Annotated in this window: 55 protein-coding genes, 2 rRNA genes and 1 riboswitch (2 of these 58 only partly in view); of the genes, 54 read left to right on the forward strand and 3 right to left on the reverse strand. The window is 47.8% G+C overall.

Features of this window, described 5'->3' with window-relative positions; translation table 11 throughout:
• The 3 genes from AC3RCI_RS00055 to AC3RCI_RS00065 all read left to right on the forward strand — a co-directional run.
• Positions 1-1,840: ribosomal RNA gene (locus AC3RCI_RS00055) — 23S ribosomal RNA — on the forward strand (it extends 1,087 nt beyond the left edge of the window).
• A gap of 144 nt (positions 1,841-1,984) precedes the next feature.
• Positions 1,985-2,101: ribosomal RNA gene (gene rrf, locus AC3RCI_RS00060) — 5S ribosomal RNA — on the forward strand.
• Between the two features lie 202 nt (positions 2,102-2,303).
• Entirely contained in the window at positions 2,304-2,744 is a 441-nt protein-coding gene (locus AC3RCI_RS00065) for a hypothetical protein (RefSeq protein ID WP_236146670.1), read from the forward strand.
• 631 nt (positions 2,745-3,375) lie between these two features.
• Here AC3RCI_RS00065 and AC3RCI_RS00070 read toward each other — a convergent pair.
• The gene (locus AC3RCI_RS00070) at positions 3,376-3,900 is read right to left on the reverse strand and encodes a hypothetical protein (RefSeq protein WP_154896935.1); all 525 of its coding nucleotides are present in this window, start codon (positions 3,898-3,900) and stop codon (positions 3,376-3,378) included.
• 478 nt (positions 3,901-4,378) lie between these two features.
• Here AC3RCI_RS00070 and AC3RCI_RS00075 point away from each other — a divergent pair, with 478 nt between their 5' ends.
• The 12 genes from AC3RCI_RS00075 (at position 4,379) to rsmI (ending at position 13,829) form a co-directional block, all read left to right on the forward strand.
• Positions 4,379-4,564, forward strand: coding sequence for a sigma factor G inhibitor Gin (locus tag AC3RCI_RS00075; protein WP_095293335.1), 186 nt, complete (start codon positions 4,379-4,381; stop codon positions 4,562-4,564).
• Positions 4,565-4,852: 288 nt separating this feature from the next.
• Positions 4,853-6,532, forward strand: a complete 1,680-nt coding sequence (locus tag AC3RCI_RS00080) for an aminotransferase class I/II-fold pyridoxal phosphate-dependent enzyme (protein WP_492527263.1) — start codon at positions 4,853-4,855, stop codon at positions 6,530-6,532.
• A gap of 198 nt (positions 6,533-6,730) precedes the next feature.
• Complete coding sequence (locus tag AC3RCI_RS00085; protein WP_492529760.1) at positions 6,731-7,102, forward strand: CidA/LrgA family protein; 372 nt, start codon at positions 6,731-6,733, stop codon at positions 7,100-7,102.
• The gene (locus tag AC3RCI_RS00090) at positions 7,078-7,770 is read left to right on the forward strand and encodes an LrgB family protein (protein ID WP_492527264.1); all 693 of its coding nucleotides are present in this window, start codon (positions 7,078-7,080) and stop codon (positions 7,768-7,770) included. The genes AC3RCI_RS00085 and AC3RCI_RS00090 overlap by 25 nt, the downstream gene beginning before the upstream one ends.
• 227 nt (positions 7,771-7,997) lie before the next feature.
• The gene (gene tmk / locus AC3RCI_RS00095; RefSeq protein ID WP_336784360.1) at positions 7,998-8,645 is read left to right on the forward strand and encodes a dTMP kinase; all 648 of its coding nucleotides are present in this window, start codon (positions 7,998-8,000) and stop codon (positions 8,643-8,645) included.
• Between the two features lie 59 nt (positions 8,646-8,704).
• Positions 8,705-9,034 (forward strand): cyclic di-AMP receptor DarA, encoded by a 330-nt coding sequence (gene darA, locus AC3RCI_RS00100; RefSeq protein WP_017691391.1) that lies wholly within the window; start codon positions 8,705-8,707, stop codon positions 9,032-9,034.
• Between the two features lie 284 nt (positions 9,035-9,318).
• Positions 9,319-9,762 (forward strand): YaaR family protein, encoded by a 444-nt coding sequence (locus AC3RCI_RS00105; protein WP_492527265.1) that lies wholly within the window; start codon positions 9,319-9,321, stop codon positions 9,760-9,762.
• 9 nt (positions 9,763-9,771) lie between these two features.
• On the forward strand, positions 9,772-10,743 hold the full coding sequence (holB, locus tag AC3RCI_RS00110) for a DNA polymerase III subunit delta' (RefSeq protein WP_095293341.1): 972 nt from the start codon (positions 9,772-9,774) through the stop codon (positions 10,741-10,743).
• Positions 10,744-10,861: 118 nt separating this feature from the next.
• Positions 10,862-11,662 (forward strand): PSP1 domain-containing protein, encoded by an 801-nt coding sequence (locus tag AC3RCI_RS00115; protein ID WP_095293342.1) that lies wholly within the window; start codon positions 10,862-10,864, stop codon positions 11,660-11,662.
• Between the two features lie 28 nt (positions 11,663-11,690).
• A complete protein-coding gene (yabA, locus tag AC3RCI_RS00120) occupies positions 11,691-12,059 on the forward strand; it encodes a DNA replication initiation control protein YabA (RefSeq protein WP_095293343.1) in 369 nt (122 codons plus the stop codon).
• Between the two features lie 99 nt (positions 12,060-12,158).
• Positions 12,159-12,947, forward strand: coding sequence for a tRNA1(Val) (adenine(37)-N6)-methyltransferase (locus tag AC3RCI_RS00125; RefSeq protein ID WP_492527266.1), 789 nt, complete (start codon positions 12,159-12,161; stop codon positions 12,945-12,947).
• Positions 12,948-13,829, forward strand: coding sequence for a 16S rRNA (cytidine(1402)-2'-O)-methyltransferase (rsmI, locus tag AC3RCI_RS00130; RefSeq protein WP_127540846.1), 882 nt, complete (start codon positions 12,948-12,950; stop codon positions 13,827-13,829).
• A gap of 281 nt (positions 13,830-14,110) precedes the next feature.
• On the opposite strand, the gene AC3RCI_RS00135 is transcribed toward rsmI, so the two are convergent.
• On the reverse strand, positions 14,111-14,365 hold the full coding sequence (locus AC3RCI_RS00135; protein ID WP_024633700.1) for an AbrB/MazE/SpoVT family DNA-binding domain-containing protein: 255 nt from the start codon (positions 14,363-14,365) through the stop codon (positions 14,111-14,113).
• Positions 14,366-14,683: 318 nt separating this feature from the next.
• Here AC3RCI_RS00135 and AC3RCI_RS00140 point away from each other — a divergent pair, with 318 nt between their 5' ends.
• The 13 genes from AC3RCI_RS00140 (at position 14,684) to AC3RCI_RS00200 (ending at position 27,643) form a co-directional block, all read left to right on the forward strand.
• Positions 14,684-15,961 (forward strand): HD domain-containing protein, encoded by a 1,278-nt coding sequence (locus AC3RCI_RS00140; protein WP_336784357.1) that lies wholly within the window; start codon positions 14,684-14,686, stop codon positions 15,959-15,961.
• A gap of 310 nt (positions 15,962-16,271) precedes the next feature.
• The gene (locus AC3RCI_RS00145) at positions 16,272-17,042 is read left to right on the forward strand and encodes a TatD family hydrolase (protein ID WP_174818735.1); all 771 of its coding nucleotides are present in this window, start codon (positions 16,272-16,274) and stop codon (positions 17,040-17,042) included.
• 242 nt (positions 17,043-17,284) lie between these two features.
• Positions 17,285-17,538: riboswitch (cyclic di-AMP (ydaO/yuaA leader) on the forward strand.
• A 271-nt stretch (positions 17,539-17,809) separates the two neighbouring features.
• A complete protein-coding gene (locus AC3RCI_RS00150) occupies positions 17,810-18,994 on the forward strand; it encodes a resuscitation-promoting factor (RefSeq protein WP_127540850.1) in 1,185 nt (394 codons plus the stop codon).
• A gap of 152 nt (positions 18,995-19,146) precedes the next feature.
• Entirely contained in the window at positions 19,147-19,692 is a 546-nt protein-coding gene (gene rnmV, locus AC3RCI_RS00155; protein WP_127540852.1) for a ribonuclease M5, read from the forward strand.
• A gap of 4 nt (positions 19,693-19,696) precedes the next feature.
• Positions 19,697-20,599, forward strand: coding sequence for a 16S rRNA (adenine(1518)-N(6)/adenine(1519)-N(6))-dimethyltransferase RsmA (gene rsmA / locus AC3RCI_RS00160; RefSeq protein ID WP_336784364.1), 903 nt, complete (start codon positions 19,697-19,699; stop codon positions 20,597-20,599).
• Positions 20,600-20,661: 62 nt separating this feature from the next.
• Entirely contained in the window at positions 20,662-21,558 is an 897-nt protein-coding gene (gene yabG / locus AC3RCI_RS00165; protein WP_336784356.1) for a sporulation peptidase YabG, read from the forward strand.
• A gap of 153 nt (positions 21,559-21,711) precedes the next feature.
• Complete coding sequence (gene veg / locus AC3RCI_RS00170) at positions 21,712-21,987, forward strand: biofilm formation stimulator Veg (protein ID WP_095293350.1); 276 nt, start codon at positions 21,712-21,714, stop codon at positions 21,985-21,987.
• Positions 21,988-22,219: 232 nt separating this feature from the next.
• Entirely contained in the window at positions 22,220-22,396 is a 177-nt protein-coding gene (locus AC3RCI_RS00175) for a small, acid-soluble spore protein, alpha/beta type (RefSeq protein ID WP_095293351.1), read from the forward strand.
• A 148-nt stretch (positions 22,397-22,544) separates the two neighbouring features.
• Positions 22,545-23,399 carry a 4-(cytidine 5'-diphospho)-2-C-methyl-D-erythritol kinase gene (gene ispE, locus AC3RCI_RS00180; RefSeq protein WP_095293393.1) on the forward strand — a complete coding sequence of 285 codons (855 nt, stop codon included), beginning with the start codon at positions 22,545-22,547 and terminating at the stop codon, positions 23,397-23,399.
• 98 nt (positions 23,400-23,497) lie between these two features.
• The gene (gene purR / locus AC3RCI_RS00185; protein ID WP_095293352.1) at positions 23,498-24,325 is read left to right on the forward strand and encodes a pur operon repressor; all 828 of its coding nucleotides are present in this window, start codon (positions 23,498-23,500) and stop codon (positions 24,323-24,325) included.
• A 188-nt stretch (positions 24,326-24,513) separates the two neighbouring features.
• Complete coding sequence (gene spoVG, locus AC3RCI_RS00190) at positions 24,514-24,798, forward strand: septation regulator SpoVG (protein WP_017691372.1); 285 nt, start codon at positions 24,514-24,516, stop codon at positions 24,796-24,798.
• Between the two features lie 399 nt (positions 24,799-25,197).
• On the forward strand, positions 25,198-26,589 hold the full coding sequence (gene glmU, locus AC3RCI_RS00195; RefSeq protein WP_492529761.1) for a bifunctional UDP-N-acetylglucosamine diphosphorylase/glucosamine-1-phosphate N-acetyltransferase GlmU: 1,392 nt from the start codon (positions 25,198-25,200) through the stop codon (positions 26,587-26,589).
• Positions 26,590-26,689: 100 nt separating this feature from the next.
• A complete protein-coding gene (locus AC3RCI_RS00200; RefSeq protein ID WP_017691370.1) occupies positions 26,690-27,643 on the forward strand; it encodes a ribose-phosphate diphosphokinase in 954 nt (317 codons plus the stop codon).
• Between the two features lie 103 nt (positions 27,644-27,746).
• On the opposite strand, the gene AC3RCI_RS00205 is transcribed toward AC3RCI_RS00200, so the two are convergent.
• A complete protein-coding gene (locus AC3RCI_RS00205; protein WP_024633712.1) occupies positions 27,747-27,947 on the reverse strand; it encodes a hypothetical protein in 201 nt (66 codons plus the stop codon).
• 139 nt (positions 27,948-28,086) lie between these two features.
• Between AC3RCI_RS00205 and pth the strand changes: the two genes are divergently transcribed.
• The 26 genes from pth to cysK all read left to right on the forward strand — a co-directional run.
• Entirely contained in the window at positions 28,087-28,647 is a 561-nt protein-coding gene (gene pth, locus AC3RCI_RS00210) for an aminoacyl-tRNA hydrolase (RefSeq protein ID WP_336784354.1), read from the forward strand.
• A 100-nt stretch (positions 28,648-28,747) separates the two neighbouring features.
• The gene (fin, locus tag AC3RCI_RS00215; RefSeq protein WP_095293355.1) at positions 28,748-28,978 is read left to right on the forward strand and encodes an anti-sigma-F factor Fin; all 231 of its coding nucleotides are present in this window, start codon (positions 28,748-28,750) and stop codon (positions 28,976-28,978) included.
• Between the two features lie 277 nt (positions 28,979-29,255).
• Positions 29,256-32,783 (forward strand): transcription-repair coupling factor, encoded by a 3,528-nt coding sequence (gene mfd / locus AC3RCI_RS00220; protein ID WP_492527267.1) that lies wholly within the window; start codon positions 29,256-29,258, stop codon positions 32,781-32,783.
• Positions 32,767-33,933 carry a peptidylprolyl isomerase gene (locus tag AC3RCI_RS00225; protein ID WP_492527268.1) on the forward strand — a complete coding sequence of 389 codons (1,167 nt, stop codon included), beginning with the start codon at positions 32,767-32,769 and terminating at the stop codon, positions 33,931-33,933. Before mfd ends, AC3RCI_RS00225 begins: the two co-directional genes overlap by 17 nt.
• Positions 33,934-34,214: 281 nt before the next feature.
• Positions 34,215-34,757 carry a stage V sporulation protein T gene (spoVT, locus tag AC3RCI_RS00230; RefSeq protein ID WP_095293358.1) on the forward strand — a complete coding sequence of 181 codons (543 nt, stop codon included), beginning with the start codon at positions 34,215-34,217 and terminating at the stop codon, positions 34,755-34,757.
• A 180-nt stretch (positions 34,758-34,937) separates the two neighbouring features.
• Positions 34,938-36,647, forward strand: a complete 1,710-nt coding sequence (locus AC3RCI_RS00235) for a putative polysaccharide biosynthesis protein (RefSeq protein ID WP_492527269.1) — start codon at positions 34,938-34,940, stop codon at positions 36,645-36,647.
• A 151-nt stretch (positions 36,648-36,798) separates the two neighbouring features.
• A complete protein-coding gene (gene yabN / locus AC3RCI_RS00240) occupies positions 36,799-38,295 on the forward strand; it encodes a bifunctional methyltransferase/pyrophosphohydrolase YabN (protein WP_336784350.1) in 1,497 nt (498 codons plus the stop codon).
• A gap of 310 nt (positions 38,296-38,605) precedes the next feature.
• Positions 38,606-38,878: an HU family DNA-binding protein gene (locus AC3RCI_RS00245; protein ID WP_017691362.1), complete on the forward strand. Its 273-nt coding sequence runs from the start codon at positions 38,606-38,608 to the stop codon at positions 38,876-38,878.
• A complete protein-coding gene (locus AC3RCI_RS00250) occupies positions 38,878-39,156 on the forward strand; it encodes an RNA-binding S4 domain-containing protein (RefSeq protein ID WP_095293361.1) in 279 nt (92 codons plus the stop codon). The genes AC3RCI_RS00245 and AC3RCI_RS00250 overlap by 1 nt, the downstream gene beginning before the upstream one ends.
• A gap of 173 nt (positions 39,157-39,329) precedes the next feature.
• Positions 39,330-39,614, forward strand: coding sequence for a sporulation protein YabP (yabP, locus tag AC3RCI_RS00255; RefSeq protein WP_095293362.1), 285 nt, complete (start codon positions 39,330-39,332; stop codon positions 39,612-39,614).
• Complete coding sequence (yabQ, locus tag AC3RCI_RS00260; protein ID WP_127540864.1) at positions 39,611-40,180, forward strand: spore cortex biosynthesis protein YabQ; 570 nt, start codon at positions 39,611-39,613, stop codon at positions 40,178-40,180. Before yabP ends, yabQ begins: the two co-directional genes overlap by 4 nt.
• Before the next feature lie 12 nt (positions 40,181-40,192).
• A complete protein-coding gene (locus AC3RCI_RS00265) occupies positions 40,193-40,528 on the forward strand; it encodes an FtsB family cell division protein (protein ID WP_127540866.1) in 336 nt (111 codons plus the stop codon).
• 199 nt (positions 40,529-40,727) lie between these two features.
• Complete coding sequence (locus tag AC3RCI_RS00270) at positions 40,728-41,252, forward strand: S1 domain-containing RNA-binding protein (protein ID WP_095293365.1); 525 nt, start codon at positions 40,728-40,730, stop codon at positions 41,250-41,252.
• 528 nt (positions 41,253-41,780) lie between these two features.
• Entirely contained in the window at positions 41,781-44,288 is a 2,508-nt protein-coding gene (spoIIE, locus tag AC3RCI_RS00275) for a stage II sporulation protein E (RefSeq protein WP_170948307.1), read from the forward strand.
• Between the two features lie 85 nt (positions 44,289-44,373).
• Positions 44,374-45,126, forward strand: a complete 753-nt coding sequence (locus AC3RCI_RS00280; RefSeq protein WP_095293366.1) for a vWA domain-containing protein — start codon at positions 44,374-44,376, stop codon at positions 45,124-45,126.
• Positions 45,110-46,057, forward strand: coding sequence for a protein kinase domain-containing protein (locus AC3RCI_RS00285; protein WP_154896920.1), 948 nt, complete (start codon positions 45,110-45,112; stop codon positions 46,055-46,057). Before AC3RCI_RS00280 ends, AC3RCI_RS00285 begins: the two co-directional genes overlap by 17 nt.
• Positions 46,058-46,101: 44 nt before the next feature.
• Positions 46,102-47,541, forward strand: a complete 1,440-nt coding sequence (gene tilS / locus AC3RCI_RS00290) for a tRNA lysidine(34) synthetase TilS (RefSeq protein WP_492527270.1) — start codon at positions 46,102-46,104, stop codon at positions 47,539-47,541.
• Between the two features lie 52 nt (positions 47,542-47,593).
• A complete protein-coding gene (gene hpt, locus AC3RCI_RS00295) occupies positions 47,594-48,133 on the forward strand; it encodes a hypoxanthine phosphoribosyltransferase (protein WP_127540872.1) in 540 nt (179 codons plus the stop codon).
• 101 nt (positions 48,134-48,234) lie between these two features.
• Positions 48,235-50,280 (forward strand): ATP-dependent zinc metalloprotease FtsH, encoded by a 2,046-nt coding sequence (gene ftsH, locus AC3RCI_RS00300; RefSeq protein ID WP_127540874.1) that lies wholly within the window; start codon positions 48,235-48,237, stop codon positions 50,278-50,280.
• A 294-nt stretch (positions 50,281-50,574) separates the two neighbouring features.
• Positions 50,575-51,513 carry a quinolinate synthase NadA gene (gene nadA, locus AC3RCI_RS00305; RefSeq protein ID WP_095362242.1) on the forward strand — a complete coding sequence of 313 codons (939 nt, stop codon included), beginning with the start codon at positions 50,575-50,577 and terminating at the stop codon, positions 51,511-51,513.
• Between the two features lie 35 nt (positions 51,514-51,548).
• Positions 51,549-53,171: an L-aspartate oxidase gene (nadB, locus tag AC3RCI_RS00310; RefSeq protein WP_154896918.1), complete on the forward strand. Its 1,623-nt coding sequence runs from the start codon at positions 51,549-51,551 to the stop codon at positions 53,169-53,171.
• Positions 53,168-54,034 (forward strand): carboxylating nicotinate-nucleotide diphosphorylase, encoded by an 867-nt coding sequence (gene nadC, locus AC3RCI_RS00315; protein ID WP_492527271.1) that lies wholly within the window; start codon positions 53,168-53,170, stop codon positions 54,032-54,034. The genes nadB and nadC overlap by 4 nt, the downstream gene beginning before the upstream one ends.
• A 6-nt stretch (positions 54,035-54,040) precedes the next feature.
• The gene (locus AC3RCI_RS00320) at positions 54,041-54,811 is read left to right on the forward strand and encodes a type III pantothenate kinase (RefSeq protein ID WP_336784344.1); all 771 of its coding nucleotides are present in this window, start codon (positions 54,041-54,043) and stop codon (positions 54,809-54,811) included.
• 158 nt (positions 54,812-54,969) lie between these two features.
• On the forward strand, positions 54,970-55,857 hold the full coding sequence (gene hslO / locus AC3RCI_RS00325; RefSeq protein ID WP_336784343.1) for an Hsp33 family molecular chaperone HslO: 888 nt from the start codon (positions 54,970-54,972) through the stop codon (positions 55,855-55,857).
• A gap of 23 nt (positions 55,858-55,880) precedes the next feature.
• On the forward strand, positions 55,881-56,831 hold the full coding sequence (locus AC3RCI_RS00330; RefSeq protein ID WP_492527272.1) for a peptidyl-prolyl cis-trans isomerase: 951 nt from the start codon (positions 55,881-55,883) through the stop codon (positions 56,829-56,831).
• Positions 56,832-57,181: 350 nt separating this feature from the next.
• Positions 57,182-57,671, forward strand: partial view of a cysteine synthase A gene (gene cysK / locus AC3RCI_RS00335; RefSeq protein WP_095293377.1) — the 5' portion only. The gene runs 449 nt beyond the window's last position; the window shows 490 of its 939 coding nt (coding positions 1-490); its start codon is at positions 57,182-57,184; the stop codon falls past the right edge of the window.

Below are 57,671 nucleotides of genomic sequence, written 5' to 3' on the forward strand. Positions count from 1 at the left end.
TTGCACAGACAACCAGGATGTTGGCTTAGAAGCAGCCACCATTGAAAGAGTGCGTAATAGCTCACTGGTCGAGTGACTCTGCGCCGAAAATGTAACGGGGCTAAACACACCACCGAAGCTATGGCTTGATGCTTGCATCAGGGGTAGGGGAGCGTTGTATAAGGGTTGAAGGTGTACCGTAAGGAGCGCTGGACATTATACAAGTGAGAATGCCGGTATGAGTAACGAAAAGATCAGTGAGAATCTGATCCGCCGAAAGCCTAAGGGTTCCTGAGGAAGGCTCGTCCGCTCAGGGTAAGTCGGGACCTAAGGCGAGGCCGAAAGGCGTAGTCGAAGGACAACAGGTCGAAATTCCTGTACCACCGTAAATCGTTACGAGCGATGGGGGGACGCAGTAGGGTAGTGACGCAGGCTGATGGATGCCTGTCCAAGCAGTAAGGCTGATGTGTAGGCAAATCCGCACATCGTAAGGCTGAGCTGTGATGGGGAGTGAAAATTACAGTAGCGAAGGTCATGATCTCACACTGCCAAGAAAAGCCTCTAGCCAGATGAAGGTGCCCGTACCGCAAACCGACACAGGTAGGCGAGAAGAGAATTCTAAGGCGCGCGGAAGAACTCTCGTTAAGGAACTCGGCAAAATGACCCCGTAACTTCGGGAGAAGGGGTGCCCCGGTAGTGTGAATAGCACGAGGGGGCCGCAGTGAAAAGGCCCAAGCGACTGTTTAGCAAAAACACAGGTCTGTGCGAAGCCGTAAGGCGAAGTATACGGGCTGACGCCTGCCCGGTGCTGGAAGGTTAAGGGGAGCGGTTAGGGAGTAATCCCGAAGCTGTGAACCGAAGCCCCAGTAAACGGCGGCCGTAACTATAACGGTCCTAAGGTAGCGAAATTCCTTGTCAGGTAAATTCTGACCCGCACGAATGGCGTAACGACTTGGGCGCTGTCTCAACGAGAGATCCGGTGAAATTTTAATACCTGTGAAGATGCAGGTTACCCGCGACAAGACGGAAAGACCCCATGGAGCTTTACTGCAGCTTGATATTGAATTTGGGTACGATCTGTACAGGATAGGTGGGAGCCTTTGAAGCATGAGCGCCAGCTTGTGTGGAGGCACCGTTGGGATACCACCCTGATCGTATCTAGGTTCTAACCTGGTGCCCTTAGCGGGTACGGGGACAGTGTCAGGTGGGCAGTTTGACTGGGGCGGTCGCCTCCTAAAGAGTAACGGAGGCGCCCAAAGGTTCCCTCAGAATGGTTGGAAATCATTCGAAGAGTGCAAAGGCATAAGGGAGCTTGACTGCGAGACCTACAAGTCGAGCAGGGACGAAAGTCGGGCTTAGTGATCCGGTGGTACCGCATGGAAGGGCCATCGCTCAACGGATAAAAGCTACCCTGGGGATAACAGGCTTATCTCCCCCAAGAGTCCACATCGACGGGGAGGTTTGGCACCTCGATGTCGGCTCATCGCATCCTGGGGCTGAAGTAGGTCCCAAGGGTTGGGCTGTTCGCCCATTAAAGCGGTACGCGAGCTGGGTTCAGAACGTCGTGAGACAGTTCGGTCCCTATCTGTCGTGGGCGTAGGAAATTTGAGAGGAGCTGTCCTTAGTACGAGAGGACCGGGATGGACGTACCGCTGGTGTACCAGTTGTTCCGCCAGGAGCACCGCTGGGTAGCTATGTACGGACGGGATAAGCGCTGAAAGCATCTAAGCGTGAAGCCCCCCTCAAGATGAGATTTCCCAGTATGTAAGACCCCTTGAAGACGACGAGGTAGATAGGCTGGGGGTGGAAGTGCAGTAATGCATGGAGCTGACCAGTACTAATCGGTCGAGGGCTTATCCAAATTGCGGGTTCTAGTCGCAAATTTCGTTTCGGATCTAGTTTTCAGAGAATAATCTCTGAAATGAAAATCGGTACAACACTCCAATGTGTGTATGATTTTCAGTTCCACTTTGATTTTAAGAAGCACATGCTTCGACAAATCACGTTTGGTGGCGATGGCGGAGGGGTTCCACACGTACCCATCCCGAACACGACCGTTAAGCCCTCTAGCGCCGATGGTACTTGGACCGAAGGGTCCTGGGAGAGTAGGACGCTGCCAAGCAAAGAACCACTGCCGATGAAATTCGGTGGTGGTTTTTATTTTGTTTATAAGGCTGTATTAAGTGAATGCAAGCGTCATCAGAAGGTAACAGTATTGTTACAGAATATAAGTAGGAAATCAGTATAATAGGACTATGTTAAATGTGCTAAAAGTACCTGACCACAGAGCTGTGAAATGTGCAGCTGTGAAAAGGAGGGTGTGTGTGTTAAGTTGGCGGAGACTTGGGCTGTATTCATTTCTAATGATTGGTTTGTTGGGTGTGCTTACAGGATGCGGTGATGCCGGACCTTCCTGGACTTCTTATGAAGGCGCAGTCAACGAGAAGAGTTTCCCTGTACCGAAAGTAGCGAATAAATCGGACCAATCCGGAAACAATTCGGAGATGGACTATGTTCGATATACATTGTCAGGTATAAGTGAGAGCACCAGCTTGCCGGAAGTATATCTAGACGAGATTAAAAGCTGGGGCTGGACGGAGACACAAGCCAAGAGTACATCAAATACCTCAAACTCTCTTCGTGTGTTTGCTAAAGAGGGGCATATTGTGCATCTAGCTGTACATGATGGATTTTTTACGCTAATGGTACCTCGAAACGATACTGCGACAACAACGGTGAAATCCCTTGCTGATGATGAAGAGTAAGAGTACGGTTTCTTTTGTAACATTGTAATGTTCAGACGATACAAGTTCCCGTAAGCCTACGGGGGCTTTTTTTATTTCACTGAAGAGGAGTTACTGCGCGTTAGATTAGAGGCTATGAGTCCTTCCAAGAACCCGATCCAAGGTTGAGCTTTATAAGCTGCCCAGTTACTGCACGTACCATGGGTTCCATGGAAGTCGATACTCCTATATTAGAGGGAAGGTCCTAAAGCAGCTTCTATAAGCGTGTAGGGATCTCAGTCATGGTAGTCCAAGCCACTAGTTAAAGCGTAGAGACATGAGCTGAAAATAGGTTTGAGGCGAAGAGCAGTAGAAATATGCTGCTTAATGGGGCACAGTTTAAACGGCTACAATGCTGATCACTAGATAGAGGATGAGAACGGGAATAAAATAAGTGGGGATAACCTTGTTAGCTTGTACCCATGTTGTGGATAAAAGAAAGGCTCGTTAGAACAAACAAAGGTTATCCACAGTGGATAACCTTTGTTCATCATTAAAGAGTAGGAGAATGCTCAATTGCTTATGAAGACCATGGGCCATTTTCTAAGCCAAGCTGGGAGCATGGATTATGTATTACACTTGTACATATTGCTTTTTCATCAAAGAGGTGGCGTTATTGCAGATAGTACGAAACGTCCTCTTCATTTAGTTTGATTAATCCGTCTTTGCGTTCACGTGAGAGAATCATAACCACGTATAGACGAGGGAAGAGGAGCCACAGATGCCAGAAGATCAGTGAAAGCGTGAAGGACAGCGGAGACCAGATCAGGCAAACGGTAATGATGCATAGTCCAATCCAGCTCATGTTCAAATGTACTCTGACAAACATACGGTAGCTAAAGTGCTGATCCGGAATATAACCTAACCAAGGCATATGGAAGTTCCAGCGCCAGCGTTTGGCATAAGAGGCACGGACCAGAAGCAATATGGTTCTGGCAATAACATAATGAATCCAAAGGGTGATCGGCCCTGCCAGCAGAAAAAAGAAGAGGCCAGTCCAGGAGAATGCCAGTAAATTAAAGAAGAGCATAATGATAGGCAAGCACAGATAGCTGTAGATGACACTGCGGGCAATAGCCTTTTTTTTCAGAAGCCGGTATTGATAAAATGTAGCTTTATTCTCCGGTTCAGCGGTCATACGATTACAAATCCTCCTTCTGGGATCACGTTTCGTGTGTGGACGTATGCTTGTTACGTTGCTGTCATGCAAATGATCCATATGCGTATAGGAACCTTGGAAGCGCTGTAGGGATGATGTACAAGTTTAAGAGTAGCAGACCTCATACAAGTATATCCACGAACATCTTGGCTGTCAGGTTCTGATGTATTATATATCGGCTGAAAATCAAAGTTTTTTTAAGATTATAGAATATAAGTTTTTAGTGGAGGCGAAGGTGAAAGTGTATATATGAGGGCGGAGATATAACTTTATGGGAAGCATCAGTGCGGAAAAGTACGAGCGGTATGCGATTTGTTAAACTTTTGAATCGGTACAGACACCCAATGGGTGGTGGGCGAATATATATATTTTACAGAAAGAAAGCACTATGAAAAGGTTTAAAATAATAGAAACTGTGCAATACTGATAGTAAACGTAAAACAAGGTGGGATGGTTGATGGAAGAACACACCGAACACACATGTATTATCTGCGAACAGAAAAAAAGAGAAGGCATTTTTATTGTATCTGAATTTATATGCGATGCTTGCGAAGCAGAGATGGTTCATACTGATGCACAGGATGCCAAATACAATTATTTTATACACCAAATGAAACAGATTTGGGTACAAAAAAACGCATAATGACCATAAGCCGAAACATCCATTGATGTAGGTGTATTCAGGGGCCCATAGGGCCTTTTTCTGTTTGATACGGAGGATTGTAGAACAGAGGATCAGGAAGAGCCGTGGATTCGGTAAAAAGACTGATATAATAAAAGGAGTAATGAGGAGCAGAATAAGAGTAATCTTGTCCTTTTCACTTAATGCCCGATCGAGAGAGGGAAAGTTCCCAAAAGTGCCCTTATTATAATAGGAAGTTAAAGAGCAAACGAGAATCCAAATTTAATGATTATATAGGAAGGTAATTCTATGAAATACAAACCATATCATGCGCCTTTGTACGAGGCTCTGCTTCATTACCAGGAGTCGGGGAATCGTTCTTTTCATGTGCCTGGGCATAAGAATGGACAAGCTTATCGAAGTTTAATGAATCCAGAAAATAGAAAGCAGCACGAAAGTTCTGACGTTTTGCCAACGGCGGCTTTCCTGGACATGATGCAGATGGATGTAACGGAAATTACCGGCACGGATGATCTGCATCATCCAGAAGGGGTGATTATGGGAGCTCAGCAGCTGGCAGCTGATTGTTTTGGTGCGGAGGAGAGCTTCTTCCTTGTGGGGGGAAGTACGGCAGGTAATTTGGCTATGCTGCTTACGGTGTGTGATGAGCCGCAAAGTATCGTGCTTGTCCAACGTAATGTACATAAATCAGTCATTCATGGTCTGATGCTTGCTGGCGCCAGAGCTGTGTTTCTGGAGCCGCATGTTGATCCATCCAGCGGACTTGCCGTTATGCCGTCGGCAGAGACGGTTGCGGCTGCTGTCCAGGCTTATCCTGAGGCAAAGGGGGTACTTGTTACTTTGCCGAATTACTACGGCATGGGCGCTGATCTGACGCCCATAGCCGACATATGTCACGGTGCTGGCATGCCACTGCTCGTGGACGAAGCGCATGGCGCGCATTATGGACAGCATCCAAAGCTGCCTGCTTCTGCCTTGTCATGCGGAGCGGACGGGGTGGTGCAGTCGACCCATAAGATGCTGTCTGCCTTCACCATGGGAGCCATGCTGCACATTCAGGGACCGTTGTTGAATCGGTCCCTGCTGAGGCAGCGCCTGGCCATGGTGCAGAGCTCAAGCCCATCATACCTGGTGATGGCTTCGCTTGATCTTGCGCGCCGGCAGCTGCATATGCAGGGCGCAGACACCTTCACGGCGGGGCTTGCCGCCGTGGATGCCTTCAAGCGCGGCCTTGCAGAGCTGCCGCGCTTTCAGCTGCTGCAGCCTGTGCAGGCGCTGCAGCAAGAGTTGCCAGCCGGGGCAGAGCCGGCTGCTGGCGGTAATAAGGCCGCCGATGCATCGGGGCGGCCAACAGCACCTCCCGCGGCGGCGATGCCTTCTGCCGCGGGCTACACCGTTCAGGACCCGTTCAAAGTCGTCATATATGACGGGGCGGGGATACTGAGCGGTTATGGGCTGCAGCAGCAGCTGGAAGCATACGGCTGCGTACCCGAGATGAGCGATGAACGGTACGTCGTCCTGCTCTTCAGCCTTGGCTCAACGCGAAGTGACGCTGAGCAGCTGCTGCAGGCGTTAGAGCGTATTAGTCAAGCCAATGAGAATGAGCTTAGGCCAGGCCTGAACGAACCATCAGCGCAAGCTGCGAAGATGGCAGTTCACTATATTTCCACGTGGAACAATTTACAAGATGCATCTGTGGAGCCCTTTTCAGAGCCTATTCTGTTCTCACTGCAACCTATAGCAGAAAAAAATATAGCAGAAGTTGAACTCGAAGACTGTGCAGGCTATCGATCCGCTGAGATGATTATTCCGTATCCTCCTGGAATCCCCCTTCTATATGCCGGGGAACAAATAAGTCCTGCTACATTAAAACGTATACAGCTTCTGAGGGATGAAGGGGCGAGGTTTCATGGCGCAGCGGATGATACTCTTCGATCATTGAAGATCATAAAGGAAGGGTATAAGTGAAGTTAAACCCCAAATGTGGGGGTGGGACTTACTCTCATATGTACTCACTAACTCACTCTTTCATTTCACTAATCCCTCATTCATTCTATTATTCGTACCATCTAAGACATCATGTGCTGTCCGGACATAAGAAAGAAGGGAATTATTTTGGATATTCCGATAAAGAAATATACAGGAATAGTCCTGCAAGTCATGTTAATGTATGGTTTTTATTGGATAGGAACCTGGATACAGTCTATATTACATCTACCTTTGACAGGCAGCATTGTGGGCATGCTGCTTTTGTTCATTGTCATTCAAATGGGTTGGATCAGGATGAGCTGGGGAAATGAAGGTTCATCCTGGCTCCAGTCCAATCTGCAGTTATTGTTTATCCCGCCTACGGTAGGCATCATTAATCACTTTGATTTTTTTACTGCGAATACAATCTTGCTTGTGTTGGGATTGATCCTCAGTACCCTAGTAACTTGCTTGCTATTTGCCAAAATTGGTGAGTGGCTCATGACGTGGATAAGATCGCATCGAGACAAGAAGGAGGCGATCTCATGTCAACATTCATCATCGGAATAGCTATGATTGCTCTGACTGTGGTCTTATATATCCCGGCGACTCGTCTATATAAGAGGATAAAGTGGCCTATTCTTATGCCAGTACTCACAACAACGGCAGTAATTGTAGTCATTCTGCTTATTACAGGAATTAAACTGGACACCTATATGCTGGGTGGCAAATGGATACAGGATCTTCTGGGGCCTGCTGTCGTTTCCTTAGCCTTCCCTTTATCCAAACACATGGATGTGCTGAAAAGGAATGTCATTCCCATTCTGGGTGGTACGCTTGGAGGAAGCATCGTAGGGATGTTTACCGGAGCATCGGTAGCTCTGCTGCTTGGTTATCCCAAAGATATCGTGATCGCCTTACTGCCAAAGTCAGTGACTACTCCAGTTGCCATCCAATTGGCAGATCAGGCAGGAGGCAACGCTTCATTTACGTCGCTATTTGTAATGATTGCCGGTTTTTCGGGGATATTACTTGGGCCGCTGATGATGAAATGGATTCGAATAAAGGATAATAGTGCCTATGGCATTGGACTCGGCTCGGCTTCTCATGCACTTGGCATGGCCAGATCCTTTGAATATGGCGAGAATGCTGTAGCATTAAGTTCTGTCTCCATGATTGTCAGTGCAATAGCCGGATCATTGTTCCTTCCCTTATGGGTATCCATTATCTATGATTGACCGGTCATCTCTATTGAAAATATTGGCGGAATAGCTGACCGCTATCGCTTGATCATGTATAGTATTATAGTAAGAAGCTTGTACAATATGGCCCAAACGACAATACCATGATCATGAACATACACCTCTGGGCGTGTCATTTCATAATCTGAAGTAGAAAGATCAGAGCCATATAACATTCACAGCAGAGTAAGATGCCATTATTGACATAGAAAGCAGGGAAGCATATGCAGGGCAGAGGTAAATTCATTACGTTGGAGGGGGGAGAAGGGTCCGGTAAAACAACGATGATCAGCAGATTGGGTTCTTACTTCGAGGAACAGGGTATACCTTACGTAGTTACTCGCGAACCTGGTGGGATCGAGATCGCGGAGAAAATACGTGCTATTATCCTTGACCCTCTCCATACGGCAATGGATGCGCGTACCGAAGCACTGCTCTATGCAGCTGCACGCAGCCAGCACTTGGCCGAGAAGGTGGAACCGGCGCTGAAGGCAGGCAAGACGGTCATCTGCGACCGTTTTGTCGACAGCAGTTTGGCATATCAGGGTCATGCACGTGGGCTCGGAATAGAGAATGTCTGGGCCATTAACCGGTTCGCAATAGGTGAGCTCATGCCGGATGTTACACTATATCTGGACATCGAGCCTGAAGCAGGTCTTGCCCGGATTGATGCCCACGATGGACGTGAGGTAAACCGTCTGGATCTAGAGAGTCTGGAATTCCATCGTAAGGTTAGAGAAGGGTACTTCCTGTTAAAGGAACAATTCCCGGAACGAATCCAGGTTATTGATGCTTCCAGACAGCCTGATGAAGTCGCAGAAGCATTGATTTTGTCGCTGGAGACAGGGATTTTGAAGGATTTTGGCGAGTAATTGTCTAATATATAGACAGGGCATTTCAAAGGTGCTTATTCTGAAGGAGGTTATGCAGGATGAAACTGATTGTTGCGATTATACAGGATAAAGACAGCAACCGATTATCCAGCGCATTGGTCAAAGCTAATTTTCGGGCAACGAAATTGGCCAGTACCGGTGGATTTTTGAAGGCAGGCAACACGACGTTTATGATCGGTGTCGATGATGGTCAAGTCGAGTCCGTAATGAATGTCATTCGCAGCAGCTGTAAGGTTCGTGAACAGCTCGTGACCCCGGTCACACCGATGAGCGGAACAACCGACTCTTACCTGCCGCTGCCTGTTGAAGTCCAAGTCGGTGGAGCTACTGTGTTTGTTCTGCCAGTGGATCGTTTTGAACACTTCTAATCATGCGTTCTGTGTCTATGATACAAAATGATTGTTAGTGTTCTTAGGCGACTTATATGCGTCCTTCTTGATAACAGGAATCGGCGCTTTCCGTCCGGGATTAGGCCATCTTATGAAGGGATTGCTTTCTTTCGGGCGGAAGTTGACTACCAAGCAGGTTAATGGTGGCAAGTTTTAACTACCATTATATATAGAGACTCATACAAGGGTATCTTCCACGCACAGGCGCAGCGCGCACTGTGCTGATGGTCGATGGTCTACTATAATAGAAAGCGGGCATATCGATGAAAATCAATCCTGGATTTAGACCGATGCAGAGCGGGATCAATTCTACCGACTCCAGTTCCAAACCGGTTCAATCCAAAAGTTTCTCTGACATGATGAGCCACCAGGGCGAACGCGCCTCACAAGCCGAGCTTAACCGCCGGCTAAGTGAAATTCAGATGCAGGGCGATCGCTTGGCTCGTTCCATGACGATTCGTGAACTGAAAGCATATAAGCAGCTTGTCAAAAGATTTCTGGAAGAAACGGTTCGCCGGGGTGTAACCATGAAAGAGACCAGAGGATGGGATCGGCGGGGCAGAGGCAAAAGATACAAGCTAATTGATGAAATCGACTCTGCGCTGTTATCCATGGCTGATGAACTGCTCGAAACAGAAGAAGGTAAAATCACGTTATTACAACAAGTAGGAGAAATTCGGGGAATGCTTATTAATTTAAGCTTCTGAGGAGGAAGTATGTCCTTTCAACAAATTATGGGTCAGCAGGCAGCCAAGCAGATGTTGCAGAGCAGCTTGAGACGCCAGGCAATCAGCCATGCGTATTTGTTTAGCGGGCCAGCGGGCAGCGGGCAGCTGAAGACAGCGGTCACGTTTGCCAAAGCCATATTCTGTACAGAGCTTGAAGATGATGCCTGCGGACAATGTCTGGAGTGCCGTAAGGTCGAGCATGGTAATCATCCGGATTTAACGATGCTTGCACCAGATGGAAACAATATTAAAATCGATCAGATTCGGGATCTGCAGCGTATTTTCTCATACCGTTCAGAGGCTGGCCATCCCAAAGTTTATATTATAGAACAGGCAGAAAAAATGACCGTACAGGCGGCGAATAGTCTGCTGAAGTTCCTGGAAGAGCCGCAGGTGCCTGCGGTAGGAATTCTGATTACGGACAATGGTCAAGCCATGCTTCCGACTATCCGTTCACGCTCACAGCTTGTTCCTTTCAGTGCACTAAATCCGGAGGAAATGCTGCAAGCTTTGATTGCGGAGGGGCATCCGGCCAATCTTGCACGTTCAGCGGTTCATTTGGCGTCAGGACTCGAATCATGTAGAGAAATTCTCCAGCAGAATTGGTTTGCAGAAATTAGAAACGTAATGTTACAATTAGGGAAGGAGTCCCTGGGCAGAGGCAGCACATCATTAATCTCTGCACAGCAGAAGCTTTTTAAAACCGGACTCTCAGAACATCTGGATATTATGCTTAGTCTATTCCATTTATGGTTTAGGGATATGCTGTATGTCCAGCACGGTAGGCATGAACATATCGTTTTTATAGATCAGTTAGACATGCTGTCTCAATTGGCTAATACTCGCAGCACGGAGCAGTGGGTGTCCTATATGGATTTGGCCGCAGCATGCAGAAAAAAATTGCGTTTCAACGTCAATGGCCAGCTTTGTCTGGAGCAATTTTTGATCGGTTTGGCATAAGGCTGGGGAGAGGACAGTTTTTGTTCCATTCATATGCAAACGGTTATTACTTCGGAGGGTTCCCTAAGAAGACAGGGCTTCAGACGAAGTGGGATTGGCTTACAAGGGGGTTAATTTTTTGTATAGTGTAGTGGGTGTCCGTTTCAAAAAAGCGGGCAAAATTTATTACTTCGATCCCCTGGACCTTCCCATTGAGAAAGAAAACTGCGTTATCGTGGAGACAGCGCGGGGGGTAGAGTACGGTAAGGTAGTTGTTGGCAAGAAGGAAGTAAGCGAGTCCGATGTGGTGCTGCCACTCAAAAAGGTCATTCGGGTTGCGGGAGATACAGATGCCCGTGTGGTGGATGAGAACAAGCGAGCAGCCAAAGAAGCATTCGGTACTTGTTTAAATAAAATCAAAGACCATGGCCTCAAGATGAAGCTGGTCGATGTGGAATTTACGTTTGATCGCAACAAGATCATTTTTTATTTTACAGCTGAAGGAAGAGTGGATTTCCGGGAGCTGGTTAAGGATCTGGCAAGCATTTTTCGGACACGGATCGAGCTGCGGCAGATTGGTGTACGGGATGAGGCCAAGATGCTTGGAGGAATCGGACCTTGCGGCCGTGTATTATGCTGTTCTTCCTGGCTGGGAGACTTTGAGCCAGTATCCATCAAGATGGCCAAAGATCAGAGCCTGTCACTGAATCCGACGAAAATTTCAGGGTTGTGCGGAAGACTCATGTGCTGTCTGAAATTTGAGCATGATAACTATGAAAGTGTGAGAGAAGAACTGCCGGCTGTAGGCAAGTTGGTCGTCACCTCTATGGGTGAAGGTAAAGTTGTCGGCATCAATGCCGGTAATCGCACAGTCCATGTTCAACTGTTCGACATCAGTAAAGTCAAAGAACTTCCGCTGGATGACGTCGTTATCAAGTAAACCATAAAGGTTGCTTCGGGGTGGAAACTTGGAAAAGAAAAATCTGTTTACGCACATTCATGAAATGGAAACCCAATTGGGTCAGTTGCACAGTGATTTAGGAGAGTTAAAAATGATTGTCAAAGAGCTGCTTGAAGATAATCAGCGGCTTACGATTGAGAATGAGCAGCTACGCAAACTGCTCAAGCGTGAGGCTCCGGTAGATCTGCCTGTTTCATCTGCACTGGCTCCAGCCGCTAGACCGGCAGGTCCGGCTACAGGTGAAGATGTGGTAGGTGAAGGATATGATAATCTGGCCCGGCTGTATCACGAAGGATTCCATATCTGCAATGTCTATTATGGACATTTGCGGACGGAAGGCGATTGTCTGTTCTGCCTGTCTTTTTTGAATAAATGAAGTGACCGTAGGGAAGATCCCCTACGGTTTTTTTTCAAGGTTATAGACCTAAACTAAAGCTAAAATGCGATATAGAGTACCGGAGGATGAACGTATCATATGACAGCCAATGAAGCTAAAGAAATAATTTTGCATGAATCAGAACGGATTGATGATCTGCTCTCTCATGATTTGAGAATCATTCAAAGTGATGAAGTATTCAGTTTTTCCATGGACGCCGTATTGCTTGCCCGGTTTGCTTCTGTTCCTAAACGAGGCCGTGTACTCGATTTATGTACGGGGAATGGGGTTGTTCCCATTCTGCTGACGACGCGTACGCAGGCCACCCTGGAAGGAATCGAGATTCAGCCAAGGCTGGCTGATATGGCACGGAGAAGCGTGAAGCTGAATGCTCTGGACCAATCGATCACAATTCATGAAGGTGACCTGCGGGAACTGGTGAAACAGACAGGACATGCTGTGTATGACGCGATTACTGTGAATCCGCCATATATGCCGCTGAATGGAAGTGACCTTAAAATGAATACACACCAAGCCATGGCACGTCATGAGTTGGGATGTACATTGGAGGAAGTGATTCAGGCATGCAATCGTCTCGTGCGTAATGGAGGAAAGGTATCCATGGTTCACCGCCCTCAACGGCTCGGAGAGATTATCTCTCTGATGAGGGAGTACAAGCTTGAGCCGAAGCGGATCCGAATGGTACATCCACGTGCTCACCTCGAAGCCAATATGGTGTTAATCGAAGCGCTGAAGGATGGCAAACCCGAAGTGCGCATGCTTCCGCCCCTCATTGTCTACAATGAAGAAGGAACCTACTGTGATGAAATTATGGATATTTATTACGGATCACAACAACCAACGGGTATTACGGAAGGAGGAGTGTAAGTGACTTTGCACATTCAAAAAAGCTATGCGGAAGCCCATGATGGTCGGGGTAAGTTATATTTAGTTGGAACACCGATTGGGAATTTGGATGATATGACATTTCGAGCAATTAAGACATTGCAGAGTTGTGATATCATTGCAGCAGAAGATACAAGGCAAACCCGAAAGCTGCTCACTCATTTTGAGATCACCCCTTCCATGTTATTTAGTTATCATGAACATAATAAGGCCGCAAGTGGCCCTGAACTGATACGCTATATAATAGAAGGAAAAAATTTGGCACTGGTCAGCGATGCTGGTTTGCCAGCCATTTCAGACCCGGGTTCTGATCTGGTACAACTAGCAATTGAGGCAGGAATTCATGTTATTCCGATTCCGGGTGCCAATGCAGCATTGTCTGCTCTAATTGTATCCGGACTACCGACGGAACGCTTCACGTTCGGCGGCTTTTTGCCGCGCGAGAAAAAGGATATGCGCAAAGTGCTGGAGGGTTTTGACGAATCTAACGGTACGTTGTTGTTTTATGAGTCACCGCATCGTATTCGCAAAACGTTGGTCAATCTGGAAGAGATTCTGGGGGATCGTTCGGTTGTGCTGGCTCGTGAGCTGACGAAGCGACATGAGGAATTTGCACGAGGCACGGTTCGCGAGTGCATAGACTGGCTGGAGGAACATCCGCCGCTTGGAGAGTACTGTTTGCTTGTAGAAGGCATTAAGGAACAGGAGCGTAAAGCAGAGCGTGAAGCCTGGTGGCAGCAATTGTCCCTGGAGGACCACGTCAGCCATTATGAAGGCGAAGGACTTCACCGCAAAGATGCGATGAAAAAAACAGCAGCGGACCGAGGATTAACGAAACGTGATGTATATAACGCGCTGATCTAATCCTCTGCATGATCCAAACATACGGTTAAATAGGGGAACATAACCTGAAAAGTTTCTTATTGGAAACCTTAGAGAAATATTAAAAGTCACAGGCGGTGCAAAAATAAATCTTGAATTTTTTCACCGCTTTCCTGGTTATGTCATGCCTGCATTTATGGTTGGTCCGAATAGGGTAATAAAAAAAAGACCTTCCAACGGTGGGGTTCACACCGGGAAGGCAAGTAAGGAATATAAAAAGGTTAGAATTAACAATTCAATAAGTCCATTATACCTGAAATTTCTTATTTTGTCACAGGTGCAGGGATTTCAGAAATACATTCGTTACAAACGATTTTACCTTTGAAGTATGTAACGTTCTCAGCGTTACCACAGAAGATACAAGCTGGCTCGTATTTTTTCAACATGATGCGCTCACCGTCAACATAGATTTCCAGAGCATCTTTTTCACCGATACCCAGTGTACGGCGCAATTCGATTGGAATAACTACCCGTCCCAGTTCGTCTACTTTTCTAACAATACCTGTTGATTTCATCATTATAATCAGTGCTCCTCTCAGCTACTTATCTTTGTCATTATTCGACATTATTTTATGTTTTATGATACTCATCATACCAACGATTCCCAAAACAGTCAACCTTAAAATTAGCTTAAAATTAAGGCTGTTTTGGATAAGATTACGGGTGGCAAGGGGTTAAGAGCGATTTTTCATATTTAAACATCAATGTCAGCTTTGTCGATTTGGAAAACATTAAAAGTACCTTATTCGACAAAATTCGTCATTGTGTGTCGAATAATTGGGCTGGTTAGGGCTAAAAGCGACAAACACAACTCAAAAACAAGGGAGCGAAGCGACATGGAACAGCGTTTAACTGAAGAGAAAGTGTTTAAAGATCCGGTACATAATTATATTCATGTGCAAGATCCGATCATATGGCAGTTGATCAATACCCCCGAGTTTCAGCGCTTACGACGGATCCGTCAGTTGGGAACATCCTATCTCACTTTTCACGGTGCTGAACACAGCCGGTTTTCACACTCATTGGGCGTTTACGAAATTACACGGAAGATTATCTCTCAATTTGAAAGAAGTCACTACTCCGATTGGCCTAAGGAAGAAAAAGCCGTTGCACTCTGCGCTGCTTTATTGCATGACTTGGGTCACGGGCCATTCTCTCACTCCATTGAAGAAGCCTTTGACATGAACCATGAGGACTGGACCTGCCGAATTATCCTTGGGGATACTGAAGTGGGGGCGATCCTGAGACGGGTTGCTCCCGATTTCCCGGAGAAGGTGGCATCTGTTATTCAGAAAACATATGAAAAGCCAATCGTCGTGAATTTGGTCACTAGCCCACTTGATGCAGACCGGATGGACTATTTGCTTCGGGATGCATACTTTACAGGTGTAAACTACGGAACCATCGACCTTGACCGCATCCTGCGAATGCTTCGTCCTTATCACGGTAGAATTGTAGTCAAGGAATCCGGTATGCATGCCGTAGAAGACTATTTGATGTCACGATACCAGATGTACTGGCAGATTTACTTCCATCCGGTGACCCGAAGCTCCGAAATTATCCTGAGACAAATATTTAAGCGTGCAAAAGAGCTGGTGAAGCAGGGGTTCCAATTCCGTTTCATGCTGGAGCCACTGCCGCAGCTGTTTGACGGAGTGCTCACTGTTGATGAATATCTGCAATTGGATGAGGCTCTAATACAGACTACATTCATGCAGTGGCGTAAAGAGAACGATTCTGTTCTGAGTGAGTTATGCGAACGTTTTATGGACCGCAGGCTGTATAAGTATGTAGAGGTTGAACAGATCGATGTGGAAACGATTGAAGAAATTCGAGTTGCCTTTGCCAAAGCCGGTCTTCATCCGGAATATGATCTAGAAATTGATTTTCCGACGGATCTTCCGTATGATGTTTTTCGTCCGGATGAATCGACAGACAAACAGATTCTGCTGCTGGATCGACAGGACAAGTTGCATGAATTGTCCGAGGTTTCGGACATCGTCCGTTCAATCAGTGGAATACATCGTGGTAAGCATCATCTGTACTATCCGCAAAACAAGGTGGACGCCATCATTCACGAGCTGCCTTCTCATATCCGCCCATACTTCTCATGATCATGAAGTGAGCCGTGAAGAGCAAAAAATTTACAAATTAGCTATGACAGAAAGAATTTCTATTTCGAGATATTATCATGATACAGTAATCTGCTTTAATGGAGAGTATATGTAGATCGACATAATTTTGTAATGTACACTTTTTTTGAACAAGTTTAGGTGAGAAGGGCTTCTATATATAGTAGAAATTAAATTTGGTAAATCCACATGTTGTACTCTGAAGAATCAATGAAGATGATAAAATGGGTGCATTTTATAGGATTTTGAATGGGATAGAAAACAGTTATTCGACAGGAAGGGAGAAATACAAATGATGTTATTCGACACACATACACACCTGGATGCACCGCAATTCGACGAGGACCGCGAGGAGATGATTCAACGTGCTGTAGACGCCGGGGTTGGCCGTATGATCAATGTCGGTTTCAACCGGGAGACCATTCCATCCACGATGAAGCTTGCCGAAACGTATGATTTTATATATGCTGCTGTAGGCTGGCATCCTCAGGATGCCATTACGATGCAGGAGGGCGATCTCGAGTGGATTGCGTCTCTGTGCAAACATGAAAAAGTCGTTGCCATAGGCGAGATTGGCCTGGATTATTATTGGGACACTTCACCCAAGGATGTGCAGCATCGTGTATTAAGACAACAGATCGGACTGGCTCGTGAACTTAACATGCCTATTGTCATTCATAATCGCGATGCTCATGAGGATATTGTCAAAATTTTGCGTGAAGAGAAAGCTGGACAAGTCGGGGGTGTCATGCACTCTTTCTCAGGAAGCTGGGAAACGGCAAAACTCTGTCTGGATCTAGGGTTCCATCTATCCTTCGGTGGACCAATTACGTTCAAAAATGCCAAGCAGCCGAAAGAGGTACTGGCGAAGGTACCGATGGACCGATTTTTCATTGAAACCGACTCCCCATATCTTACACCACATCCTTATCGTGGAAAACGAAATGAAACAGCGCATGTACGTCTGGTTGCAGAAGCAGCTGCGGAAATTAAAGGCATTTCGGTAGAGGAAATTGCTGCAATAACGACCAAAAATGCCATGGAACGATTTGGAATTCGTTAAAAAACGAAGCAAATGCGGTGAAAAAGAGAGGTAGACGGAGCGAATTTGCTTTTTGATCCAAATAAATGAAGAATATTACAATATTTTAACCAAATATTTAGAAAAACGTACTTGAACAACGCTTTACAACATGCATCGAAACAGGATATCATCTTTTCAGTGAATTGTTGTGCGGAAAATTGGACAGATGTTCGGGGGATGAACAAAGGGACACTTTCCGATGACACAACAATACTTTTCATGAACCGATCTCGCTGAGTCTCCGTTAACGGAGAGCGGGGGAACCAATAGAGCTTAAACATCAGTGTAAGCAGCTGATGCGCATCGTTCGCTGACCCAAAAGCAGCGGATGCACTTGCGAAGCGCTATTTGATTTCTTCTTTGGGTCTCGGGGTGAATTCAAGGGCATCCGCCATGAGCGGGTGACCGGAGATAGGGCGGCTCTCTTTCGCCCGAACCCGACAGCTAACCTCGCAAGCGGAAAAAGAGAGGCAACCTCGTGCATGAATTTCCGATATTCAAAATCATTCGGAAGCCACGAAAGAGTTCCTCTTACACTCTTTCTTTGGCTTTTTTGTTTTTGAATAAAAGAAACAAGGTCATCATACGGTAAGAATTCAGGTGGTGACATCATGTTGCGAAGAGTGGTTCATGGTGCAGAACCGGTCATTGAGATATCGATCAGTTCTGTAGAAAATTTGGTATAGTCGCGTCAAAGACATCATGCATTAACTTTAGACGGCGAGGCTATGAAGGAGGACGGAGAAGTGGGCACATTCCAACCAGAAGAGACCCATGAGTCACGATCATCCAGTAAGTCTTACGCGTTGCGGTGGAAGCATGAGAACATGCGTCAAATGGCACTGATCGCTATTTTCTCAATCGCGCTTACAATCATGATCTTGTTAGTCGTTTACGGTCAAGCCGGGAAACAAATTTCGCTGGTTATTGATGGCAAAGCTCAAGCGGTAGAGACTCGTACAGGAATGCTTCAAGAAATGCTGGAGGAGCAATCAATCACAGTCAGCCCCCACGATGAGGTATCCATGCCTTTGAACGGGGCAATCGCAGATGGAGACCGCATTGTTATTGAGCGGGCCGTTCCAGTCAACATTACGGCAGACGGAGACACCAAGACTCTGTATACAACCGATTCATCGGTAGAAGATGCAATTCAGAAATCTGGAATTGAAGTTGCCAGTGAGGATAAGGTTTATCCTGCGCTCGCAACACCAATCAAGGCAGATATGAAAATTCGCGTAGTGCGTGTAACAAAGCGTACAGTGGAAGTGGAACAGCCGATTGCGTACAAAGTAATCAAAACGGCTGACCCTAGCTTGTACAAAGGTGACAATCGCGTCATCGTAAACGGCAAAGAAGGTACACTTGTACAGCATATCGAAAAGGTGTTTCAGGATGGAGAGCTAGTCTCCAAAAAGATGGTGGGCAAATCGGTATCGACCAACCGTGTCGATAAAGTTATTGCTGTCGGAACCAAAGCAAAACCTGTTGTGAAGCAGCCGGAGATTCAGACGGTATCGGCCCAAACCTCCACAGCAAAGAAAGCAACGACAACGAACTCGAAGAAAACCGCTGCATCAGGCAGCAAAGTGATTACCGTCTCAGGCACTTCTTTTAAATATTCCAAAGTACTTAAAAATGTATCGATGACCGCTTACTCTTCTGAGGAGCCTGGCATTGGTACAAAAACAGCTTCCGGTACCCGGGTAACTGAAGGACGGACCATTGCGGTCGATCCAAAAGTGATTCCGATCGGCTGGTGGGTGTACATTGAGGGCCTCGGCTTCCGTCGTGCGGAAGATACTGGCGGCGCCATTAAAGGCAACAAAATCGATGTATATTACGACAGTGTAAAGCATGCCCTGAATTTCGGACGTAAGAAAGGCAAGACGGTATATGTGATCGGTCCGGTGAAGCCGGAAGCGAACTAAAATCGTTTTACTTTGAAATGGGAATGCTATAAAATAGTTGCATGAATGAATCATGCGGAATATGCGGCGGTGGAGTCTGAATAGGCTCGCCGCCGTTTGGCAGAGAAGAGGATATTCCTCTTCTTTTTGCGTTAGAAAGGAAGAAATGGAACATGATAAAAGAAGTCATTGTGGTAGAAGGACGCGACGATACCGTCGCCATCCGGCGGGCTGTTGAGGCAGACACCATTGAGACCGGCGGATCAGCCATCAATCAGCGAATCCTGAAGCGAATTGCACTGGCACAGGAGAGACGCGGCGTGATTGTTTTAACGGACCCGGATCATGCCGGTGAGCGCATTCGCAAAATCATTGCAAATAAGGTCCCAGGCTGCAAGCATGCTTTTATTCCGGAAGCGGATGCAACCCGTAAAGGGGATATCGGGGTCGAGAATGCTTCACCTGAGGCAATCCGCCATGCGCTGGAGCGTGTGCATACCTCCTATGAGGGTATGCCGAGCCAGATCGATTGGGAGGACTTGATTGCAGCAGGACTGATTGTGCACCCGCAGGCAGCCGCAAGACGTATGGAGATGGGGAATCTGCTTGGCATCGGTTACTGCAACGGAAAGCAGTTCCACAAGCGGCTGGGTGTATTCCAAATTAGCCGGGAAGAGTTTTCTGCAGCATTATCGCAAATTGAACGTGAAGGATTGTGAGCGTATGAATGGCATGGATGAGACTTTGGAAATTGCAACACCCAAGCGAACGAAAGAGATAATTCAGAGACACGGTTTCTCCTTTAAAAAAAGTCTAGGTCAGAACTTTCTGATTGATCAGAATATATTGAACAAAATTGTAAGTGCAGCGGATCTGGACGAGTCCAAGGGCGCACTCGAAATCGGCCCGGGAATTGGGGCACTTACGGAGAGACTGGCCCGAGCAGCCGGCCCTGTAACGGCTGTGGAAATCGATCAGCGTTTGTTACCGATCCTTGGAGAAGTAATGGAGCCTTATCCCAACGTTCGGATACAGCACGGAGATGTGCTGAAGCTGGACTTGGCAGAGCTTTTCCGCACAGACTTTGCTAGTGTGAGCAAGGTGAGTGTTGTAGCCAATCTGCCGTACTATGTGACGACTCCGATTATGATGAAACTGCTGGAAGAGAAACTGCCAGTAGACAGCATTGTCGTTATGATTCAGAAGGAAGTAGCAGAACGTATGGCAGCTGCACCCGGCTCAAAAGACTACGGAAGTCTGAGCATTGCGGTCCAATATTACAGTGTGCCTGAATTGGTTTGTATTGTGCCGCCAACGGTATTCATTCCGCAACCGAATGTGGAATCTGCCGTCATCAAGCTTAAAGTGCGTGAGCAGCCTCCTGTCGAAGTGCCGAGTGAAGCACATTTCTTCGAAGTGGTACAAGCCTCATTTGCCCAGCGCAGAAAAACCATCTCGAACAATCTCAAAGCCCGCTTCTTCACCAAGGAAAACCGGGAGCAGGCGGATCAATTGCTGGAGCAGGCTGGCATTCAGCCCTCCAGACGGGGTGAGACACTTAGTCTGCAGGAATATGCGACGCTAAGCACGGTGATGTGGGATGCAGGAGTTCGTGCCGGCCTGTAAATAAATTCGGATGAACCAAACCGGGTCTTTGCCCATACGATGGGGTAGAGGTGATTATGTTGATGAATATCGGAGACTTGGTCGTTCGTAAGTCATACGGTGGAGATGTGACTTTTCGGGTGGAAGGCCTCCAGTTGGATAGCGCGGTCATTAAAGGGACCGAATTCCGGCTGCTTGCCGACTCCCCGGTGGACGATTTGATACAGGTTCCTTATGAGCCGCAGAGTGCCAAGACCAGGCAGGCACATGTAAAAGCACATCAAACACTCTCCAGGCTACAGCAGAACCGGATTGAACAAGCGGAACGCAACCGTGAAGGCTTGACGCAGGACTGGTCTGCACAGCGCGAGCCTGCTTATTTTGAAATGCCCGGCAAGGTGCTTCACTTGGATGGGGATCCAAATTACCTGAAGAAAAGTATGGCTCTTTATGAGCAGCTTCGTGTCCCGGCAGAGGGTCAATATGTCCATGAGTCAGCCATGGCTGATGCCCTGTATCGTCTTCTTCCCAAAGTCCAGCCTGATATTGTAGTCATTACGGGCCATGACGGAGTGCTGAAGACCCGTCAGCCTTACGACTTATACAGTCTCGGAAGTTACAAGAATTCGCAAAATTTTGTAGCAGCGATCCAGGTTGCAAGACAATATGAGCGTCATCTGGATGCGCTCACGATCGTTGCAGGAGCATGTCAGTCCCATTTTGAGGCACTTCTGCGGGCAGGTGCGAACTTTGCCAGCTCACCAGGCCGAATTCTGATTCATGCCCTTGACCCGGTATATGTGGCTGCCAAGGCGGCCTTTACATCCGTTAGGGAAACGGTGAATATGAATGATATTCTGCATAACACAATTAGTGGCAGCCAGGGTGTAGGTGGTGTCGAAACACGCGGCAGTTACCGCGTTGGCCTGCCTGGTTTGAATGATTTATCTACACTTAAAGTTAATCCATCAGTCGTCTGATACAGGTCAATTAAAGTCCCAATTTGGGGCTTTTTTCATTTGCAAAAAAATTCATTGACAGCAACTTTTCCATACTGATATAATATTTAGTTTTGATTTGACATTGACTGTAAATTCAGGTATAATGGACAAGAAAAGAGGTGGTCGTCGACAATGGCTAAAAATACGCTGTTGGATATCAAACGCAATCTCGATGCTCATATAGGTCAAAAAATTATGTTGCGGGCTAATGGTGGCCGCCGTAAGACTATCGAGCGTACGGGTGTCTTGGAAGAAACGTACCCTTCTGTTTTTATTGTCAAGCTTGATGAGGAGCAAGAAACGTTCAAGCGAGTCTCTTACAGTTATGCAGATATACTTACGGAGTCGGTGGAAGTCATGGTATTTAACCCAGGCGACCAGACGCCTAACTCCTACATGGAGACGTAAGCATCGTTTTACAGGCAGTTTGCCCCTTGGGGCGAACTGCTTTTTTATTGTGTAGAAATACCGTTCAGACAGGCATCTGCAGGAATGAGGTTTAACCAGAAACGGCATACTACTTGAACAGGCCCATACTGATATGCTGAACAGTTCATCTAAAATGGTGGCTCTGAAGCTGTCAGGAAGAATCCTGGTGAAATGGACTAATCAGAACTGTTACTTCAAGGAGGATGGTTTCATGAGCCGCAGAAGAAGAAGTGTAATGTCAGATGAACTCAAGTATGAGCTGGCAAAAGACCTGGGATTTTATGATACGGTACAGCAGGAAGGCTGGGGTGGCATCAAAGCCAAGGATGCAGGCAATATGGTGAAGCGTGCCATTCAGCTTGCTGAAGAGGCAGCACGCAAATCGTAATTCGATCTAGACGGTTTGGAGAGCGGGGCCTTCCACGAGGTTGACCTCGCTTTTTCCCCATGAATTCGGAATAAAAATGACTTGACAGCCCCATTTTGATATAATATGTTAAGTTGTCTTAGGGAAAAGGTGAGGACGGGTGAACGCCTTGAAAATTTACGAAAAAGCGCCTGCTAAAATTAATTTGATGCTGGACGTTTTACATAAACGAAGCGACGGCTTCCACGAAGTCGAGATGATCATGACCATGGTCGATTTGGCAGACCGGCTGGAAATGTCGGAACTGCCTCGCGATACGATATTTATCTCCAGTCAGGCCGGGTATATTCCGCTTGATGAGAAGAATCTGGCATTCCAGGCGGCCAGATTAATCAAAGAGCGCTATGACGTGCGTACTGGAGTGCACATTCATCTGGACAAAAAAATTCCGGTGGCTGCCGGTCTGGCAGGAGGCAGCAGTGACGCTGCAGCTACGCTGCGCGGCTTGAACCGCCTCTGGCGTCTGAATATCCCGGATCATGAGCTCCAGGAGCTTGGGGCAGAGCTTGGTTCGGATGTACCTTTTTGTATTACTGGGGGTACAGCGCTCGCTACAGGCCGTGGAGAGAAACTGAAACCAATGCCTAACCCACCGCAATGTTGGGTCATCTTGGCGAAGCCTCCAATCAATGTGTCGACAGCGGATGTGTACGGAAGATTTCGCAGCGACAAGATTGTTCGGCATCCAAGTGCGGCCAAAATGGAGCAGGCCATTCGCAATCATTCCTTTGCAGAGGTGTGCGGACAGATGGGGAATGTACTTGAGGATGTTACGCTTAAGCTGTATCCGGAAGTTCAGCATCTGAAGGATGCGATGATGAAGCTGGGTGCAGATGGGGTGCTCATGTCGGGTAGTGGCCCAACAGTATTCGGATTGGTCTCCAAGGAAGCAAAGGTTGCACGGATCTATAATGGGCTGCGCGGCTTCTGCAAAGAAGTGTATGCAGTACGCATGTTGACTTAGAATTCGCTTTTATAATGTACAAACACGTATAAAGGTGGTATATTTTTAAATAATTATTCGGATTTGGATGTTTTCCGTGATCGTGAGGATGGATCTCTGTGAAGAAATTAAAACGAAGCGCTAGGCTGGTTGAAATGACGCAGTATTTATTGTCAAGACCGCATACGGTTATTCCGTTAACCACTTTTGCCGAACGTTATGGTGCCGCGAAGTCGTCAATCAGTGAGGATTTGGCGATAATCAAAGAAGTGTTCGAAGAAGGTGGGTCGGGAGAACTGCAGACACTGGCAGGGGCTGCCGGGGGAGTTAAATGGATTCCGAAAGTGTCCAGAGAACATGCTCTGGCTTTTGCCGAACGACTAAGCAATCAGTTGGAGCAGCCTGACCGTATTTTGCCAGGAGGGTATCTCTATATGTCTGACCTGCTTGGACAGCCTGCATTGATGAACGAAGCAGGTAAAATATTTGCGACTGCTTTTGGCAACATGGATATCGATGTAGTCATGACGGTAGAAACGAAGGGTATTCCTCTGGCTTATGCGACTGGAGCCCAGCTTAACCTGCCTGTAGTGCTCGTGCGCAGGGACCATCAGGCTACGGAAGGATCGGCCGTAAGTATCAATTATGTATCGGGGTCCCATAAAAGTCTCCATACCATGTCCCTATCCCGCAGAGCGATGCGTGAGCATTCAAGGGTTCTGATCGTGGATGATTTCATGAAAGCCGGTGGAACGGTACAGGGCATGATTGATTTGCTCGCCGAGTTTAATGCAACGGTAGCAGGCGTAGGGGTACTGGTAGAATCCGGGTCAGTTGATTCGGAAGAGCGTTTGCTGACCGATTACGTATCTCTTGCGCAGCTAACAGCCGTGGATGCAAAAAGCAGACACATTTCGGTCAAGCCTGGTAACTATTTTGACCTGTAGAAAGATGACGAATAACATGTCGGGAAAGGTTCTTTTCCATCGACCTGGCACTAACGTTGTCGAATTGTGTATTAAATAAAAAAATTCCTGAAATTAGGACATTTTTGTGGTTATAAAAAGAAGGAGTTCGTATAGGCTGTGTGGAATTATACACCAAGTTCTGATGGAAAAAGGTGGTGAACACACACATGCAAATTACGGATGTCAGACTCCGCCGTGTTAACTCGGAAGGGAGAATGAAGGCTATCGCATCCATTACCATCGATAACGAATTCGTCGTTCATGACATTCGCGTCATTGATGGGAACAACGGAATGTTTGTTGCTATGCCGAGCAAGCGGACTCCTGACGGAGAATTCCGTGATATCGCCCACCCGATCTCTTCCGGTACTCGTGAGAAGATTCAGGCTGCTGTTTTGACTGAGTATGACCGCGCTGCAACTGAGGAAGAAGTCATTGAAGAAGGTGCCTGAGAACATTATTGGGGTTCGAAGGAAAAGAGAGCCATGTCTTATGGCTCTCTTTTCTTTTTGACCGGAATAAGATATATTCAGTATTGAGTTTATTCAAACAGGAACATTTAGCAGCTTTATTGCTGGAAAATGTTGAAGGAAACATTAGCGCAGCGTGCGCTTGGTGACAGGGCGGCATCTTAAGAGTCATTGGGATTCGGTTAAGGCTCGCAGGTACACGGCGTATACATATAGGTCACGATTTGCTCGTGTCCGCGTTGTTACGTGTGATAACAGAGACAGTAGGCGATGAACAAGACCGGCTTCAGGCCGGCTGAACGATACTTATCAGGGATGATCCATTAAGGTGAGTCTTCCGGATGGGGTTTTCAGAACAGGAGGTCGTGAAATTTGAAACGAATGGCAATTGTACTTGCTGCAGGGCAAGGCAAACGAATGAAATCTAAATTGTACAAAGTACTGCATCCCGTATGCGGTAAACCTATGGTAGCTCATGTGCTGGATGCAGCTCTACGCGCAGGCGTTGAGCGCAGTGTAGTCGTGGTCGGTCATGGTGCCGAAGCGGTGCAGTCATTTTTGGGTTCCAAAGCAGAGTATGCACTTCAGGCTGAACAATTGGGAACGGGTCACGCGGTGAAGCAAGTGAAGTCTTTGCTTGGAAGTGAGCAAGGCTCTACTATAGTCGTCTGTGGAGATACACCACTGGTAACCAGTGAAACGCTGGAAGGTCTGATGAAGCTTCATGAGAGTCGCGGAGCTGCTGCAACCGTACTAACGGCTCAATTGGACAATCCAAAAGGTTACGGCCGCGTCATTCGCGGAGAAGACGGTTCTGTACAACGCATTGTGGAACAGAAGGACTGCAACGAGCAGGAAGATGCTGTGAAAGAAATTAACACAGGGACTTACTGTTTCGATAATGCGAAATTGTTTGCTGCACTGGAGAAAGTGACCAACCAGAACGCCCAAGGAGAGTACTACCTGACAGATGTTGTTGGGATTTTCCGTAACGATGGTGAAGTGGTTGAAGCTTATATGTCAGATGATATCGCGGAATCCATCGGAGTTAATGACAGGCTTGCTCTGTCCCAAGCAGAAGCATATATGCGTGAACGTTTGGCTGTAAAACATATGTTGAACGGTGTTACGATCATTGATCCGTCATCGACATATATCGGAGCGGATGTTACGATTGGATCAGACACGGTATTATATCCGGGAACCATTCTGAAAGGGACAACTTCCATTGGTGAAGCTTGCCATATTGGTCCTCAGGCCGATATTGAAGACAGTGTTATTCAGAACGGTGTGACGATTAAACATTCCGTGTTGTCCCAGGCCGAAGTAGGCGAAGAGACAACGGTAGGACCATTTGCTTACCTGCGTCCTGGCACCAAGCTGGGCCGGAAAGTAAAAATTGGTGACTTTGTCGAAGTGAAAAATGCTACAATTGACGAAGGATCCAAAGTATCACATCTCAGCTATATTGGGGATGCTAAAGTAGGGAAGAACGTAAATGTTGGATGCGGGGCAATAACGGTTAATTATGATGGATATAATAAAGCTGTAACGAAAATCGAAGATGATGCGTTCGTAGGCAGCAATGTCAATCTGATTGCACCGATCACGGTAGGAAAAGGCGCTTATGTGGTTGCCGGCTCAACCGTTACACATTCCGTTCCGGAGAACGATCTGGCTATTGCTCGTCCTCGCCAGGAGAACAAACCTGGTTACGCGGAGAAAATTCGCGGACGTGCCAAAGCCAAGAAACAAAATGCCAAACCCGAATAAGGGGTATTGATATTCTGATTGCCTCCCGATCTTCGGGAGGTGCCGACATGTCGCAGACGCTTATAGATTCCAATGAACCAGCACGGAGGGTTTTTATTTTATGACTTATTTTGATTCGAAATTAAAAATATTTACTTGCAATTCTAACCCCAAGCTTGCCCATCAAATTGCTGATTATATCGGAATTCCTATGGGTGAATCTCACACAACCAGCTTCAGTGATGGTGAGATTCAAGTGAAGCTCTCCGAGAGCGTTCGGGGCTGTCACGTATACATTGTGCAGTCCACTTGCTTGCCGGTTAACGACAACCTGATGGAGATGCTCGTCATGATTGATGCACTTAAACGGGCATCAGCCAAGACAATTAACGTTGTAATTCCGTATTACGGTTATGCACGGCAGGATCGTAAGGCACGTTCGCGTGATCCAATTACGGCGAAACTGGTAGCCAATCTGATCGAAAAAGCAGGAGCTACCCGCGTGATTGCGATGGACTTGCATGCCATGCAAATCCAGGGCTTTTTTGATATTCCAGTGGATCATCTGCTTGGTGTGCCGATTCTGGCTCAATATTTCCGCTCCAAACAGATTGAAAATCCGGTCGTTGTATCCCCTGACCACGGTGGTGTAGTTCGTGCACGGAAATTGGCTGATTTCCTGAATGCACCTCTGGCCATCATTGATAAACGTCGTCCGGAGCCGAATGTAAGTGAAGTTATGAACATTATCGGTAACATTGAAGGTAAAACAGCGATCCTGATCGATGATATCATCGATACGGCAGGAACCATTGTGTTGGGTGCAAATGCACTGATGGAAGGCGGCGTGAAGGAAGTATACGCATGCTGTACTCACCCGGTATTGTCCGGACCAGCGATGGAGCGTTTGGAGAATGCACCACTGAAAGAAGTTATCGTAACGGATACGATTCCAATCACGCATGCCAATCCGACAAGCAAACTTAAAGTGTTGTCTGTAGCACCTTTGCTCGGGGAAGCCATTATCCGGGTTCATGAGGAATTGTCAATCAGCAAGCTGTTTGAAATTGAATAAGGATGTCTGCACAAAGTAGTAGAGGGGTTACGTTTTCCGGTCGAACGGAAAATGTAACCCCTGTCGGCGTGCCATTATAACGATGCATGGAGAGGCCGGATGATTAATATCCTGGCCGTGAAATGAAGCGAAAACGCCGCCGATGAAAAAGAGTGTCGGCAATTTCGACAAATTGATTATCGAAACGTGTAATCAATCCGATCTCAATATGGGTGTCGCGATCATATACCTGTACGGGTACATGGTATTCGAGATGATAGATAAAATCACTATGTTGAGTCAGCTGTCCGTTATCTTCGCGCAAAACCCGCTCACCTTCCTGGGTTAATAAGATAATAATCGTGAAAATTACAGTAAATAGGAAGTTCACTTTCTTGATATTATATGAAATATAACATTCGAAGTCTATGCCTCACCTCATGTGATCCGAAGGAGGGAATACGATGAAGTGGATTGTCGGCCTGGGTAACCCGGGCTCAAACTATGCCAAAACACGACATAATATTGGCTTTATGGCACTGGACCAACTGGCCAGTCGTCATGGGATTTCCATCACTCAGAGCAAATGCAAAGCGTTAATTGGAGAAGGAAATATTGGCGGTGTGAAAACCGTGTTGATCAAACCCATGACATTCATGAATCTGTCCGGTGAATCAGTACGGGCATATATGGACTTTTACAAAGTCAGTCTGGAAGATCTGATTGTCGTTTATGATGACATGGACACGGAGATTGGCAAAGTCAGACTGCGTTATCAAGGTAGCGCTGGCGGCCATAATGGAATCAAATCCATTATTCAGCATACCGGCACACAGCAATTCAACCGTGTACGGATGGGCATTTCTCGCCCGGAACCTGGACACGCCATTGTTGATTATGTACTGTCTACATTTATGAAAAAAGAGAAGGAAGCGCTCGAACATACCATTGAGCAAACCTGTGATGCTTTGGAGCATAGCCTAGATCATACATTTGAGCAGACAATGGCTAAGTTTAACGGGTAATACTTGTTGGAAGGCATGCTGGGAAAAATGATCAAAACCGGGTTCAATTCAGTCATAATGGGCATACTGGACGTATAAACCATGTTCAGGAGGCATAAACATGTCAGTGAATTATGTGTGCAGGCACTGCCGTACCTTTATTGGCCGAATCGATTCTGCCCGAATATCAGAAGAACAGTTGGGCTTTCATTTCTTGACCCCCGACGAGCGGAGGGATATAATAGCGTATAATTCCGGTGGGGATATTACCGTTCGGATTACATGCGATTATTGCAAAGAAGCGCTTGAACTCAATCCTGAGCTCAGCTTACTGGCGAGCCCGCTTCAATAATAAGCCTGGTTCGCAGCGAAGATGGACAACAGATGATGGGGGCCGCGGAATACCGCTCCACCTTTATAGCCTTGGCAGCCTGCTGAGGCTTCTTTTCAATTTGGGAATGAAAATGCTCATGACGGAATTTAGGCTAATTGAATGAACCTGATGTGGTAATGAAGCGAGTAATCCGATATGATGAAACAGGACAAAAAGGAATTTGTATCCAATTTAAAATGATAATACTGCGCTTTGGCGTGAACTAATCAAGTAAGTTATAAGAGAGGTGCCCCTTTTGTTACAAGCACTTATACAGGCTTTTTCCAAAGATCCCGATTTTGGATCCATTACTGCCGGTATTACGTCCGGTATGAAAGAGCAGCTGGTCTCAGGATTGTCCGGATCAGCGCGCCAGATCATGCTGGCAGCTCTGCACCAAGAGATGAACCGACCACTGCTCGTCGTTACACACAATATGTTTTCCGCACAAAAAATCGCAGAAGATTTACAGGAAGCGCTTTCACCAGATCAGGTGCTGCTCTATCCTGCGAATGAACTTGTAGCCGCTGAAGCCGCTGTTTCCAGTCCGGAAACACTGGGTCAGCGTATTGATGTGTTAGTTCGCTGCGCCCAAGGCTTTAGGGGCGTTGTTGTTATTCCATTTTCCGGCGTGCGGCGTTATGTCCCTCTTCCGGAAGTGATGGCAAATGCTCAGATTACCATCAAACAAGGGAATACTCTCGATCTGGACTCGTTCCTTCTGGAGATGGTGAAGCTTGGATATGAACGTGTAGAACGGGTTGAATCTCGCGGCGAGATGAGCGTGCGCGGAGGAATTATCGACTTTTATCCAGTGACATCGTCCATTGCTTATCGGGTGGAATTGTTTGACGATGAAATTGACTCCATACGAACATTCGACCCAGCGGATCAACGCTCCATTGAACGTATCGATGACGTTACGGTGCTGCCGTGCAAGGAATTGATTGCTGACCGCGAACGTATGGAGAAGGCTGCGGATGAAGCTGTCGTTTTACTGGAAAAACAGCTGGAGAAAATGACTGACCGCCAGGCCAAGCTGCGTCTCCGTGAAGAAATTCACCGGGAGATTGAGTTGCTGCGTGAGCATGTGTATTTCTCTGAAATGTATAAATATATATCACCGCTCTATCCGGAGCATAAAACCATTTACGATTACATGCCGGAGGACACGCTTCTTGTTCTGGACGAACCTGCACGGCTGGCTGAAACGTCCAAGCAGCTCGACCGGGATGAATCGGAGTGGAACCTGCATTTGATGCAAAACGGAAAGACACTGCCTGATCTTCATTTGTCAGCAGATGGGGATGAGCTGTTATATGAACGTCCATTCCAGACGCTGTTTATGTCGATCTTCTTGCGTCAGGTTCCACATACACAACCTCAAAACATTCTGAATTTTATCAGTCGGGGCATGCAGGATTTCCACGGACAGATGAATGTGCTTAAGGCCGAGATGGAGCGCTGGCAGAAAGCCGGAGTGCATGTGCTTATGCTGGCGAGCGGTGAAGAAAGACTCGATCGTATGCGGAGAGTCCTCATGGACTACGATATACCGGAACCGGAAATGCTTATCGGTAACCTGCAGACCGGATTCGAACTGCCGTCCATTCATTTAGCCGTCGTAACCGAAGGTGAGATGTTCTCCCAAAAGCAGCGCAAGGCACGCAAACAAAGCCGTAATGTAGATAATGCAGAACGGATTAAATCGTATAGTGAGCTGAAGGTGGGCGATTATGTTGTCCATCAGAACCACGGGATTGGTAAATATTTAGGCATTGGTACGCTTGAGGTTGGCGGTATTCATAAGGACTATATGCATATTCTCTATGCTGGTGGGGATAAACTGTCGGTACCGATCGAACAGATCGACCTGATCCAGAAATATGTCGGGTCAGAAGAGAAAGAGCCCAAGATCTACAAGCTGGGTGGTAACGAGTGGACACGGGTTAAAAATAAAGTTCGTTCATCTGTACAGGATATCGCTGACGATCTGATCAAGCTCTATGCGGAGCGTCAGACCTCAAAAGGTTTCGGCTTCGAGAAGGACTCTGCCGAGCAGCAGGAATTTGAGGCCATGTTCCCTTATGATGAGACTCGTGACCAAGTCCGTGCGATCGAAGAAATTAAAAAGGACATGGAACAAAATCGTCCCATGGACCGTCTGCTATGTGGAGACGTCGGTTACGGAAAAACCGAGGTTGCCATTCGTGCTGCTTTCAAAGCGGCTATTGAAGGCAAACAGGTTGCGGTACTCGTTCCGACCACGATCTTGGCACAGCAGCATTATGAGACATTCCGTGAACGTTTCTCGGGATATCCATTCAATATTCATGTTCTTAGCCGCTTCCGTTCCCGTAAGGAACAAAATGAGACGGCCAAAGGCATTAAAAGTGGTACGGTCGACATTGTTATCGGTACGCACCGGTTGTTATCGCAGGATCTGGTATTCAAGGATCTAGGACTGCTTATTGTTGATGAAGAGCAGCGCTTCGGTGTAACCCATAAGGAGAAGCTGAAGAAGCTGAAAACAAACGTGGACGTGCTCACACTGACGGCTACACCAATTCCGCGTACCCTCCACATGTCCATGCTGGGAGTCCGTGATCTCTCGGTTATTGAAACACCACCAGAGAATCGTTTCCCGGTGCAGACCTATGTCGTGGAACATAGTCAGGCGCTTGTTCGGGAAGCCATTGAGCGGGAACTGGCACGTGGGGGTCAGGTTTATTATTTGTATAACCGTGTTCAAGGGATTCAGGAGATGGCTGCCGAAATTGCTGATCTGGTTCCTGGAGCCAAAGTGGGCGTGGGCCATGGACAGATGTCGGAGACAGAGCTGGAGAAAACCATCCTGGACTTCCTCGATGGCGAATATGATGTGCTCGTAAGCACAAGCATCATTGAGACAGGGGTAGATATCCCGAATGTAAATACCCTGATTGTTCATGATGCAGACAAAATGGGCCTTTCCCAGCTGTACCAGCTGCGTGGGCGCGTTGGACGGTCCAATCGAATTGCCTATGCGTACTTTACGTACCAACGGGATAAAGTGCTGACCGAGGTTGCAGAGAAACGTCTGCAGTCTATTAAGGAGTTTACCGAGCTGGGGTCGGGATTCAAAATTGCGATGCGAGATCTATCGATCCGCGGAGCAGGGAACCTGCTGGGAGCAGAGCAGCACGGCTTCATTGCCTCAGTCGGATTCGACCTGTATTCTCAGATGTTGGCCGAGGAAATCAATAAACGCAAAGTCACCATGCTCGGGGAGGAGCCGGTACCTTCCGATCAATGGAACACCACGCTCGATCTCAGCATCGATGCCTACTTGCCGGGTGATTATATCTATGACAGTATACAGAAGATTGAGATTTACAAAAAAGTGGCGGTTATTGCCTCTTTCGACGATGCCATGGAGCTGGAAGACGAATTGGTTGACCGATTCGGCGACCTTCCGGAAGCTGTCATTAATCTTATGGCTGTAGCCAGATTGAAAGTGTACGGGAAAATGTACGGAATTGAGTCCATTACGCAGCGTGGTGACGACCTTACCGTGAAATTCTACGAAGGCCGTGAGCATGCGTTTGAGCTCTCGAAAATTGCGCACATTGGAAATCAGTTCGAAAGACGTGTACAATTTGAACAAGGACCCCATATGCTTATTCATGTCAAAGGCAAAGGGCTTGGGGACAAGCAACTGATGGAACTGGTAGAGAAATTTCTGGAGTCCATGAAGAGTGCTTTTAAATCAAAGGGGGAACCAAAGGATGTTACCAAAGTATAAAAAAGTAGGGAAAGTACTCTCCGTGAGTATGGTTGCAGTACTGTCCTTATCACTGCTTGCTGCATGCGGCAAGAAGGATGAAGCAGCTGCACCAGAAACTAATGATACAAGCGCTGTTGTAGCGACCTATGATGGCGGTACAATTACAGCCAATGAATTCGATATGGAGCAGCGGGTCATGAAATTCCTCTATCCGGAATATGCACAAATGATGGAGATGGACGATTTCAAGGACTACCTGGTGCGCCAGGAAGTTGCTTATGAATATTTGAGTGGCAAAGCGAGTGAAGAAGCTAAAACAGCAGGTGCCAAAACAGCAACTGAACAATTCGACAAAATGAAAGCACAAGTTCAAGCGGATCAATGGACTGAAATGTTGAAAGCTCAGAATTTGACAGATCAGAACATCAAGGATTACATGACTCGCATCATGACCGTTATCAAGGATAAAGAGACTGGCGTTACGGAAGATGCAATCAAAAAAGAATTTGATACAAACAAGGATCAGTTCACAACCGCTTCGGTTCGTCACGTCCTGATTAACTTCACGGACCCAGATACGCAAAAAGAGCGTAAAAAAGAAGATGCCTTGAAAATTGCAAAAGAAGTTAAAACGAAACTGGATGCCGGCGAAGACTTTGCAAAAGTGGCAAAAGAATACTCCGAAGATCCAGGCTCTGCAGATAATGGCGGATTGTACGAAAATACCCCTGTATCCAACTGGGTAGAAGCGTTCAAAGAAGCTGCCAAAACATTGCCAATCAACAAAATCAGTGATCCGGTTGAAACGGAATACGGCTACCACGTGATGAAAGTAGAATCCCGTACCGAAGCAGACTACAGCAAATTGACAGATGAGCAAAAAGAAACACTCAAAAGCCAATTGGCAGCAGCAGAGATCGATACGTTCATGACGAATGAACTGGATAAGATCGTGAAGGAAGTAAACCTGCCGAAGACAGACAAGGCTGAAGAAGGTGCTACGGAAGGTACTGAAGGCACAACGGGTACTGGAACTGGAACCGAAGGTGACAAATCTACAGAAACCAAAACGGACGAGTCCACAGGTACTGACGCTAAGACAGATCAAGGTACTAAAACAGAGTCCGATGCAACAACAGGCGATAGCGCAGATACAAGTAGCAAGTAAGAAACGAGCAGCAGCAAACTTACTTTCTGGACAAGTTTAGAGAAGCAAGGGGAGGACTTATGGCCTGCCCCTTGCTTCTTTTTGTACAGAAAGCAGCGTAATGGGTACATGGTCACCTTCTGCGAAGAGAACACAACTATATTCTTCAAAGTATGTATAAGGAAATGGGAACAGATGAATACTATGGTCAAGATATCACACTAAACGTTCTGGGACTTTCCTCTACCCATTAAGGAACAGTAGTTGAAAAATCTTCTCGAGAAAGTGGGGCAACATGTGAAATGAAAGCTACTGGTATTGTCCGCCGTATTGATGACCTCGGCCGTGTGGTCATTCCAAAAGAAATCCGTCGTACGTTACGAATTCGTGAAGGAGATCCGCTTGAGATTTTTGTGGATCGTGATGGAGAAGTCATTCTAAAAAAATATTCGCCGATCGGCGAACTGGGCGATTTCGCCAAAGAATATGCTGAATCGTTGTATGAGAGTACAGGTCATGTAACCATGATCTCTGACCGCGATACCATTATTACGGTAGCGGGTGGCTCCAAGAAGGAATATCTGGACAAGCAGGTAGGTCAGCTGGTAGAGAGCTGCATGGAAAATCGCAAGACCATCGTTGAGACAGGTAGTGGCTCCTATGAGATCAGCAAGGATCATGATGAAACATTATCCTCTTTCGTCATTGCACCCATCATTTCGGGTGGAGACCCTATTGGAACCGTCATTCTGTATAACAAGGATGAATCCGTGAAGATGTCCCAGATGGAAGTAAAAATGGCTGAGACAGCTGCTGGCTTCCTTGGCAAGCAGATGGAACAATAAACAGCAGATCAACTCCTGGTGCCTTTCCGGCAGACAGGAGTTTTTTTGCATTTAAAAAGGCTGAATTAAGAGTGGATAGAGGGAACTTCAACAGAAGGTTAGTCTGCGCGGCTTCAGGCAGGTATAATAGCAAAGTATGCTTACTGGATATAATCGCTTGGATAACTGTAGGAGGGACTTATGAAACAGCCGTCTACTACTGGCTCAAGATTGCTGCAGGGTGCATTTGTGCTTGGCCTTGCTGCCATTATTTCTAAAATCATCGGTGCTTTTCAAAAGATTCCGTTACAGAATCTAGGGGGCGACGGTGTTTTTGGCATTTATAACACGGTATATCCGTTCTATATGCTTATTATTACGATTGCTGCCGCCGGACTGCCTGTTGCCGTATCCAAATTTGTAGCCGAACAACATGCGCTGGGGAGGCCGGAGGAGGGTAAACGGATTATCCGTCTGTCTTCCATGCTTCTTGGAGGCATCGGATTAATCCTGGCCATACTGATGTACATTGGTGCACCACTTATAGGTCATCTGATTGGTAATGGACATGTCATTCCTTCGATTCGGGCTGCAGCGCTTGCACTGCTATTTGTCCCGCTAATGACTGGACTTCGTGGATATTTTCAGGGTTTACAGCAGATGGTGCCGACCGCTGTGTCACAGGTCGTAGAGCAGACAATTCGTGTAACGGTAATGATTGTGCTGCTGCTATGGCTGATGAAGCAGGATGCATCGCTGGAGACCATTGCTGCCGGAGCCATGTTGGGTTCTGTTGCCGGTGGAATCGCAGGATTACTCACCATGCTCGCCTATATGTACGGTAGGCGGCGAAAGAGCAGGAAAACGGGTCTATCCCAAGAAGTGATGGAAGGCTTGCAGAGATCGGAAGCCAGGGAGGGACAACTACAGCAATGGACAAAAAAAGGAGTTCGACCGGAGATGCTCCCCACCAATGGTCAATGGATTCGAACCTTGCTGGTATATGCCATTCCCGTCTGTCTGGGCTCGATCGCTGTACCTCTGATGAACCTGGTGGATACCTTCACGGTGCCCCGGCTTCTAAGAAGTGAAGGGTTGGATGAGGTCGAATCCATGGTGTCGTTCGGAATTTACAATCGGGGGTTGCCTCTTGTACAGCTCGTGACGATGCTTGCTACGTCGCTATCGGTGCTGTTCATTCCGGCAATGGCCGAAGCTCGCCTGAAGGGCGGGCCGGAAGCCGTCAGGCAGCAGGCAAGCATCGCGCTGCGCTGGTTCTGGTTAATCGGTCTGGCTGCATCCGCTGGTCTGGCGGTGCTGGCAGAACCGATCAACCGCATGCTGTACGGTGATGCCGCAGGCACCGAAGCTCTGCGGTATATGGCGCTGACGGCGGCGGGCAGCACCGTCAGCATCATTGCGGCGGCGCTGCTGCAGGGCCTCGGCGCCGTGCGCGCACCCGCATTCAGCATGCTGGCCGCCGCAGGCGTCAAGGCGCTGCTGAACGTCATGCTTGTGCCCGCGCTGGGCATCAGCGGCGCGGCCCTGGCAGGCGCAGTCGCCTATATGCTGGCGGCTGGCCTGAATGTGGCCCTGCTGGCGCGGCGTACCGCGATGCGCCCTTCCACTGGCGCCGTCCTGGTGAAGCCGGCGCTGGTGATCGCCGCCATGAGCGCGGCGGCGGCAGGCATGGCCTGGGCTGCCGGAGCGGTACTCGGCGGCATGGGCATCGCGGCCGATCGCAGGCTGGCCGCGGTAGGCATAAGCCTGCTTGGCATAGCGGCAGGCGCAGCCGTGTTCTTGCTGGCGTCAGCGCGTACTGGGCTGCTGACCGCCACAGATCTGGCCGCGATCCCGAAGCTTGGACCGCGCCTGGCCAAATGGCTTCGCAGGCTGCATGTCCTGCGGTAGCCCTGTCTCACCCTTTTACGTGTGAAATTATTGGATATCCACGGATTCTGTTATAATACGTGTAATTATAGAGCGCTGTTCTGCGTATGTTCCTCATGTCGATGTAACAATGGGAGGCATTCTGCAGAATGGTTCGGATGGAGGCTTGAAAATGAGCGCAGCAGCTTTGACCGTCGTTGGTCTTGGATCAGGAGATGCAGATCAGCTGACAGTAGGTATTATCAAGAAAATGAAACAAGCGGCTACGCTGTATGTCCGCACATTGGATCATCCTGTGCTGAATGATCTGAAGCAGGAAGGGCTGGAGATGACATCATTTGATGCAATCTACGAGGCGAAAGCATCGTTCCCGGAGGTCTATGACGAGATTGCGAGTCGCCTTATTGAGGCTGCCCGTCAGGGAGAGCCGGGAACCGAGATTGTCTACGCTGTGCCAGGCCATCCGATGGTGGCAGAGGCGAGTGTACGGCTGCTTAAGGAACGCTGCCCGCAAATGGGGATCTCACTTCGTGTCATGGGGGGAGAAAGTTTTCTGGATGAAGCCTTTATCCGTCTCGGATTTGATCCCATTGAAGGCTTCCAACTTCTTGATGCAAGCAGCCTGAGCACGGAACTAGTGCAGCCTCAGCTGCATACCTTGATCGGGCAGGTTTATGATGTGTTTACTGCGTCTGATGTGAAGCTATGCCTGATGGATGTATATCCAGATGACTATCCGGTATTTGTTGGGCACGCCCTCGGCGTACAGGATCAGGAGATCATTCACAAGGTACCGCTTCATGAGCTCGACCGGATTGAAGGTTACGGAAACCTCTCCCTCATTTACGTGCCGAAAAACACGGATGATGCCCTGCGACGCCGCTCTTTTGCAAGGTTGCATGAAATCGTTAATATACTTCGCAGCCCGGGTGGATGCCCATGGGATCAGGAGCAAACCCATCAGTCGATTCGCAAGAACCTGATTGAAGAGACGTATGAGGTCATTGAAACGATCGATGAAGATGACCCTGATCACATGAAAGAGGAGCTTGGGGACTTGTTGCTGCAGATTCTGCTGCATTCCCAGATGGAAGAGGAAGTGGGCACCTTCAATGTGTATGATGTCATTGAAGGGCTTAACGACAAGCTCATTTTCCGTCATCCTCATGTATTTGGCGAGCATCAGGCCGAGAATGCGAATGAAGCACTGCAGAACTGGGAACAGATGAAGGCAGAGGAGAAGAAGCGTAAAGGGACCGATCAACAGACCGTTTCGGTGCTGGATGGTATTCCCCGCGATTTGCCTGCCTTGATGAAAGGGTACAAGCTCCAGAAGAAAGCAGCCAAGGTTGGTTTTGACTGGGATGATGTGAATGGCGTATTTGCCAAGATTGAAGAAGAACTGGCAGAACTGAAAGAAGCAGTGCGTAGCAATCAATCGGCCGAAGAGCGGAAGCTGGAACTGGGCGATTTGCTGTTTGCTACGGCGAATGTGGCTCGTTTCATTGATACAGACCCGGAGGAAGCTCTTGCCGCTACCAACCGCAAGTTCACTCAGCGCTTCCAATATATCGAGGAGCGGCTTCGTGAACTTGGACGGACACCTGCAGATAGCAACGTCGAAGAAATGGAGCAGTTCTGGCAAGCGGCGAAGAAGGCTGGACTGTAACAGGGTAGACCAAGTAAACTGTTCAAATATCCTTGTTCCATGTTTTTCAATGGTATGATATGCTTATACGAACATGTGTTCATGTTTGGATTAGAGTTAATCCTGATTGATCGGACAACATTCCGGGTATTGGACTTAGACTTTCCATAGGCACAGGTTCATCATCAGCCAAAAAAAGTCGCTGGCCGAGGCAGGAATTCAGAATCCAAGCCAGAATACATGTGTAGTAACCTTGCGCGAAAGCCACGGCAGTCAGGCGGATTGCCAGGATTCGCAGATACTTTCTTTTTAATTTGGGAGGCTTTTAAAAATGAACAAAACAGATCTGATTAACAACATTTCCACCAAAAGCGGTTTGACTAAAAAAGACGTTGAGTCCGTATTGAACGGCTTCTTGGGAGAAATTACAGATGCACTCGCAAGCGGAGACAAAGTACAACTGATCGGCTTTGGCACTTTTGAAACCCGCAAACGCTCCGGTCGTACCGGACGTAACCCACAAACAGGGAATGAAATCGTTATTCCTGAGTCCACTGTTCCTGCATTCAAAGCAGGCAACAAACTTAAAGAAGCCGTAAAATAATGCGTCTTGATAAATTCCTGAAGGTCTCCCGGCTGATTAAACGCCGCACTGTGGCCAAGGACGTCTCCGAACAGGGACGTGTTCTGATTAACGGACGTGAAGCGAAGCCAAGCGCTGCTGTTAAAGTGGGCGATGAGCTGACGGTTCAGTTCGGTCAGAAGCTGGTCACCGTGAAGGTGGAACGTCTTGCTGAGAGCACCAAGAAGGACGAGGCGAGCAGCCTCTATACCTTGGTTAAGGAAGAGCCGATCGCCAAGGATAACGGGCTGAACTGGTAATCATCGGCCCGATATGCTCTTTTATGAATGAAAGTAAGTGAGATAGAAGCACCTTTCCTATATAGGAAGGGTGCTTTTGTGTTTGCATAGGCAGAAGCATTTCCTTCATGATCCCTGGTTCTATTCCCGCCTTCGCCTCCATAAGCTAGGTGTAAGAAGGAGGGGTACATGCCATGGTTGAGCACGGTAAACCGAAACAGCATCATTTGAGCATGCAAAATCGCAAACTGCTGGATCTGACAGGTGTCTCCAATGTAGAGAGCTTCGACAGTGAGGAATTTTTGCTGCAGACTGAACTTGGGCATCTGACCATCCGGGGGCACAATTTACATATCAAAAACTTGAGCCTGGAGGAAGGTTTGCTATCCATTGAAGGTACAGTCAGTTCTCTGCAATATCTGGACCCCGGTTCCCAGAACAAGAATAGTAAAGGCCTGTTCGGCAAGATGTTCCGATGAGTCTGGACACGCAGTGGATCACATTAACATGGATGCTGTTGTCGGGAATCGTAATGGGTATGGCCTACGACAGTTACCGGGTACTGTCCGGTCAGCTGCGCTTCCCGAGATGGAGCATGCACACGCTTGACCTGTTGTACTGGGTTGCTTCCGCGCTGTTCGTTTTCCGGATGCTGTATGCCGGAAACCACGGACAGCTGCGGTTTTATGTCTTTTTGGGGCTAATTATAGGGGTTTGCTTCTATTTTTGGCTTTTAAGTGTTACAACCCAGCGTTTTGTGGTAATGTTAATTAAACTCGCAAGAACACTTATTCATTGGTGTGGACATATCCTTAACATCCTGTTCGTTATGCCAGCGAAGGGACTATACAAGCTAGTTCGCGTGATATTGGGTTTTGTGCTCGCGATACTGATATTCCTGGGCAAGCTGGTATTGCAATGTTTGGTACCTTTCGGCAAGTTGTTCCGCTGGATGTTTAGGCCGCTCCTGAAGCATTGGGTAACGCCCCGTTGGATGATCCGTGCGGGTTCAAGTATTGCAACGATATGGAAACGCTGGTTTTAAGGAGGTCCAAAAATGGGTAAAACACCTGTGGGGAGATCTGCAGCCCCAACAGGCCAAGGGAAATCTGCCGGCGCAAGAAGACGCCTCATGCTCTGGATGACATTCGTCGTTGTATTTGTCATTTGGGCAGGATATACGTTCCTTGTACAGAATGCACAGATTTCGGACAAGAGTTCGCAATTGGCCGCACAGCAGGCTTCGAAGGAAGAGACGCAGAAGAAGCTGGATCAGTTGAAGTATGAAGTCAGTCGGTTGAAGGACCCTGAATACATAGGACAGCTGGCGCGGAAAAAAGGCTATTACTTGCCTGAAGAGACGCCAATCCAGGTTGAAGAGTCAGGGAACTGATGAAATTAAGCTCATGACTGAGCAAGAATTATTATCCATATATCTGAAGCCGTTATACTGTAAAAAATAGGCTCCCCTGCGGGGTAGAGCTCTGTTGACCTTGGTTTGCGGCATAAGGTATAATTACATTTAGCACAGCATTGATTTTGGCATCTAAAAAATCGGGTTGTATATTTTTAAGGGAGGATCATTTTATTCTATGGCAATTGAAGTGGGCACCAAGTTAGAGGGCAAGGTGACAGGCATCACGCATTTTGGAGCATTTGTGGATCTGTCAGGAGGTGTCACGGGTCTCGTTCACATCTCGGAAATCGCCGACAATTATGTCAAAGATGTCAACGACCACCTGAAACTTAATGACGTCGTTACAGTGAAGGTCATCAACGTTGACAAGGATGGCAAAATCGGACTTTCCATTAAGCAAGCTGTTGACAAACCGGTTGAGCAACAAACACAATCCAGACCCCCAAGAGCTCCAAGACCGGAACGCAGTGGAGGAGATCGCGAACGATTCAGCGGTGGAGGCCCAAGTGGCGGCCAAGGCCGTGGCGGCGGCGGTGGATTTAACCGCGACCGTGGAGGCCGTTCTTTCAAGCCCGCAGCAGGCAAACCTTCATTTGAGGATAAAATGTCACGCTTCCTGAAAGATAGTGAAGAGCGGATCTCTTCGCTCAAGAAGAACACAGAGGGCAAACGCGGAGGCCGTGGAGCCAAGCGCGTGTAATCTGTATCAACCTGATTTAAAATATAAGAAAAGCCGTTAACCCGTAAGGGTCGACGGCTTTTTTGCGTTTTATCCTTTTTTTCTTTTAGTCTGTTGGTTGCGCATATTTTTTGGGTTTTACCGTCGCCTATGCGCGTTCCACTGGATTCCTGGCTTTTCTTGTAAAGTAGTGCTCCACAGATGCACTTTTTTCGCACAAGGACCATAGGAAATAAGAACATTTGTCGTCTACCATTTTTTACCGACATGTTTCCATGCCATTCCGCAGGTATCCCGTTCAATTCAAGTTAAAGGCAGAACAAATGCCATTCAAAATAAGACAACCCCGTCCTCGGTGAATCAGGTTGTAGAGGATGGAATGACAATAAGGCCGGGGGTTTCGCTCCTCCGCGCCAGGCTTGTTTCTTTTGTCGTAAACTTTTTGAACCCTGTCCACCTATTGTGACAAACTACGTCTTCTAATCTATCTATAATCAGAACCATCGAGAATGAAACACGAAAACAAATAATCGAATGGGGTGCCTTGGGATGATGGAAAAGTGGAATGTCATTCAATTTCCGGGAATGAAAGCTGGTAAAGGGAGTACAGAAGCTCGGGAGGAGCTGTCCGTACGTCTCAAACAGTGGATTACCTCCCGCAAGGCTGTCCAGTTCGTTGCTGCACGCAAATGGGTGCTGCTCCTTACATTTATGGGATTTTTATTAGGGAAGGCTATGATCCTGAATGAATTATCGCCCTTTGCAATTGCCTACTTCGCGGTGATTGCCTTCATGCGAAGGGATTACATTATTCCCGTTGGGGCCGCTTTGCTGGCGGGGAGTCTATTTGCTCCGTTTCCGGTTCCACTTATCGTTGCGTCTGAGATGGCGATCTTCTATCTCTTGTTCAGAGGGCTGGAGTCTTATGACCGTGCTGAATTATCTTATGCACCAACAATGGTGTTTACGACTACTTTTATGGTCAAGTTATTCGCAGTCGTCATTGGGCCGTCTTTCAGCTGGTACGCGATGTTAATGCTCACGATGGACTCCGTACTCAGCTTCGTGCTTACCCTGGTTTTTATACAAGCCATACCGATTTTTACGTACCGCAAAAAGAAATTCAACCTAAAGAGCGAGGAGATCCTCTGCCTGATCATATTGCTGGCCTCCGTTATGACAGGCGCGGTGGGCTGGACCATTCAGTCCCTTTCCGTGGAGCATATGCTCTCTCGTTATTTAATTCTGATCTTCGCGCTGGTGGGCGGAGCCCCCCTTGGGGCATCCGTTGGGGTCATTACGGGACTGATTTTGAGTCTCGCTGACATGTCCGCCGTATACCAAATGAGTTTGCTCGCTTTTGCTGGGATGCTGGCGGGTATGCTAAGAGAGGGCAAACGTGCAGGCGTTGCACTGGGGATGCTGCTCGGCTCATCCATTCTATCCATTTATCTGGGCGGTCCAGGTGACGTGATGAACTCCTTATGGGAGACGTGCGCAGCCATTGTTCTTTTCATGCTTACACCTAAAAGCATGATGGCGGCCATATCCAAATATGTGCCAGGTACACAGGATCATACCAAATCGCAGCATGAATATGCGAAGCGAATTCGGGATATCACGGCAGAACGGGTAACCCGCTTCTCGCAGGTATTCCGCCAGCTTTCCCGCAGCTTCGATCAGATGTCCGGTACGGGGGAACCGGTACAGAACGAAGGCGGCATGGAGCATTTCATGAATGCGGTAGCAGAGGGAACGTGTGCAGGGTGCTTCAAACGTGCACAGTGCTGGGATGCAAAGTTTATTCAAACCTATAAATACATGACGGATGTGATGAGTTCCATTGAGGCCAACCCGGAGATGTCGGGCAAACAAATTCCTGTGGAGTGGAACAGGGTATGTGCCAAACCGGAGGAGGTGCTCGAGGTTATGCGTGCCCAGTACGGGCTCTACCAGCATAATATGCAGTGGAAGCGTCAGATTGTGGACAGCCGGCAGCTGGTTGCCGAGCAATTATCCGGAGTATCCCAGGTGATGGAGGACCTGGCCAGAGAAATCCAACGGGAAAGTGAGGAGATGGTACAGCAGGAGGAACAGATTCGGGATGCGCTGGAGTCGCTGGGCCTATCCATTCATTCGATTGAGATTATCAATCTGGAAGCAGGCAATGTGGAAATCGAGATTGTTCATGCCTATACGAGGGGATTTGATGAATGCCGGAAGATGATCGCGCCGCTGATTTCGGATGTTCTGGACGAGCATATTGCTGTTCTTCATGAGACGATGACGGATCCGCGTCAGGGTCTGGCAACCGTTACCTTTGGATCAGCCAAAACCTATGAGGTGACTACAGGGGTAGCTGCGGCTGCCAAAGGGGGAGATTTGTTATCCGGGGACAGCTTCAGCACGGTTGAACTGGGGAATGGTACCTTTGCGGTGGCACTTAGTGATGGTATGGGCAACGGGGAACGTGCGCGCATGGAGAGCAGTGCCGCGTTAAATATTTTGGAACAGCTGCTTCAATCCGGCATGGATGAGAAGCTGGCGATCAAGTCCGTGAACTCTGTGCTGATGCTGCGCTCACCTGAAGAGATGTATGCCACGGTGGACATGGCTCTAATCGATGAATATACGGCAGAGACCACATTTATGAAAATCGGCTCAACTCCGAGCTTTATTAAACGCGGACAGGAAGTTATTCAGGTATCGGCCAGCAACCTGCCCATTGGCATTATTAAAGATATCGAAGTGGATCTGGTCACGGTACAGCTTCAACCGGGCGATATATTGATTATGATGACGGATGGGATTTATGATGCCCCAGGGTATGCCGTCAACAAGGAGCTATGGATGAAACGTCTCATTCAGGAGATTGATAGTGACGATCCGCAGGAGGTAGCGGACTGCCTGCTAGAGAGCGTGATTCGATATCAGCAGCATGAGATTTTGGATGATATGACTGTCGTTGTAGGCAAAGTAGAGCACTACCGTCCGGAATGGGCCACATTGCGAGTACCGGGCATTAACCGGATGGAGCGTCCCCGTACAGTAAGTTAATTGCATCGTTCTCTGTTTGAAGTCTCTTCATTCTGGCAATGCTAGTCATAGAATTGGAGAGTAACGAAAAACGGAGGGATTTCGGATGAAGCAGATCTTGTTGATCACCGACGGTTGTTCTAATGTAGGTACAAGTCCGGTACTGGCAGCAGCGGAAGCCCGTGAAGAGGGAATCACGGTCAATGTGGTTGGTGTGATCGATTATGGAACCATTGGTGAACTGGGCAGCCGGGAGATTGAGGATATTGCGAAAGCCGGAGGGGGGATCAGCCAGATTGTCGGCACAAGGCAGCTTGCCCATACGATGCAGATGATGACAAGGAAAACGGTGGTTCAGACCATTCAGCAGGCGGTTAATAGAGAGTTAACACAAATTTTGGGAGAGAAGGTGTCCAAAACCGTAACAGACCTTGAACCTGCACAGCGTGCTCAGGTGGTAGAAGTAATAGATAATCTGGCTGAAACAGCCCCTCTTCAGGTAATCCTGTTGATCGATGTAAGTGCAAGCATGAAGCCGAAGCTCGCTGCGGTTGAAGAAGGAATCCGGGATTTGATGTTGAGCTTGCAGTCGCGTGTAGGGCAGAGCAAGCTCTCGGTCTTTCATTTCCCGGGTCGCCATAGTGGAGAAGAGGCTGTGATGGATATCAACTGGACATCGGATCTAGGCAGTGTCCGTTCGCTGTTTGGACGTCTGCAGATGAAAGGTGCGACCCCGACAGGTCCTGCGATTCAGAAGGTGATTGATTTTTACCGTTATGGTACACTGGAGGGACAGCAGGAAATAGAAGGGAACTATCGCATTGAAAGAGAAGGGATGCTCGGTGACAACGTTGTCTGATGCCTCTTTCCCGCCAGGAACAGTAATTACGGGAAAATGGAATCGCAGCCGTTATACGATTCGCAAGCTGCTGGGCAAAGGCGCCAACGGCATCGTTTTTCTTGTCCAGCGGGGTGAGAATGGCAAGCACTATGCACTTAAGATGGGATTTGATCCATTTGATCTGCAATCAGAGATCAATGTGCTCAAATCGTTTCAGCTACAGCGTAATCATGAGGCCCTGAAGCAAAGTGGTATTCCTTCCTATCTCAAGGATGTGGACGATTATGCCATTCAGGGACGGGACATTCCCTTTTATGTGATGCGTTATGTTCGGGGTGAAGCTCTTCACCACTTCATCAGGCGTCAAGGGACGGACTGGACACTGCTGGTTGGGCTTAGACTCTTGCAGAAGCTGGCACAATTACATCAGGCGGGATGGGTGTTTGGTGATCTTAAGCCTCAGAACGTACTGGTATCCGATTTTGGTCAAGTGGAGCTCATTGATTATGGTGGAGTAACGTCGATTGGACGAAGTGTGAAACAGTTTACCGAATGGTATGATAGGGGCTTCTGGAATGGCGGAAGCCGAACAGCAGATGGCACCTACGATGTTTTTGCTTTTGCCCTGTTACTGATTCATGTATTGGAGGGTGAAGCACTCAAGGCGCTGGCTGCCGAAGGATTGCCACAACTGCGGAGTGTCAATCAGCTCACGGCCCTGGTGGAGCGGAGCGAAAGGCTCCGACCTTTTCGTAACTGGACGATTCAGGCCCTTCGGGGACAGTTCCGGGATGCCGGACATGCAGCCAAGGCCTGGAAAGACATGATGGCCCGGCCTACACCTCTTCGCCGGCGTTCATCAAGCACTACACCACGCTGGCTTAAAAATGCATTCGCTGTATCGGTTATATTACTTATTGGGGTACTCATCTATGCACTGCGTTTTTAATTTTTACAGGTGCATATACATAACGCAAGGAATGAGGAACAGGTATGGAGGCTTTACGCTGGAACGAGCTGGTGAATCATGTGCTGGAGGCAGCGGAAGAGCATCAGTTATGGGTTCCCGGGGATCGGATCATTGTCGCAGTATCGGGCGGACCGGACTCGGTGGCTTTTTTGCATATTATGCATGAGATCAGTACGAGACATGTCCCGCTGGAACTGGTCTGTGCTCATGTACATCACGGATTCCGCGCAGAATCCGATGAAGAAGCCGAAATGGTCGGGAAAATGGCAGCACAGCTGAATATTCCTTTTGAATGGGTGAAGGCCGATATTCCTTCCTATATGAAGCTTACAGGGAAGGGATCACAGGAAGCAGCACGCGATAGGCGGTATGCATTCCTGCATGAGGTAGCTGATAAATATGGTGCAGCAAGCATTGCTCTGGCACATCATGCGGATGATCAGGCAGAGACCGTTATGCTTCATTTATTACGTGGCAGCGGGTTAACCGGACTGTCCGGAATGAAGTTTAAACGCCGTGAAAAAAATGTGGAACTTATTCGTCCATGTCTTCGTATAAACAAGACAGACCTTGTAGAAGCTTGTAATACTCAGGGATTTCTGTACTTTAATGATGCAAGCAATTCCCAGCGTAAATATCGGCGCAATGCCATTCGCTTGGATGTGCTTCCTTATTTGGGGCAATATAATGGACAGCTCACGCCGTCTTTGAATCGGCTTGCCGAAATTGTGGGCGATGAAGACGATTTCATGGAGCAAGGTGCATATGACGCATACAGGTGTCTAGTGCAGGTGAACGGCGGAAGGCAAACCTTTGAGGTGCCTTCCTTTTTGAAGTTACATGTCGCTTTACAACGAAGGTTGATTAAACTAATATTGAATTATCTGCCTTTGGACAGTGATTTTGTCGACTTTACCCGTATCGAAACCATTCGCCGCAAGGTGATAGAGCCTTATGCGAAGACCTGGAGCCTAGATTTAGGACAGACACTTGCTTGTACCCGGGAGTATGATCTGGTTTCCTTTGGCTTACGGACAGACGTACAGGATCAATCTTTCGAGTATCGTCTCGTGCAATGGAACGGAACTTATGAGCTTTCACTCAGGGAGATTGACCGATATCTTCGGATCGTTCCTATGAGTCCCGAGGACTATCTTGTACCGGAAACGGCTGATCAGGCCGCATTTGATGCGGATCAACTGCTCATGCCGCTGGTTGTGCGTTCGCGGTTACCTGGAGATACCATGAAAGTCATGGGATTAAACGGAAGCAAAAAGGTGAAAAATATTTTCATCGATGAAAAAATCCCCCCCTCTGTCCGTCCGCGTATTCCCGTGGTTTGTGACGGAGCAGGCAACATTGTCTGGTTGCCGGGTGTTCGCCGGTCGAGTATTGCACCGGTGAAGGAGGATACTTCCGCCATCCTGTACATGACTGTAGGCAATTCAGCGATTCAGGGGTAGTGGTTATGGTTCAGGTAAGGCTTTCATAGTATAACTTAGGAGGTTCGCACAGTTGCAGAACGACATTCAGGAAGTATTGATCAGTGAAGAAGAAATTCAAAGTAAAGTCAAGGAATTAGGCGCAACACTAAGTGCCGAATATGCAGGTCGCAATCCTTTGGTCATTTGTGTGCTCAAGGGTGCGTTTATATTTATGGCTGATTTGGTTAAAAACATAACGGTACCTGTTGAAATGGATTTCATGGCAGTATCAAGTTATGGAGCATCCACCAAATCGTCAGGCGTTGTTAAGATCATCAAGGATCTCGACGTCTCGGTTGAAGGCCGTGAGGTTCTCATTGTCGAAGATATTATCGATAGTGGACTTACGCTCAGTTATTTAATTGAACTGCTTCAAAATCGCGGTGCCGAAACGGTGCGCGTGGTTACGCTTTTTGACAAACCTTCAGGCCGTAAGGTTGAGCTTGAAGCTCATTACACCGGCTTTGACATTCCTGACGCATTCATCGTCGGATATGGTTTGGATTATGCCGAGAAGTACCGAAATCTCCCTTACATCGGGATTTTGAAACCGGAAGTATACAGCAGTTAATAAGCATGCTAGTTCCAAGCCCAGTTCTGCTCGTGCCTTCTGTTGAGAAGCCATGTCGGGCTATGTTAAAATAATTAAAGTGTCTCGAGAGGAGGTAGGGGATGAATCGGTTCATCCGGAATTCTGGTTTTTATTTGATTCTTTTTTTAGTCGTGGTGGGCATAGTGCAGTTCGTCAGCAATGGCGGCGAAGCCACAGATAATCCTAGATATGATCAGTTGCGCACGGCGGTTAAGGCGAACAACATCTCGGAATTGACGGTTCAATTCGACGGTCAGTCTTTTCTTGTGACCGGTCAATATAGAGAGAAGCCTAGCGAAGCCAAATCAGAAAATTTCTCAACGTACATTCCTCCTACGGATGAAGCGATTAGTGAGCTTGTAGCGGCAAGTGAAGCTAATAATTTCAAGTTAAATCAGGAGCCAATGAGAGGTGACAGCATCTGGCTGACACTTCTGACATCCTTTATTCCTTTGATCATTATGTTCCTGCTGTTCTTCTTCCTGTTTAATCAGGCACAAGGCGGCGGCGGTAAAGTAATGAACTTTGGTAAAAGCCGTGCCCGTCTCTATAACGAAGAGAAGAAGCGGGTTACATTTGAAGACGTCGCAGGTGCGGATGAAGAGAAGCAGGAGCTTGTTGAGGTCGTTGACTTCCTCAAAGATCCTCGCAAATTCGCAGCTGTAGGTGCACGGATTCCTAAGGGCGTATTGCTCGTGGGGCCTCCGGGTACTGGTAAAACGTTGCTTGCTCGTGCCGTTGCAGGTGAAGCGGGTGTGCCGTTCTTCAGTATCTCGGGTTCTGACTTCGTCGAAATGTTTGTCGGTGTCGGTGCATCCCGTGTACGTGACTTGTTCGAAAATGCAAAGAAAAACGCCCCATGTATCATCTTTATTGACGAGATTGATGCTGTAGGTCGTCAGCGTGGAGCTGGCCTTGGCGGTGGTCACGATGAACGTGAACAAACGCTCAACCAGTTACTCGTTGAAATGGACGGATTCGGAGCCAACGAGGGTATTATCATCGTGGCTGCAACGAACCGTGCAGATATTCTGGACCCTGCCTTGCTGCGTCCGGGACGTTTTGACCGTCAAATTACGGTTGACCGCCCTGATGTAAAAGGTCGTGAAGCGGTACTGAAAGTACACTCCCGTAACAAACCACTCACAAAAGATGTGAAACTGGATATTATTGCGAAGCGTACAACAGGCTTCTCTGGTGCGGATCTCGAGAATCTCCTGAATGAAGCGGCATTGCTTGCGGCACGCCGTAACAGAAGAGATATTTCCATGCGTGAGGTAGACGAGGCGATCGACCGTGTCATCGTAGGTACGGAGAAGAAAAGCCGTGTCATCAGTGATCGCGAGAAACGAATTGTTGCTTATCACGAAGCAGGCCATACCATTGTAGGATACTTCCTGGAACATGCCGATATGGTACATAAAGTGACCATCATTCCGCGCGGACGTGCGGGTGGATATGTAATCATGTTGCCAAAAGAAGACCGTATGCTGGTTACCAAGCAAGAGCTCTTGGACAAAGTTACAGGGCTCCTCGGGGGCCGTGTGGCAGAAGAATTGTTCATTGGCGAAATTGGTACTGGTGCATACAGTGACTTCCAGCAAGCGACAGGTATTGTTCGCAGCATGGTTATGGAGTACGGTATGAGTGAGAAATTGGGACCTATGCAATTCGGAAGTTCACAAGGACAGGTATTCCTTGGACGGGATATTGGCCATGAACAGAATTACTCGGATTCCATCGCTTATGAGATCGATCAGGAAATGCAGCGCTTTATCAATGAATGTTACGAGAAATGTAAGGACTTGCTCGTAAAACATTCCAAAGAAATGCACTTGATCGCTCAAACGTTGCTTGAAGTGGAGACACTGGAAATGGATCAGATCAAACAATTGATCGAGACAGGTTCCTTGACTCCAAAACCGGAGAGCGATAATGATAACGAAGGTACGCCAAGTGAAGGCGGAGAACCAATCGTCGATAACATCGGTGATGTGCGTGTTCGCATTCAAGGCAAAGACGAAACACCTGAACCACCTGCCGGAGATATCCCTAACGATGCTCCGAATCTGGATAAAGGCAACAGTAATGATCCAGATGATGGTGGTACGAAGCCAACGTCTTAATTTCTAACAGAACCTGTTCTGAGAACAGATCAAAGAGAGCCGAGAGGCTCTCTTTTTTTTGTGCGTTTTGTTCAAATTGCAGAGATAATGATAACTGCGAGCTAGAGCGCGAACTACGCAGGAAACGGTTGATTAGGGTGTTGTTCTGTGCCCTTTTCATTTATTGACAGAGTCGTGAACGTTGTGTACATTAGGTGTTAAACCGCTTGTGATTCGTTTCTCAAGCGAAAATATCGACGCAGATAGTCACAGGAAACGGCGCATGGCGCTGTCCGTCAAAGGAGAGGATCACAGGTGGAAGCTCTGGCTTTAGAGCGCAAGGCTGAGATGAACCGGGAGCTGCGAGCGCGGCTGATGGAGTTGAAGAAGGAACGTAATGCTATTATTCTTGCTCATTATTACCAACGTGACGAAGTACAGGAAGTAGCCGATTTTCGTGGGGATTCATTTCTATTGGCACAGAAAGCCGCACAAACGGATGCGGATGTCATTGTATTCTGCGGGGTTCATTTTATGGGTGAAAGCGCTAAGATTTTGGCCCCGAACAAGACGGTTATTATTCCGGATGAACGTGCTGGATGCCCCATGGCAGACATGGTCAATGTTGAGGGCCTGCGTAAACTGAAAGCGCAGCATCCCAATGCAAAAGTAGTGACGTATATCAATTCCTCGGCTGAGATTAAGGCGGAGACCGACATCTGTTGTACATCGGCCAATGCAGTCCGGGTTATTCAATCTGTTGATTCTGATGAGATTATCTGGGTGCCGGATAAAAACCTCGGACATTATGTTCAGCAGCACACAGACAAAAAAATGATTATCTGGGAAGGGTATTGCAACACTCACGATATGCTGACTGTAAAAGATGTCGTTGAGATGAGAGCTAAATATCCAAATGCCGAGTTTGTCGTACACCCGGAATGTCGTCCAGAAGTCGTGGAGATGGGAGACTTTGTAGGCAGCACGACAGCCATTCTTGAATATTGTAAAAATTCTTCTGCTAAGGAGTTTATCGTGGGGACGGAAGATGGTACAGGATACCAGCTGCGACTGGATAGCCCGGATAAACAGTTTCATTTTGCCACCAAGTTCCTGGTGTGTCCAAACATGAAGGTCAACAACCTGAAGAAACTGGTTAAATGCCTGGAAACGATGAAGCCGGAAATTTACGTACCACCGGCCGTTGCCGACAAAGCCAGAGAATCGCTAGAGCGCATGTTACTGGTGAAGTAGCATGCGCTACTCTTGCTCCGAGACAGGTGAATAGGATGATACCGCAATATATAGTGGATTTTGATCTGTCCCAGCTGCCCATTGTGGAGACGGACGTACTAGTTATTGGTTCTGGCATTGCCGGATTATATACAGCCATCAGGGCAAGCAAACATAATCAGGTATTGATGATTACAAAGAAGTCGTTACTGGAGAGCAATACCCGCTATGCACAAGGTGGCATCGCTGCGGTAATCGCTGAAGATGATTCCCCTGCGTACCATCTACAGGATACACTTGTGGCTGGAGCGGGCCTGTGTCGCCGCGAGGCAGTGGAAGCATTGGTAAACGAAGGCCCGGATGGAGTACAGGAACTAATCCGTCTGGGCACATTGTTTGATGTGGAGAACGGCGAGCTGGCGTTGACGCAGGAGGGTGCGCACAGTCACCGCCGTATTTTGCATGCAAATGGTGATGCGACTGGATACGAGATCGTGAGGGCTCTCGCAGCTCAGGCAAGTGCACATTCAGGTATTGAAGTCTGGGATGAGCATTTTGTCATTGACTTGATCACGGATCACGGAGAATGTGTAGGGGCATTGGTTCAGAAGTCTGACGGTACAAAGGTGTTTGTAAAAGCGCGTGCTACGGTGCTCTGCTCCGGCGGGGCGGGGCAATTGTACCGCTATACAACCAACCCGGAGGTTGCCACAGCTGACGGTGTTGCCATGGCATATCGTGCAGGTGCAGTCATTCGCGATATGGAGTTCATTCAATTCCATCCGACATCCCTATGTTATCCGGGTGCTCCGCGCTTCTTGGTTTCTGAAGCGGTACGGGGCGAAGGAGCGTTTCTGCGAAATATCAAAGGTGAGCGTTTTATGGAACGTTATCATCCACAGCTTGAACTCGCTCCGCGCGATATTGTTGCACGAGCGATTGTTAGTGAGATGGAGATGACAAACAGTACATTTGTGTATCTGGATATTACTCATGAATCGGCTGAGTTAATCAAGCACCGATTCCCTACCATATATGAGACATGTATGCGGTACGGACTGGATATGACCACAGACTGGATTCCGGTTGCTCCTGCAGCACACTATATGATGGGCGGCGTCAAAACGGATTTGAACGGAGAGAGCAGCATTGGAAGGTTGTTTGCTTGTGGTGAAGTTTCCTCAACGGGAGTCCACGGAGCCAATCGTCTGGCGAGTAACTCATTGTCTGAAGCCATCGTATTTGGGCACAGAATTGTTGAACGCATTCAAACACTGCCACCGCTAAATTCAATACAAATTGATTCCCAATTGCCGCCGGATAGTGTTGGGAATAAAACATGGGAAGAGCAGCAGCCGATTTCGGAACGGCGTTTGCGTTTGCAAAAGATGATGGTTCGTCAGGTGGGTCTGAGACGTAACGGTGCCGGCTTACAGGGAGCCTTGGATAAACTGGAGAGTGAAATGGACATCTTCAATTATTTGCTGACACATAAGGAAGAGATGGAATACGCCAATCTGTTAACCTGTGCCTGGCTGGTCACCAGTGGGGCATTACATCGTCAGGAGAGTCGGGGTGCACATTACCGTGAGGATTTCCCGCTTCGTGATGATGCGGCTTGGCAGAAGCATAGTTTGCAGCAAAGAGAACAAGCGATTGTGGAGGAATTGATGTCATGATACTGAACGGATATAATGAAGGACTCATCGAATCCATCAAAAACTGGCTTCGCGAGGATGTGGGGGCAGGGGATGTCACTACGAGTGTGACGATTCCGGCAGGCCATCAATCGAAGGCAGTTATTCACGCCAAAGACCACGGGGTCATCGCAGGCATATCAGTAGCTGAACTGGTATTTCGGGTAGTAGACCCATCGCTCGTATTTAGACCGATGGTTCAAGATGGAGATGAGGTTACTAGGGGAACAACGCTGGCAGAGGTGGAAGGAAGCACCCACAGTCTGCTTACAGGTGAGCGTCTGGCGCTAAACCTGCTGCAGCGCATGTCGGGGATTGCAACGCGCACACGTTCATATGTTGATGCATTAGAGGGCCTCTCTACGCGATTGGTGGATACACGTAAAACAACCCCTGGACACCGCATGCTTGAAAAATATGCAGTACGGATCGGTGGAGGGGCGAATCACCGATTCGGATTGTACGATGCGGTTATGATTAAGGATAACCATATTAAAGGCGCAGGCGGCATCACAGAAGCGGTGAAGCGGGCAAGAGCTGTCATTCCTCATACGATGACTATTGAGGTGGAGACTGAGAATCTGACACAGGTGAATGAAGCCTTGCAGGCAGGTGCAGATATCATTATGCTGGACAATATGCATCCGGATCAGATGTGTGAGGCTGTTACGGTAATTCGTAAACAGGCTCCGCATGTGAAGGTGGAGGCATCAGGCAATGTTTCTCTGGAGACAATCCGTGGAATTGCCGAGAGTGGTGTGGATGTAATTTCGGTTGGAAGGTTAACCTATTCTTTCGAGAGCCTTGATATCAGCCTAGATTTAAACGAAAAGAAAGAGGGGTGAACCTCTTTGATTCTTGTTGTAGACGTGGGCAACAGTAATATTGTACTCGGCGTGTATCAAGGCCGGTCGTTGCTCCACCATTTTCGTCTGAGCACATCCCGTCAGTCCACAGTGGATGAATACGGCGTATTGATTTATAATTTATTTCATATGTCGGATATATCCACACGCGACATTGAAGGAGTCATCATCTCATCGGTGGTTCCTCCGCTTGTGCATGTGATGGAAACGATGTGTGAAAAATATGTTGGCAAAAAGCCAATGGTTGTGGGACCTGGTATTAAAACAGGCCTAAACCTAAGGTACGAGAACCCGCGTGAGGTAGGCGCAGATCGCATTGTCAATGCAGTGGCAGCCGTTGAGAGATACGGTGGTCCACTTGTGGTTGTTGATTTTGGTACTGCGACGACCTTCGACTGCATTGATGAGAAGGGCAACTACCTTGGTGGAGCCATTGTACCGGGCATTCATATTGCCACTGAAGCGCTCTATGAGCGGGCTTCCAAGCTGCCTCGCATCGAATTGGAGAAGCCCAAGAAGGTTATAGGACGCAATACGGTGCATGCCATGCAGGCTGGTATCATATATGGCTATGCTGGACAGGTCGACGGAATTGTTGATCGCATTCGTACAGAGATGGGTGTACAGCCCAAAGTTATTGCAACCGGGGGACTTGCACCGCTGATTGCAGAGGAAACACGCAGCATCGAGGAAGTTGATCCGCTGCTTACGCTGGAAGGGCTGCGTATCATTTATGAGCGGAACCGGGAAAGGTAAGGAAAGAGACGGCATGCAGCGGGCTGATTTTACAGTCTTACGTATTGTGCCGTTTTTTCTGTAAATTGAACGGGTTTATAAGTTGAACGAATATCACATTCAATTTATATATCGTGTATCAGAGATACTATAGTATACGCCAAAGGAGGCTGAATGACTTGGAAAACAACAAACAGGACCGCTTGATTCGCGGTACAGCAATGGAAGGACGGGTTAGAGCCTTTGCTGTCCAAACAACAGAGTTGGTTGAGGAATTGCGCAGAAGACATGATACGTTTCCCACGGCTACAGCTGCCATGGGGCGTACGGTAACCACTGCAGCCATCATGGGTGCAATGCTTAAAGGTGAAGAGAAGCTAACCATTCAGGTCAAGGGAGACGGTCCCATTGGGCAGATTGTTGCCGATGCGAATGCTAAAGGGGAAGTTCGTGGCTATGTGTCGAATCCGCATGTGCATTTACCAAGCAACAGTATGGGTAAGCTTGACGTTAGAGGAGTTGTGGGCACAGAAGGCTTTGTGAACGTAACAAAGGACCTAGGCCTGAAGGAACCTTATCGTGGCAGTGTACCGATTGTTTCGGGAGAGCTGGGCGAAGACTTCACATACTATTTTGCCAAATCGGAGCAGACACCTTCTGCTGTAGGCGTTGGCGTACTTGTAGATACCGACAATTCGGTCATTGTTTCCGGCGGATTCATTATACAGCTGCTGCCAGGGCTGACCGACGATGAAATCACCGTAATTGAAAATGCCATCAGTACGTTACCTGCTGTGACAACGCTGCTGGAGCAAGGGCTTGAACTGGAAGAATTGCTGAAGCGTGTACTGCCGGATGTACAGGTTATGGATGGAATGGATATTCACTTCCGCTGTCAATGCTCCCGGGAACGGGTCGAAAAAACGTTGATCAGTCTGGGTCAGCATGAAATGGAGCAACTGATCGAAGAAGAAGGCAAAGCAGAAGTGGTGTGCCAGTTCTGCAATGAAGCTTATGATTTCAATAAAGAACAACTCGAGACCATTCTAGAACAAGCCAAGAACTGATATAAGCGGGGACGGGACGCGGAATGACGAGACGGGAAAAAGGGCTGTGGACAGCTGTAATTGTCCTGACGCTCGGCATGCTGGTGATGGGGACGGTAATGGTTGTCCAGGGTATGAGATCAGGTCGGGATGATGGAGATGCACCCCATGATACAGGTCAGGAGGAAGGAAACGCCATTGCCACAATTAACGGAGAGGTCATTACGGACAAGGAATGGACCGATGCGCTGAAACGGCGTTATGGGAGCGATATGCTCCTTCAGATGCTGAACCGCAAAGCGGTTTATGCGGAGGCGGTTGATCGGAACCTGACAGTCACTCCAAAGGAAATAGCGAAGGAACTATCTGTTGCGATGGATGGCTATGATTCGGAGCAGGCATACTTTGACGAGATGAAGTCCCAGCTTGGCCTGACGAGACAAGAGCTTGAGCTGGAAGCTGGTTATCGGCTGTTATTGGAGAAAATCGCTACGAGCGGCATTCAGGTCAAGGATGTAGACATTGATCATTACTGGGACGAGCATCGCGAGGACTTCATCTCTCCCGAGAAATACGATCTGTCCATGATTATGGTGGAAGATGAAGAGCAAGCCGATTCGTTACTGGATGATTTGGAGCAGGGTGCAGACTTCGAAGATATGGCAAAAGCTGAATCAACAGACAGCTTCACCCGTGACGCTGGAGGGCGGCTTGGCTGGATTGAACAGAATGATCCGTTTCAGCCGGAAGACGTCATGAACCTGGCTGAACAATTGGATGTTGGCGATATTGCTGGGCCAGTACAGGTCGAAGATGGATATGCCATTATCAAATTAAACGATAAGCAGGATGCCCAGGTTCAATCCGCAGAAGAGGTACGTGAAGATATCCGGATGCAGCTGGCTCTGAGCCAGGCTGATCCACTTCCCAAGGTGGAAGAGAGGCTGCGCAACAAATATGAAGCCGTGATTATCGCTGAAATTCCCGCTTCCTGATTTTCACCGATCGATGGATAATTATTTGGGATGCTGCACCGTGATAAAAAATACTCTGTCTACGGGCTTAGGGCCCAGGACAGAGTATTTTTTTGAGTACTCATATTGACAATGGCGTGTAACGTTGATAAGATAAAAATAATAAATACCTACTCGTTTACTCGGATTAAAAGCGATATTTAACCCTAAGAAACCTTCGGAAACCTCATATCCATTCCATGGATAGGCATTTGGGCCAGATGGAGTAAGGGATTTCCGCAGTTCTTCTATAACATCAAGAGGCTGCTCCGGCCGCACAATACAAGCAACAGGACTTAAGTATTATTCATCCCACTAAGGAGGGCATTCATATGGCTAAAGTTGTTAATAACGTAACAGAACTCATCGGAGGTACTCCGCTTGTTCGTCTCAACCGTATCGTACCTGAAGGCAGTGCTGAAGTATTCGTGAAACTTGAGTATCAGAACCCGGGTTCGAGCGTTAAGGACCGTATTGCGATCAGCATCGTGGAAGAAGCGGAAAAAGAAGGCAAGCTGAAACCAGGTGATACCATCATTGAAGCAACTAGCGGTAACACAGGAATCGGTCTTGCAATGGTAGCTGCAGCCAAAGGCTACAAGTCTGTCATTGTTATGCCTGAAACGATGAGCTTGGAGCGTCGTAACTTGCTTCGTGCCTATGGTTCTGAGCTGGTGCTCACACCAGGATCCGAGGGAATGAACGGTGCTGTCAAAAAAGCGGAAGAATTGCTTAAGGAAAACCCAACGTACTTCATGGCTGAGCAATTTAAGAATAAAGCAAACGTAAAAATCCACCGTGAAACAACAGGTCCGGAGATCG

It is taken from the genome of Paenibacillus sp. MT124 (assembly GCF_058792755.1).

Bases quoted from the DNA above. Each gene is read 5' to 3' on its own strand.
- AC3RCI_RS00070 (WP_154896935.1), bottom strand. From the start codon at position 3,900: ATGACCGCTGAACCGGAGAATAAAGCTACATTTTATCAATACCGGCTT.
- AC3RCI_RS00075 (WP_095293335.1), top strand. From the start codon at position 4,379: ATGGAAGAACACACCGAACACACATGTATTATCTGCGAACAGAAAAAA.
- AC3RCI_RS00080 (WP_492527263.1), top strand. From the start codon at position 4,853: ATGAAATACAAACCATATCATGCGCCTTTGTACGAGGCTCTGCTTCAT.
- AC3RCI_RS00085 (WP_492529760.1), top strand. From the start codon at position 6,731: ATGTATGGTTTTTATTGGATAGGAACCTGGATACAGTCTATATTACAT.
- AC3RCI_RS00090 (WP_492527264.1), top strand. From the start codon at position 7,078: ATGTCAACATTCATCATCGGAATAGCTATGATTGCTCTGACTGTGGTC.
- tmk (WP_336784360.1), top strand. From the start codon at position 7,998: ATGCAGGGCAGAGGTAAATTCATTACGTTGGAGGGGGGAGAAGGGTCC.
- darA (WP_017691391.1), top strand. From the start codon at position 8,705: ATGAAACTGATTGTTGCGATTATACAGGATAAAGACAGCAACCGATTA.
- AC3RCI_RS00105 (WP_492527265.1), top strand. From the start codon at position 9,319: ATGAAAATCAATCCTGGATTTAGACCGATGCAGAGCGGGATCAATTCT.
- holB (WP_095293341.1), top strand. From the start codon at position 9,772: ATGTCCTTTCAACAAATTATGGGTCAGCAGGCAGCCAAGCAGATGTTG.
- AC3RCI_RS00125 (WP_492527266.1), top strand. From the start codon at position 12,159: ATGACAGCCAATGAAGCTAAAGAAATAATTTTGCATGAATCAGAACGG.
- AC3RCI_RS00135 (WP_024633700.1), bottom strand. From the start codon at position 14,365: ATGATGAAATCAACAGGTATTGTTAGAAAAGTAGACGAACTGGGACGG.
- AC3RCI_RS00140 (WP_336784357.1), top strand. From the start codon at position 14,684: ATGGAACAGCGTTTAACTGAAGAGAAAGTGTTTAAAGATCCGGTACAT.
- AC3RCI_RS00145 (WP_174818735.1), top strand. From the start codon at position 16,272: ATGATGTTATTCGACACACATACACACCTGGATGCACCGCAATTCGAC.
- rnmV (WP_127540852.1), top strand. From the start codon at position 19,147: ATGATAAAAGAAGTCATTGTGGTAGAAGGACGCGACGATACCGTCGCC.
- rsmA (WP_336784364.1), top strand. From the start codon at position 19,697: ATGAATGGCATGGATGAGACTTTGGAAATTGCAACACCCAAGCGAACG.
- yabG (WP_336784356.1), top strand. From the start codon at position 20,662: ATGAATATCGGAGACTTGGTCGTTCGTAAGTCATACGGTGGAGATGTG.
- veg (WP_095293350.1), top strand. From the start codon at position 21,712: ATGGCTAAAAATACGCTGTTGGATATCAAACGCAATCTCGATGCTCAT.
- AC3RCI_RS00175 (WP_095293351.1), top strand. From the start codon at position 22,220: ATGAGCCGCAGAAGAAGAAGTGTAATGTCAGATGAACTCAAGTATGAG.
- spoVG (WP_017691372.1), top strand. From the start codon at position 24,514: ATGCAAATTACGGATGTCAGACTCCGCCGTGTTAACTCGGAAGGGAGA.
- glmU (WP_492529761.1), top strand. From the start codon at position 25,198: ATGGCAATTGTACTTGCTGCAGGGCAAGGCAAACGAATGAAATCTAAA.
- AC3RCI_RS00200 (WP_017691370.1), top strand. From the start codon at position 26,690: ATGACTTATTTTGATTCGAAATTAAAAATATTTACTTGCAATTCTAAC.
- pth (WP_336784354.1), top strand. From the start codon at position 28,087: ATGAAGTGGATTGTCGGCCTGGGTAACCCGGGCTCAAACTATGCCAAA.
- fin (WP_095293355.1), top strand. From the start codon at position 28,748: ATGTCAGTGAATTATGTGTGCAGGCACTGCCGTACCTTTATTGGCCGA.
- AC3RCI_RS00225 (WP_492527268.1), top strand. From the start codon at position 32,767: ATGTTACCAAAGTATAAAAAAGTAGGGAAAGTACTCTCCGTGAGTATG.
- spoVT (WP_095293358.1), top strand. From the start codon at position 34,215: ATGAAAGCTACTGGTATTGTCCGCCGTATTGATGACCTCGGCCGTGTG.
- AC3RCI_RS00235 (WP_492527269.1), top strand. From the start codon at position 34,938: ATGAAACAGCCGTCTACTACTGGCTCAAGATTGCTGCAGGGTGCATTT.
- yabN (WP_336784350.1), top strand. From the start codon at position 36,799: ATGAGCGCAGCAGCTTTGACCGTCGTTGGTCTTGGATCAGGAGATGCA.
- AC3RCI_RS00245 (WP_017691362.1), top strand. From the start codon at position 38,606: ATGAACAAAACAGATCTGATTAACAACATTTCCACCAAAAGCGGTTTG.
- AC3RCI_RS00250 (WP_095293361.1), top strand. From the start codon at position 38,878: ATGCGTCTTGATAAATTCCTGAAGGTCTCCCGGCTGATTAAACGCCGC.
- yabP (WP_095293362.1), top strand. From the start codon at position 39,330: ATGGTTGAGCACGGTAAACCGAAACAGCATCATTTGAGCATGCAAAAT.
- yabQ (WP_127540864.1), top strand. From the start codon at position 39,611: ATGAGTCTGGACACGCAGTGGATCACATTAACATGGATGCTGTTGTCG.
- AC3RCI_RS00265 (WP_127540866.1), top strand. From the start codon at position 40,193: ATGGGTAAAACACCTGTGGGGAGATCTGCAGCCCCAACAGGCCAAGGG.
- AC3RCI_RS00270 (WP_095293365.1), top strand. From the start codon at position 40,728: ATGGCAATTGAAGTGGGCACCAAGTTAGAGGGCAAGGTGACAGGCATC.
- spoIIE (WP_170948307.1), top strand. From the start codon at position 41,781: ATGATGGAAAAGTGGAATGTCATTCAATTTCCGGGAATGAAAGCTGGT.
- AC3RCI_RS00280 (WP_095293366.1), top strand. From the start codon at position 44,374: ATGAAGCAGATCTTGTTGATCACCGACGGTTGTTCTAATGTAGGTACA.
- tilS (WP_492527270.1), top strand. From the start codon at position 46,102: ATGGAGGCTTTACGCTGGAACGAGCTGGTGAATCATGTGCTGGAGGCA.
- ftsH (WP_127540874.1), top strand. From the start codon at position 48,235: ATGAATCGGTTCATCCGGAATTCTGGTTTTTATTTGATTCTTTTTTTA.
- nadB (WP_154896918.1), top strand. From the start codon at position 51,549: ATGATACCGCAATATATAGTGGATTTTGATCTGTCCCAGCTGCCCATT.
- nadC (WP_492527271.1), top strand. From the start codon at position 53,168: ATGATACTGAACGGATATAATGAAGGACTCATCGAATCCATCAAAAAC.
- AC3RCI_RS00330 (WP_492527272.1), top strand. From the start codon at position 55,881: ATGACGAGACGGGAAAAAGGGCTGTGGACAGCTGTAATTGTCCTGACG.